This window comes from Erwinia piriflorinigrans CFBP 5888 (assembly GCF_001050515.1).
Taxonomy (GTDB): domain Bacteria; phylum Pseudomonadota; class Gammaproteobacteria; order Enterobacterales; family Enterobacteriaceae; genus Erwinia; species Erwinia piriflorinigrans.
Window position 1 is genome coordinate 173,015 of sequence record NZ_CAHS01000017.1, and the last position, 57,671, is coordinate 230,685.

The 57,671-nt window shown below is 55.1% G+C and carries 47 protein-coding genes, 1 pseudogene and 1 other annotated feature (1 of these 49 cut by a window edge); of the genes and pseudogenes, 23 read left to right on the plus strand and 25 right to left on the minus strand.

Translation table 11 applies throughout. The annotated features are described in order from the left end of the window. The first annotated feature begins 92 nt into the window (after nt 1-92). The 4 genes from leuA to leuD are packed head-to-tail and all read left to right on the plus strand — an operon-like array spanning nt 93 to nt 4,768. Nucleotides 93-1,661: a 2-isopropylmalate synthase gene (gene leuA, locus EPIR_RS13855; protein WP_048697654.1), complete on the plus strand. Its 1,569-nt coding sequence runs from the start codon at nt 93-95 to the stop codon at nt 1,659-1,661. Between the two features lies 1 nt (nt 1,662). Next, complete coding sequence (leuB, locus tag EPIR_RS13860) at nt 1,663-2,751, plus strand: 3-isopropylmalate dehydrogenase (protein WP_023656076.1); 1,089 nt, start codon at nt 1,663-1,665, stop codon at nt 2,749-2,751. A gap of 4 nt (nt 2,752-2,755) precedes the next feature. Beyond that, nucleotides 2,756-4,153 carry a 3-isopropylmalate dehydratase large subunit gene (leuC, locus tag EPIR_RS13865; RefSeq protein ID WP_023656077.1) on the plus strand — a complete coding sequence of 466 codons (1,398 nt, stop codon included), beginning with the start codon at nt 2,756-2,758 and terminating at the stop codon, nt 4,151-4,153. A gap of 9 nt (nt 4,154-4,162) precedes the next feature. Continuing rightward, nucleotides 4,163-4,768, plus strand: coding sequence for a 3-isopropylmalate dehydratase small subunit (gene leuD / locus EPIR_RS13870; protein ID WP_023656078.1), 606 nt, complete (start codon nt 4,163-4,165; stop codon nt 4,766-4,768). A 47-nt stretch (nt 4,769-4,815) separates the two neighbouring features. Here the strand turns inward: leuD and EPIR_RS13875 are convergent, their stop codons facing one another. Then, nucleotides 4,816-6,012, minus strand: a complete 1,197-nt coding sequence (locus EPIR_RS13875) for a sugar efflux transporter (RefSeq protein ID WP_023656079.1) — start codon at nt 6,010-6,012, stop codon at nt 4,816-4,818. A 26-nt stretch (nt 6,013-6,038) separates the two neighbouring features. Then, complete coding sequence (locus tag EPIR_RS18350; protein ID WP_072066042.1) at nt 6,039-6,251, minus strand: hypothetical protein; 213 nt, start codon at nt 6,249-6,251, stop codon at nt 6,039-6,041. Between the two features lie 16 nt (nt 6,252-6,267). On the opposite strand from EPIR_RS18350, the gene sgrR reads away from it, so the two are divergent. The 4 genes from sgrR to thiQ all read left to right on the plus strand — a co-directional run bounded on the left by sgrR (nt 6,268) and on the right by thiQ (nt 11,477). Continuing rightward, nucleotides 6,268-7,962 (plus strand): HTH-type transcriptional regulator SgrR, encoded by a 1,695-nt coding sequence (gene sgrR, locus EPIR_RS13885; protein ID WP_023656081.1) that lies wholly within the window; start codon nt 6,268-6,270, stop codon nt 7,960-7,962. A gap of 230 nt (nt 7,963-8,192) precedes the next feature. After that, nucleotides 8,193-9,179 (plus strand): thiamine ABC transporter substrate binding subunit, encoded by a 987-nt coding sequence (gene thiB, locus EPIR_RS13895; protein WP_048697660.1) that lies wholly within the window; start codon nt 8,193-8,195, stop codon nt 9,177-9,179. Then, complete coding sequence (gene thiP / locus EPIR_RS13900) at nt 9,155-10,765, plus strand: thiamine/thiamine pyrophosphate ABC transporter permease ThiP (RefSeq protein ID WP_023656084.1); 1,611 nt, start codon at nt 9,155-9,157, stop codon at nt 10,763-10,765. The genes thiB and thiP overlap by 25 nt, the downstream gene beginning before the upstream one ends. After that, nucleotides 10,749-11,477, plus strand: a complete 729-nt coding sequence (gene thiQ, locus EPIR_RS13905) for a thiamine ABC transporter ATP-binding protein ThiQ (protein ID WP_023656085.1) — start codon at nt 10,749-10,751, stop codon at nt 11,475-11,477. The genes thiP and thiQ overlap by 17 nt, the downstream gene beginning before the upstream one ends. On the opposite strand, the gene EPIR_RS13910 is transcribed toward thiQ, so the two are convergent. Further along, nucleotides 11,442-12,203 carry a DedA family protein gene (locus tag EPIR_RS13910; RefSeq protein WP_023656086.1) on the minus strand — a complete coding sequence of 254 codons (762 nt, stop codon included), beginning with the start codon at nt 12,201-12,203 and terminating at the stop codon, nt 11,442-11,444. The genes thiQ and EPIR_RS13910 overlap by 36 nt on opposite strands. A gap of 172 nt (nt 12,204-12,375) precedes the next feature. Here EPIR_RS13910 and polB point away from each other — a divergent pair, with 172 nt between their 5' ends. From polB to rluA, 3 genes are all read left to right on the plus strand, one after another. After that, the gene (polB, locus tag EPIR_RS13915) at nt 12,376-14,739 is read left to right on the plus strand and encodes a DNA polymerase II (RefSeq protein WP_023656087.1); all 2,364 of its coding nucleotides are present in this window, start codon (nt 12,376-12,378) and stop codon (nt 14,737-14,739) included. Nucleotides 14,740-14,912: 173 nt separating this feature from the next. Continuing rightward, entirely contained in the window at nt 14,913-17,819 is a 2,907-nt protein-coding gene (gene rapA / locus EPIR_RS13920; RefSeq protein WP_023656088.1) for an RNA polymerase-associated protein RapA, read from the plus strand. A 41-nt stretch (nt 17,820-17,860) separates the two neighbouring features. After that, a complete protein-coding gene (rluA, locus tag EPIR_RS13925; RefSeq protein WP_023656089.1) occupies nt 17,861-18,514 on the plus strand; it encodes a bifunctional tRNA pseudouridine(32) synthase/23S rRNA pseudouridine(746) synthase RluA in 654 nt (217 codons plus the stop codon). A 79-nt stretch (nt 18,515-18,593) separates the two neighbouring features. Here the strand turns inward: rluA and djlA are convergent, their stop codons facing one another. Continuing rightward, nucleotides 18,594-19,415 carry a co-chaperone DjlA gene (gene djlA / locus EPIR_RS13930; RefSeq protein ID WP_023656090.1) on the minus strand — a complete coding sequence of 274 codons (822 nt, stop codon included), beginning with the start codon at nt 19,413-19,415 and terminating at the stop codon, nt 18,594-18,596. A gap of 212 nt (nt 19,416-19,627) precedes the next feature. Between djlA and lptD the strand changes: the two genes are divergently transcribed. The 6 genes from lptD to apaH are packed head-to-tail and all read left to right on the plus strand — an operon-like array spanning nt 19,628 to nt 26,368. Beyond that, complete coding sequence (gene lptD, locus EPIR_RS13935; RefSeq protein ID WP_023656091.1) at nt 19,628-22,003, plus strand: LPS assembly protein LptD; 2,376 nt, start codon at nt 19,628-19,630, stop codon at nt 22,001-22,003. A 53-nt stretch (nt 22,004-22,056) separates the two neighbouring features. Beyond that, the gene (gene surA / locus EPIR_RS13940) at nt 22,057-23,352 is read left to right on the plus strand and encodes a peptidylprolyl isomerase SurA (RefSeq protein WP_023656092.1); all 1,296 of its coding nucleotides are present in this window, start codon (nt 22,057-22,059) and stop codon (nt 23,350-23,352) included. Beyond that, nucleotides 23,342-24,334 (plus strand): 4-hydroxythreonine-4-phosphate dehydrogenase PdxA, encoded by a 993-nt coding sequence (gene pdxA, locus EPIR_RS13945; RefSeq protein ID WP_048697663.1) that lies wholly within the window; start codon nt 23,342-23,344, stop codon nt 24,332-24,334. Before surA ends, pdxA begins: the two co-directional genes overlap by 11 nt. Further along, on the plus strand, nt 24,327-25,148 hold the full coding sequence (gene rsmA, locus EPIR_RS13950; protein ID WP_023656094.1) for a 16S rRNA (adenine(1518)-N(6)/adenine(1519)-N(6))-dimethyltransferase RsmA: 822 nt from the start codon (nt 24,327-24,329) through the stop codon (nt 25,146-25,148). Before pdxA ends, rsmA begins: the two co-directional genes overlap by 8 nt. Before the next feature lie 2 nt (nt 25,149-25,150). Further along, nucleotides 25,151-25,528 (plus strand): Co2+/Mg2+ efflux protein ApaG, encoded by a 378-nt coding sequence (apaG, locus tag EPIR_RS13955; protein WP_023656095.1) that lies wholly within the window; start codon nt 25,151-25,153, stop codon nt 25,526-25,528. A gap of 15 nt (nt 25,529-25,543) precedes the next feature. Then, nucleotides 25,544-26,368 (plus strand): bis(5'-nucleosyl)-tetraphosphatase (symmetrical) ApaH, encoded by an 825-nt coding sequence (gene apaH / locus EPIR_RS13960; protein ID WP_023656096.1) that lies wholly within the window; start codon nt 25,544-25,546, stop codon nt 26,366-26,368. 34 nt (nt 26,369-26,402) lie between these two features. Here apaH and folA read toward each other — a convergent pair whose 3' ends face one another. Continuing rightward, complete coding sequence (folA, locus tag EPIR_RS13965; RefSeq protein WP_048697709.1) at nt 26,403-26,885, minus strand: type 3 dihydrofolate reductase; 483 nt, start codon at nt 26,883-26,885, stop codon at nt 26,403-26,405. A gap of 188 nt (nt 26,886-27,073) precedes the next feature. Between folA and EPIR_RS13970 the strand changes: the two are divergent. Beyond that, a pseudogene (locus tag EPIR_RS13970) lies at nt 27,074-27,685 on the plus strand (LysE family translocator); the annotation flags it as partial. A 119-nt stretch (nt 27,686-27,804) separates the two neighbouring features. Here the strand turns inward: EPIR_RS13970 and carB are convergent. The 8 genes from carB to ribF all read right to left on the minus strand — a co-directional run bounded on the left by carB (nt 27,805) and on the right by ribF (nt 39,428). Continuing rightward, nucleotides 27,805-31,029 carry a carbamoyl-phosphate synthase large subunit gene (carB, locus tag EPIR_RS13975; protein WP_023656099.1) on the minus strand — a complete coding sequence of 1,075 codons (3,225 nt, stop codon included), beginning with the start codon at nt 31,027-31,029 and terminating at the stop codon, nt 27,805-27,807. Between the two features lie 14 nt (nt 31,030-31,043). Next, nucleotides 31,044-32,192 carry a glutamine-hydrolyzing carbamoyl-phosphate synthase small subunit gene (gene carA, locus EPIR_RS13980; protein ID WP_420834764.1) on the minus strand — a complete coding sequence of 383 codons (1,149 nt, stop codon included), beginning with the start codon at nt 32,190-32,192 and terminating at the stop codon, nt 31,044-31,046. A gap of 470 nt (nt 32,193-32,662) precedes the next feature. Further along, a complete protein-coding gene (gene dapB / locus EPIR_RS13985; RefSeq protein ID WP_023656102.1) occupies nt 32,663-33,484 on the minus strand; it encodes a 4-hydroxy-tetrahydrodipicolinate reductase in 822 nt (273 codons plus the stop codon). A 246-nt stretch (nt 33,485-33,730) separates the two neighbouring features. Further along, complete coding sequence (gene ispH / locus EPIR_RS13990; protein WP_023656103.1) at nt 33,731-34,684, minus strand: 4-hydroxy-3-methylbut-2-enyl diphosphate reductase; 954 nt, start codon at nt 34,682-34,684, stop codon at nt 33,731-33,733. Next, nucleotides 34,665-35,135: an FKBP-type peptidyl-prolyl cis-trans isomerase gene (gene fkpB, locus EPIR_RS13995; protein WP_023656104.1), complete on the minus strand. Its 471-nt coding sequence runs from the start codon at nt 35,133-35,135 to the stop codon at nt 34,665-34,667. Before fkpB ends, ispH begins: the two co-directional genes overlap by 20 nt. 4 nt (nt 35,136-35,139) lie before the next feature. Then, entirely contained in the window at nt 35,140-35,640 is a 501-nt protein-coding gene (gene lspA / locus EPIR_RS14000; protein WP_023656105.1) for a signal peptidase II, read from the minus strand. Beyond that, nucleotides 35,637-38,453 carry an isoleucine--tRNA ligase gene (ileS, locus tag EPIR_RS14005; protein WP_023656106.1) on the minus strand — a complete coding sequence of 939 codons (2,817 nt, stop codon included), beginning with the start codon at nt 38,451-38,453 and terminating at the stop codon, nt 35,637-35,639. Before ileS ends, lspA begins: the two co-directional genes overlap by 4 nt. Before the next feature lie 36 nt (nt 38,454-38,489). Then, entirely contained in the window at nt 38,490-39,428 is a 939-nt protein-coding gene (gene ribF, locus EPIR_RS14010; RefSeq protein ID WP_023656107.1) for a bifunctional riboflavin kinase/FAD synthetase, read from the minus strand. Nucleotides 39,429-39,743: 315 nt separating this feature from the next. Between ribF and rpsT the strand changes: the two genes are divergently transcribed. Further along, complete coding sequence (rpsT, locus tag EPIR_RS14015) at nt 39,744-40,007, plus strand: 30S ribosomal protein S20 (RefSeq protein WP_023656108.1); 264 nt, start codon at nt 39,744-39,746, stop codon at nt 40,005-40,007. Between the two features lie 370 nt (nt 40,008-40,377). Here the strand turns inward: rpsT and nhaA are convergent, their stop codons facing one another. From nhaA to dnaK, 4 genes are all read right to left on the minus strand, one after another. Then, on the minus strand, nt 40,378-41,538 hold the full coding sequence (nhaA, locus tag EPIR_RS14020; RefSeq protein ID WP_023656109.1) for a Na+/H+ antiporter NhaA: 1,161 nt from the start codon (nt 41,536-41,538) through the stop codon (nt 40,378-40,380). Nucleotides 41,539-41,749: 211 nt separating this feature from the next. Next, on the minus strand, nt 41,750-42,040 hold the full coding sequence (locus EPIR_RS14025; protein ID WP_048697714.1) for a Bor family protein: 291 nt from the start codon (nt 42,038-42,040) through the stop codon (nt 41,750-41,752). Nucleotides 42,041-42,244: 204 nt separating this feature from the next. Next, entirely contained in the window at nt 42,245-43,387 is a 1,143-nt protein-coding gene (gene dnaJ, locus EPIR_RS14030) for a molecular chaperone DnaJ (RefSeq protein WP_023656111.1), read from the minus strand. A 110-nt stretch (nt 43,388-43,497) separates the two neighbouring features. Then, the gene (gene dnaK / locus EPIR_RS14035; RefSeq protein WP_023656112.1) at nt 43,498-45,411 is read right to left on the minus strand and encodes a molecular chaperone DnaK; all 1,914 of its coding nucleotides are present in this window, start codon (nt 45,409-45,411) and stop codon (nt 43,498-43,500) included. A 432-nt stretch (nt 45,412-45,843) separates the two neighbouring features. On the opposite strand from dnaK, the gene EPIR_RS14040 reads away from it, so the two are divergent. Further along, a complete protein-coding gene (locus EPIR_RS14040) occupies nt 45,844-46,995 on the plus strand; it encodes an acyltransferase family protein (protein WP_023656114.1) in 1,152 nt (383 codons plus the stop codon). Between the two features lie 129 nt (nt 46,996-47,124). Here the strand turns inward: EPIR_RS14040 and mog are convergent, their stop codons facing one another. Both mog and tal read right to left on the minus strand, forming a co-directional pair. After that, nucleotides 47,125-47,712 (minus strand): molybdopterin adenylyltransferase, encoded by a 588-nt coding sequence (mog, locus tag EPIR_RS14045; RefSeq protein ID WP_023656115.1) that lies wholly within the window; start codon nt 47,710-47,712, stop codon nt 47,125-47,127. Between the two features lie 163 nt (nt 47,713-47,875). Beyond that, nucleotides 47,876-48,829, minus strand: a complete 954-nt coding sequence (gene tal / locus EPIR_RS14050) for a transaldolase (protein ID WP_048697686.1) — start codon at nt 48,827-48,829, stop codon at nt 47,876-47,878. Nucleotides 48,830-49,093: 264 nt separating this feature from the next. On the opposite strand from tal, the gene yaaA reads away from it, so the two are divergent. Continuing rightward, nucleotides 49,094-49,870: a peroxide stress protein YaaA gene (yaaA, locus tag EPIR_RS14055; RefSeq protein ID WP_023656117.1), complete on the plus strand. Its 777-nt coding sequence runs from the start codon at nt 49,094-49,096 to the stop codon at nt 49,868-49,870. Nucleotides 49,871-49,917: 47 nt separating this feature from the next. Here the strand turns inward: yaaA and thrC are convergent, their stop codons facing one another. The 5 genes from thrC to EPIR_RS18770 form a co-directional block, all read right to left on the minus strand. Further along, nucleotides 49,918-51,204 carry a threonine synthase gene (gene thrC / locus EPIR_RS14060; RefSeq protein ID WP_023656118.1) on the minus strand — a complete coding sequence of 429 codons (1,287 nt, stop codon included), beginning with the start codon at nt 51,202-51,204 and terminating at the stop codon, nt 49,918-49,920. Between the two features lie 3 nt (nt 51,205-51,207). Beyond that, nucleotides 51,208-52,137, minus strand: coding sequence for a homoserine kinase (gene thrB / locus EPIR_RS14065; protein ID WP_023656119.1), 930 nt, complete (start codon nt 52,135-52,137; stop codon nt 51,208-51,210). 2 nt (nt 52,138-52,139) lie between these two features. Further along, complete coding sequence (gene thrA / locus EPIR_RS14070; protein ID WP_048697689.1) at nt 52,140-54,602, minus strand: bifunctional aspartate kinase/homoserine dehydrogenase I; 2,463 nt, start codon at nt 54,600-54,602, stop codon at nt 52,140-52,142. Nucleotides 54,603-54,627: 25 nt separating this feature from the next. After that, nucleotides 54,628-54,747: a sequence feature (Thr leader region), on the minus strand. Then, on the minus strand, nt 54,683-54,769 hold the full coding sequence (thrL, locus tag EPIR_RS19305; protein ID WP_072066043.1) for a thr operon leader peptide: 87 nt from the start codon (nt 54,767-54,769) through the stop codon (nt 54,683-54,685). (Overlaps the previous feature by 65 nt.) Before the next feature lie 673 nt (nt 54,770-55,442). Continuing rightward, on the minus strand, nt 55,443-55,670 hold the full coding sequence (locus EPIR_RS18770) for a hypothetical protein (protein ID WP_157037533.1): 228 nt from the start codon (nt 55,668-55,670) through the stop codon (nt 55,443-55,445). On the opposite strand from EPIR_RS18770, the gene arcA reads away from it, so the two are divergent. Beyond that, nucleotides 55,669-56,385: a two-component system response regulator ArcA gene (gene arcA, locus EPIR_RS14075; protein WP_023656123.1), complete on the plus strand. Its 717-nt coding sequence runs from the start codon at nt 55,669-55,671 to the stop codon at nt 56,383-56,385. The genes EPIR_RS18770 and arcA overlap by 2 nt on opposite strands. Before the next feature lie 70 nt (nt 56,386-56,455). Here arcA and creA read toward each other — a convergent pair whose 3' ends face one another. After that, nucleotides 56,456-56,929 (minus strand): protein CreA, encoded by a 474-nt coding sequence (gene creA / locus EPIR_RS14080; protein ID WP_023656124.1) that lies wholly within the window; start codon nt 56,927-56,929, stop codon nt 56,456-56,458. A gap of 205 nt (nt 56,930-57,134) precedes the next feature. On the opposite strand from creA, the gene robA reads away from it, so the two are divergent. Next, nucleotides 57,135-57,671: the 5' portion of an MDR efflux pump AcrAB transcriptional activator RobA gene (gene robA, locus EPIR_RS14085; RefSeq protein ID WP_023656125.1), read on the plus strand. It continues 342 nt past the right edge of the window; the window shows 537 of its 879 coding nt (coding positions 1-537); it begins with the start codon at nt 57,135-57,137; the stop codon falls past the right edge of the window.

Below are 57,671 nucleotides of genomic sequence, written 5' to 3' on the forward strand. Positions count from 1 at the left end.
TCAGACTTGCAAAACTAAGAAACCCGCGCCGATGCGCGGGTTTTTTTATGCTCGCGGAAACTGGCGAGATACAGACGACAAGGAACCACCCAATGAGCCAACAAGTCATTATTTTCGATACCACTCTGCGCGATGGTGAGCAGGCATTGCAGGCCAGCCTGAGTGTGAAAGAAAAGTTGCAGATTGCCCTGGCGCTGGAGCGTATGGGGGTCGATGTCATGGAGGTCGGCTTCCCTGTCTCTTCCCCCGGCGATTTTGAATCAGTACAAACCATTGCCCGTCAGATTAAGAACAGCCGGGTTTGCGGGCTGGCGCGCTGTGTGGAAAAAGATATCGACGCCGCTTATGAAGCGCTGCGCGTGGCGGATGCTTATCGCATTCACACCTTCCTGGCGACCTCGCCAATGCATATCGCCACCAAACTGCGCAGCACCCTGCCGGAAGTGATTGAACGCGCCGTGAAGATGATCAGGCGCGCACGTAATTATACCGATGACGTGGAGTTCTCCTGCGAAGATGGCGGTCGTACCCCGATTGACGACCTGTGCCGCGTGGTGGAAGCCGCGATTGATGCCGGTGCCACCACCATCAATATCCCGGATACCGTGGGTTATACCTTACCTTACGAATACGCCAATATTTTCAGCGCTCTGCGCGCACGCGTGCCCAATATCGATAAAGCGATTCTGTCGGTGCATACCCATGATGACCTGGGCATGGCCGTCGGTAACGCCTTGGCCGCAGTGAATGCCGGTGCGCGTCAGATAGAAGGCGCGATGAACGGACTGGGTGAACGAGCCGGAAACTGCGCGCTGGAAGAGACCATTATGGCGATTAAAACCCGTGGTCAGCTGATGAACGTGCACACCCGCATCAATCACCAGGAAATTTACCGCACCTGTCAGACCGTCAGCAAAGTTTGCAGTATGCCGATCCCGGCGCATAAAGCGATTATCGGCTCTAACGCCTTTGCTCACTCCTCCGGTATTCATCAGGATGGTGTGCTGAAAAACCGTGAAAACTACGAAATTCTGACGCCGGAATCGATCGGCCTGAAACAGGTGCAGTTGAATCTGACTTCGCGCTCCGGTCGTGCCGCCGTGAAACACCGTATGGAAGAGATGGGCTACGGCGAAACCGAATACAACATGGACAGGCTGTACGATGCGTTCAAGGCGCTGGCCGATAAAAAAGGTCAGGTGTTTGATTATGACCTGGAGGCGCTGGCCTTTATTAATCAGCAGTCGGAAGAGCCGGAATACTTCAGGCTGGATACCTTCAACGTGCAGTCAGGCTCCAGCGTGATTGCCACCGCCACCGTGCAGCTGCGCTGCGGCGATGAACAGAAAACCGAAGCCGCTACCGGAAACGGCCCGGTTGATGCGGTTTATCAGGCGATTAACCGTATGACTGAATTCGATGCCGAACTGATCAGTTATCAACTGACCGCCAAAGGTCACGGCAAAGACGCGCTGGGCCAGGTCGATATTGTGGTGCAGTACAACGGACGCAAATTCCACGGCGTCGGTCTGACGACCGATATCGTCGAATCCTCCGCAAAAGCGATGGTCAACGCGCTGAACACCATCTGGCGCGCACGTCAGGTTGAGCAGGAATTGCAGCGCAAGTCCCAGGTAAAAGATCAGAAGGAAAACGCATAACATGTCCAGTACTTACCACATTGCAGTGTTACCCGGTGACGGCATCGGCCCGGAAGTGATGGCCCAGGCCAGCAAGGTGCTGGACGCCGTGCGCCAGCGTTTCGATCTGCGGATCACCACCAGCGAATACGACGTCGGCGGTATTGCTATCGATCGCCACGGCGTACCGCTGCCGGACAGCACGGTGAAAGGCTGTGAGCAGGCTGATGCCATCCTGTTTGGCTCGGTCGGTGGGCCAAAATGGGAACACCTGCCCCCGGCAGAACAGCCGGAGCGCGGCGCGCTGCTGCCGCTGCGTAAACATTTTAAGCTGTTCAGCAACCTGCGCCCCGCCAGCCTGTACCAGGGGCTGGAAGACTTTTGCCCGCTGCGCCGTGATATCGCCGACCGTGGCTTTGATATTCTGGTGGTGCGCGAGCTGACCGGCGGCATCTACTTCGGCCAGCCGAAAGGCCGTGAAGGCAGCGGCATGCATGAACGCGCCTTTGATACCGAGGTTTATCACCGTTTTGAAATCGAGCGCATTGCGCGTATCGCCTTTGAATCGGCGCGCAAACGCCGTCATAAAGTGACCTCGATTGACAAAGCCAACGTGCTGCAATCCTCCATTCTGTGGCGCGAAATCGTCGGTGAAGTGGCGCGGGACTACCCGGACGTTGAGCTGAACCATATGTATATCGACAACGCCACCATGCAGCTGATCAAAGCGCCGTCACAGTTCGATGTCATGCTGTGTTCTAACCTGTTCGGCGATATCCTGTCGGACGAATGCGCCATGATCACCGGCTCAATGGGGATGCTGCCTTCAGCCAGCCTCAACGAGCAGGGCTTTGGCCTGTTCGAACCGGCAGGCGGCTCCGCGCCGGATATCGCCGGTAAAAACATCGCCAACCCGGTGGCGCAAATTCTGTCACTGGCGCTGCTGCTGCGCTACAGCCTGAACGCGGCCGATGCCGCCGACGCCATTGAGCAGGCCATTAACCGGGCGCTGGAAGAGGGCTATCGTACCGGTGACCTGGCCGGTAACGGCAAGGCCATCGGCACCGATGAAATGGGCAGCGTGATTGCCCGATTTATTCGCGAAGCATAATACGATGAAAACATTGTACGAGAAGCTGTTTGATGCGCATGTCGTGCACGAAGCCAACGGCGAAACGCCGCTGATCTATATCGACCGTCACCTGGTGCATGAGGTGACGTCAGCCCAGGCCTTTGACGGCCTGCGCGCCCACGGTCGTCCGGTGCGCCAACCGTCGAAAACCTTTGCCACCATGGATCACAACGTCTCTACCCAGTCGCGTGATATTAACGCCAGCGGCGAAATGGCGCGTATCCAGATGTCGACGCTGATGAAAAACTGTGAGGCCTTCGGCGTACAGCTGTTTGACCTCAGTCATCAGTTCCAGGGAATTGTGCATGTGATGGGCCCGGAGCAGGGGCTGTCGCTGCCCGGCATGACCATCGTCTGCGGTGATTCGCACACCTCAACTCATGGCGCGCTCGGCGCGCTGGCGTTTGGTATCGGCACCTCAGAAGTGGAACACGTTCTGGCTACCCAGACGCTGAAGCAGTCGCGCGCCAAAACCATGAAAATTGAGGTGCGGGGCCAGACGGCGGCGGGGATCACCGCGAAAGATATCGCGCTGGCGATTATCGGCAAAACCGGCAGCGGTGGCGGTAACGGTCACGTGGTCGAGTTCTGTGGGGCGGCGGTGGCAGCGCTAAGTATGGAAGGCCGCATGACGCTGTGTAATATGGCGATCGAGCTGGGCGCTAAGGCGGGGTTAATCGCGCCGGACGACACCACGTTCAGCTACGTGAAAGGCCGCCGCTATGCCCCGAAAGAGGCCGAATGGCAGCAGGCGGTCGAATACTGGCGCACCCTGCGCACCGATGCTGGCGCACATTTTGACAAGGTGGTGACTATCGATGCGGCCGACATTGCGCCGCAGGTGACTTGGGGCACCAACCCCGGCCAGGTGATCGCCGTCAACGATCCGATCCCTGACCCGGCCTCCTTCAGCGACCCGGCAGAGCGCGCCTCGGCGGAAAAAGCGCTGGCCTATATGGATCTCAAACCCGGCATTCGCCTGACCGATGTCACCATTGATAAGGTGTTTATCGGCTCCTGCACCAACTCGCGCATTGAAGATCTGCGTGCGGCGGCGGCCATCGTTAAAGGGCATAAAATTGCCCAGGGCGTACAGGGTTACGTGGTGCCAGGCTCCGGCCCGGTGAAAACACAGGCGGAAGCGGAAGGGCTGGATCGCATCTTTATTGATGCCGGGTTTGAATGGCGTCTGCCGGGCTGTTCGATGTGTCTGGCAATGAATAATGACCGCCTGCAACCGGGCGAGCGCTGTGCATCGACCAGTAACCGTAACTTTGAAGGCCGTCAGGGACGCGGTGGGCGCACCCATCTGGTCAGTCCGGCGATGGCGGCAGCGGCGGCGATAGCCGGTCACTTTGCCGATATCCGCGAGCTGGCGTAAGGAGTCATTATGGCAAAAAAATTCACTCAACATAGCGGCATCGTGCTGCCGCTGGATGCCGTCAACGTCGATACCGACGCGATTATTCCGAAGCAGTTTTTGCAGATGGTGACGCGCACCGGTTTTGGCCGCAACCTGTTCTACGACTGGCGTTACCTGGATGCCGAAGGGCAGATTGCCAACCCGGATTTCGTGCTGAATAAACCCGAGTTCAGCGGTGCCAGTATCATGCTGACGCGCGAAAACTTTGGCTGTGGTTCATCGCGGGAACATGCCCCCTGGGCGCTGACCGATTACGGCATTCAGGCCATTGTCGGATCGGGTTTTGCGGATATCTTTGCCAATAACTCGTTCAATAATCAGCTGTTGCTGGTGACGTTGAACGAGCAGCAGGTCGATGAGCTGTTTCAGCAGGTTGCAGCCCAACCGGGGATGAGTTTCACCGTCGATCTGGAAAATCAGCAGGTGCGCGTGGGGGATAATATTTACCCGTTCGCCATCGATCCTTTCCGCCGTCACTGCCTGCTCAATGGCCTGGATGCGATTGGCCTGACCCTACAGCATGATGCCGACATCTGCGCCTGGGAGCGGCAGCAGCCGTCATTTTTGCGCTGATCCCCTGCCGGTGCGGGCAGATGACCGCACGCACCAGGTTTTCGCTATCACAGCGGCGGCGATGTCATCTTCCGCGTCTCTCTGACCTGCCAGGATAAGGCGAACGAAACCAGCGCCAGCAGCAATGCCAGCCAGTACACGGCGTGGTGGCCGAAGGTCTGTGCCATCACGCCCTGTAGCACCCCGGCCAGAATCACCCCGGTGGAAATACTGTTGGTAAACAGCGTGGTCGCTGAACCAGGGCGGCCCGGCATCAGATCCTGGAACCAGATCATACCAATTCCGGCAATAATGCCGATAAACACCGCATTAAGCAGTTGAAGCAACATCAATGCCGTGCGGCCATGAAAAAGCACCAATCCGAGATAAAACAGTGCGCCGCAGCCGACGGCCAGCAGCATCATCGGGCGTTTTCCAAAGCGTTTTACGTAACGACCTGCCAGCAGCATCACCGGGATTTCCAGCCCGGCGGCGGTTCCCATCAGCAGACCAGCCAGCTTATCGGGCAGCCCGAGGACACTGCTGATGTACAGCGGCATATCAATCACATACATAGTATTGCAGGTCCACATAAATACCGATGCGATAAACAGCATGCGCACATCGCGGTTCTTCCAGCCGCTAATATCAGTGAGAGGCACCGCAGCGCTGTTCTCCGCACGCGGCACCGAGGGCAGCGTGAACCAGATCAGCCCCACGCAGACGAAAAACAGCAGGGCAGCCACCAGGAACATGGCGGTAAAACCGTAGTTAAGCGCAATGGCAAACGACAGCGGCGGGCCGATAACCCATGCCAGCGACAGCTGCGCACGCATCACCGAACTGAACATCACCGCTTCACGCGCCGAGCTGTCGGCATATTCACGCGCCAGCGCGAAAATCTGCGGCATCGCCACGCTGGCAATCGACGATAACAGCACGCCGGCAATGACCAGCGTCAGATAATGGCGGTTAAAGGCAAACAGCACGGCATTGGCAATCGCCATTATGCAGCAGAACAGGATCAGCATGCGCCGGTCGCCCTGGTTATCCGAGCGCTTGGCCAGCAGCAGGCTGACGATAATCCCCGCGACCGCATTCAGCGTGTAAAACAGCCCAATCCAGAAAGGCTGTACGCCAACCTCGCGGCTAAGAAACAGGCTCAGGGTGGGTGACTGCAATGCGCCAGCGATACCGACCATAAAAGAAACCGCCATAAACGCCAGATAGACAGGATGGATACGACGACTGAAAAGCGCTTTCATGACGGTTGCCTCAACGGACTTAGGTGTTAAACCCAAAGCTTATAAGAAAAATAACGAAAAAAGCCAGCGACCTGTATGCCCGCTGGCTGGTGAAAAGCACCATACTCAGAAATACCCGGTAAAGCGAAAGCTTTTGGGTATGATGTCAGAACGCCATTCAGATGATGAATGCCTCCCGCTCTTCCATCTGTTGCCATTATCGCCGTAATATAGGGTAAGAAAAACAGACAGCTTTTCATACGGAGTTCCCCTTTTATGCCGTCGAAGCGTTTGCAGCAGCAGTTTATCCGGCTCTGGCAGTGCTGCGAGGGTCAGTCGCAGGAAACCACGCTCAGCGATTTGGCGGTGCAGCTCAGCTGTTCACGTCGCCATATGCGTAATCTGCTCAATGCCATGCAGCAGCAGGGCTGGCTGGAGTGGCAGGCAGAGGCCGGGCGCGGTAAACGTTCCGCTCTGACCTTTCACTGCACCGGGCTGGCCCTGCAACAACAGCGCGCGCAGGAGCTGCTGGATCAAGACCGCATTGACCAGCTGGTGCAGCTGGTCGGGGACAAAGGGCGCGTGCGCCAGATGCTGCTCTCGCAGCTTGGCCGCAGCTTTCGTCAGGGCAAGCATATTCTGCGCGTACTCTATTATCGCCCGCTGCTCAATTTGCTGCCCGGCACGCCGCTTCGGCGCTCGGAAACCCATCTGGCGCGGCAGATTTTCAGCGGCCTTGCGCGGATAAATGAGGAAAACGGGGAAATCGAGCCGGATATTGCCCATCACTGGCAGCAGATCGGCCCGCTGCACTGGCGCTTCTTTATTCGTCCGGCCATCCACTTTCACCACGGGCGCGGGCTGGAGATGGATGATGTCACCAGCACGCTGCAACGGCTAACGACCCAGCCGCTGTTCAGCCACTTCTCACGCATCGAATGCTCTGGGCCGTGGACGCTGGATATTCATCTGACTCACCCTGACGGCTGGCTGCCGTGGCTGCTGGCCAGCGTCAGCGCGATGGTCCTGCCAAAGGAGTGGCCTTCACTACGCAACTTCTCCCGTCAGCCGCTAGGTACCGGAGCCTACGCGGTGGAGCGTAACCAGCACAGTCAGCTGCGTATTACCGCCTTTGATGATTATTTCGGTTATCGGGCGCTGATCGACGAGGTCAATATCTGGGTACTGCCGGAGATCAGCGATGAACTGGTCTATTCCGGCGTCAAGCTGCAAAGCGAAAGTCGCGATGAAAAATCAGAAGAGAGTCGTCTTGAAGAGGGCTGCTATTTTCTGCTGTTCGATCAGCGTTCAGAGCATGGGCGCAACGAACAGCTACGGCGCTGGATCAGCACTATTTTTAACCCTATCGCCCTGCTGAATCACAGCGGTATTGCCTATCAACGTTACTGGTTCCCGGCTTACGGACTGCTGCCGCGCTGGCATCACGGCCGCCATATGGCGACGGCGGAAAAACCCAGCGGTTTAACCTCACTGACCATCACCTGGTACAGCGACCATATTGAACACCAGGGCATCGCTAACGCGCTTGGCCCGATCCTCGCCGCACACGGTGTCGAGCTGATAACCCAGGAAATCGACTATGAAAGCTGGCATCGTGGCGATGCGCAGAGCGATCTCTGGCTGGGTAGCGCCAATTTCACGCTGCCGCTGGAGTTTTCCCTGTTCTCCCTGCTGTATGAAATGCCGCTGATCCACCACTGTGTGCCCATTGACTGGCAGGAGACGGCCCAACGATGGCGTGAGCAGACGCTGCCGCTGGCAGACTGGAGCAAACAGCTGATCGACAATCATTATCTGCACCCGCTGTTCCACCACTGGTTACTGCTACACGGCCAGCGCAGTATGCGCGGCGTGCGCATGAATACCCTAGGCTGGTTCGATTTTAAATCGGCCTGGCTTGCCCCACCTGACGAAGAGGCTTTCGTCACAACAGCGAAACCTCTAGAATAAGCCGTTCTCAACGGGGTGCGGAAAACCCTGATGTTGATGCCGGATCGCCTGGCCTGCAAGCAGCACGTTAAAACGCCGTGAGCAGCCATTCAGGCGGTAAAGGACAGTAAACAGCACGTTTTCCGCTGAGAAAAACCCGTCGAACCTGATCCGGATAATACCGGCGTAGGGATTTGAGAGTGTCAACTCACTCAGATCCTTTGCGCATTTCCCATTTTAAGGAACGCAAAGTGTTAAAAAAATGGTTACCTCTGCTGGCGCTGTTCTCCCTGCCTGGCCTCGCGGCCCAAGATACGTTAACTGTCTATACCTATGACTCCTTCGCCGCTGACTGGGGCCCCGGCCCGGCGGTCAAAAAAGCGTTTGAAGCCCACTGCAACTGCGAACTGAAATTCGTGGCGCTGGAAGACGGCGTTTCGCTGCTTAACCGCCTGCGCATGGAGGGCAAAAACAGCAAGGCCGATGTGGTTCTCGGGCTGGACAATAACCTGCTCGACGCCGCTGAAAAAACCGGGCTGTTTGCCGCGTCGAACGTCGATACGGCCGCCAGCACCGTACCCGGCGGCTGGCACAACAGCACCTTTGTTCCCTATGACTACGGCTGGTTCGCCTTTGTCTATGACAAAACCAAACTGCCCAACCCGCCGAAAAGCCTGAAGGAACTGGTGGAAAGCGATCGTCCGCTCAAAGTCATCTACGAAGATCCGCGTACCAGCACGCCGGGATTGGGACTGCTGCTGTGGATGCAGAAGGTGTTCGGCGCTAACAGCCCGCAGGCCTGGCAGCAGCTGAGCAAAAAAACCGTCACCGTCACCAAAGGGTGGAGCGAAGCCTACGGCCTGTTCCTGAAAGGTGAAAGCGATATGGTACTGAGCTACAGCAGCTCTCCGGCTTATCATCTGATTGAAGAGAAGAAAGATCGCTATGCGGCGGCTGATTTTAGCGAAGGGCATTACTTACAGGTTGAGGTCGCCGGACGGCTGAAGGCCAGCAAACGGCCGCAGCTGGCGCAGCAGTTTATGCAGTTCATCCTGACCCAACCGTTCCAGCAGCATATGGCGACCGGCAACTGGATGTACCCGGCGATCAAAACCCCTCTGCCTGACGGTTTTGCCACCCTGACCGTGCCGCAGACCACATTGCAATACAGTCCTGCGGAAGTTGCCAGCCAACGCAGCCAGTGGATCGGTGAATGGCAACGCGCCGTCAGTCGCTGATCCCCGGCGGGCTGCTGCCCGGCGTCCTCGCCGCCCTGCTGCTGACCAGCGTTGCCGTGCTGGCGTTTTTTGCCCTGTGGCAAAACGCGCCGGCCACCGACTGGCGCGGCATCTGGCAGGACAGCTACCTGTGGCACGTACTGCGCTTCTCCTTGTGGCAGGCGCTGCTGTCAGCCTCACTGTCGGTGCTGCCGGCCATCCCGCTGGCACGCGCCCTGTATCGTCGGCGCTTCCCGGGGCGCAGCCTTCTGCTGCGCCTGTGTGCCATGACCCTGGTGCTGCCGGTGCTGGTGGCGGTGTTTGGTATTCTGAGCGTCTATGGACGCACCGGCTGGCTGGCCCAGCTCTGCGCCCTGCTCGGTATCAACTACGCCTTTACCCCCTATGGCCTACAGGGCATTCTGCTGGCTCACGTCTTTTTCAACCTGCCGCTGGCCGCCCGCCTGCTGTTACAGGCGCTACAGCAGATCCCCGCAGAACAGCGCCAGCTTGCCGCGCAGCTAGGATTACGCGGCTGGTCGCATTTTTATATTGTGGAATGGCCGTGGCTGCGGCGGCAGATCCTGCCCGCTGCCGCCCTGATTTTTATGCTGTGCTTTGCCAGCTTTGCCACCGTGCTGTCACTCGGCGGCGGGCCGCAGGCCACCACCATCGAGCTGGCGATTTTCCAGGCGCTGAGCTTTGACTACGATCCGGGGCGCGCTGCCCTGCTGGCGCTGTTACAGATGCTGTGCTGCCTGGCGCTGGTGATGCTGAGCCAGCGCCTGAGCAAAGCCATCCCGGCGGGCAGCAACAGCCTCGGCGACTGGCGCAACCCCCAGGACAGCGGGATGGCACGCGGGCTGGATGCGATGATCATCGCCGCCGCGCTGCTGCTGATCCTGCCGCCGCTGCTGGCGGTGGTTGCCGATGGTCTTAACCAGAGCCTGAGCGGCGTATTACAGCAGCCCGCGCTATGGCTGGCGATGCTGACATCGTTGCGCATTGCCCTTGCGGCGGGCGTCCTGTGCGTACTGCTGACGATGATGTTGCTGTGGAGCAGCCGCGAGCTGCGGCTGAATCAGCGTCCGCGCTGGGGGCAGACGCTGGAGCTGAGCGGCATGCTGATCCTTGCCATGCCGGGCATCGTGCTGGCGACCGGCTTTTTCCTGCTGCTGAATCAGACGGTCGGACTGCCCGAATCAGCGGATGGCATCGTCGCCTTTACCAATGCGCTGATGGCCATCCCCTATGCAATGAAGGTGCTGGAGAACCCGCTGCGCGATATCGCCGAACGTTACAACCGCCTCTGTCAGTCGCTGGATATTCGCGGCTGGAACCGCCTGCGGCTGATTGAGCTGCGCGCGTTGCAGCGTCCGCTGGCCCAGGCGCTGGCCTTTGCCTGCGTGCTGTCGATGGGGGATTTTGGTGCCGTGGCACTGTTTGGTAACCAGGACTTCCGCACGCTGCCGTTCTACCTCTATCAGCAGATTGGCTCTTATCGCAGCAGCGACGGTGCGGTCACCGCTCTGCTGCTGTTACTGCTCTGCCTGCTGCTCTTTACCCTGATTGAAAAACTGCCGGGACGCCATGTTAAGCCTGACTAATCTCACCTATTTATATCATCACCTGCCGATGCGCTTTACCTTCAGCGCCCAGGCCGGTGAACGGCTGGCGATCCTCGGCCCGAGCGGCGCGGGAAAAAGCACGCTGCTCAGCCTGATTGCCGGATTTCTTGCGGCGAAGAGCGGCGATCTGCGGCTTAATGGCGGCGATCATCGCACCACTCCCCCGGCGCAGCGCCCGGTTTCTATGCTGTTCCAGGAAAACAACCTGTTCCCCCATCTGACGGTGGCGCAAAATATCGGCCTCGGACTGCATCCGGGACTGAAGCTTAACCATCAGCAGAAGAATCAGTTACAGGACATCGCGCAGCGCGTCGGGCTGACGGATCACCTCTCGCGCCTGCCGCACCAGCTTTCCGGCGGCCAGCGCCAGCGTGCCGCCCTCGCCCGCTGCCTGGTGCGTCAACAGCCGATCCTGCTGCTGGATGAACCCTTTTCCGCCCTCGACCCGGCGCTACGCCAGGAGATGCTGAAGCTGGTGGACGAGGTCTGTGCCGAACGTGATATGACCCTGCTGATGGTGTCGCACAGCATTGAGGATGCGGCGCGTATCGCCCCGCGCAGCCTGCTGATTGTCGACGGTCGGGTTTACTGGGATGGCAGCACCGCACGGTTGCAGTGCGGTGCGGTGCCGGAAGCGGCGGTGCTGGGGATCGCGTTAAAAGAACACTTGCCACAGCAGGTGGCGGAATAGCGGCATCATCGGATGGAACTGGATGGCAGTAAAACTTGCCACGGCCAACAGCAGCATCAGCGGTGCCAGCCAGCGCAGCCGCGCTGCGGGCAGGTAAGGCGTCGCCCAGTCATCCTGCTTACCGGCACGCAGCCAGCGCCAGCCCAGCCAGCAGCCGAGCCACACCAGCACCGCCACCGCGAGTAACAGCCATTTAAACATGCCGCTGCTGGCATCCTTCGGCACGTCAATCGCCACCCCGGCGAGAATGCCGGGCAACAGGTAGAGCGGCGGCCACAGCAGACAGCCGATAATATTGGGCGGAATAAACTTGCGTACCGGCAGTTCCAGCATCCCCGCCACCAGCGGGATCAGCGGCCGCGTCGGGCCAACAAAACGCCCCACGATAATGGTGAACATGCTGTGCTGATGCAGGGCATGCTCGGTCTTATCCATCAGCTTGTGATGCTTTTGGATAAACGACCAGCGGTGTAGCGGCCCTTTAAACTGCCAGCCAATCAGATAAGAGATCCAGTCCCCCAGCAAACAGCCGATGGTTCCCACCACCCAGGCAGGATACAGACCAATCTGCCCACTGCCGATCAGCGCACCAAACGATGCCATCAGCACCGTCCCCGGCAGCAGCAGCCCGACCAGCGCCAGTGACTCCAGGAAAGTCACCAGTCCGATAGCAAACAGCGACCATGCAAGCGATTGGGTAATTAAATGTTGCAGCCAGGCTTCCATATTGTTCCAAACTGATTAGCAGAACCCCGGATTGTCCAGAGGACGTCGGAAAGCGTCAAGCGCTGATTTTGTCCGACAGGATGGCGGCGGCGGCGTCAGCAAGATAACTGGCCCATAAGCACTGTATAAATAAACATGCTATTATAAGAGATTAACCGTCCGAGGAGGCCGAGTGAGCGACGCGCGCGCAGGATTCTTGTTAACCCGCCACTGGCGAGATACACCCGCAGGCAGTGAAGTAGTGCTGTGGCTGGCAACCGACAGTGGCCCGCAGCAGGTGGTATTACCGCCGCAGGAGTCCGTGGCGTTTATCCCGGCCTGTCAGCAGGAAAAGGCCAGCAGGCTGCTGGCGAGTGAACGCCACTGGCGATTTGCCCCACTGGCGCTAAAAGATTTCCATCAGCGCCCGGTGGTTGGCCTGTACTGCAAACAGCAGCGTCAGCTCCAGCATCTGGAAAAACGGCTGCGCGAAAACGGCATCACGCTGTACGAGGCCGACGTGCGCCCGCCGGAGCGTTTCCTGATGGAGCGCTTTATCACCGCCGCCGTGTGGTTTAGCGGCCAGCCAGACGGGGATCGTCTGATCAATGCCCGCCTCAAGCCGCATCCCGACTATCGTCCCCCGCTGAAATGGGTCTCGCTGGACATTGAAACCACCCGCCACGGCGAGCTGTACTGCATCGGCCTTGAGGGCTGTGGGCAGCGTGACGTCTATATGCTCGGCCCGGAGAATGGCGATGCCAGCCAGCTCGACTTTAATCTGGAATACGTCGCCAGCCGCCCGCAGCTGCTGGAAAAGCTGAACGCCTGGTTTGCCCGTCATGATCCCGACGTGCTGATTGGCTGGAACCTGGTGCAGTTTGACCTGCGCGTACTGCAAAAACATGCTGAACGCTACGGTATCCCGCTACGGCTGGGGCGCGGCCATCACGCCACGCTGGAGTGGCGTGAACATGGCTTTAAGCCCGGCGTGTTCTTCGCCCAGGCCAGCGGCCGCCTGATTATCGACGGCATTGAGGCGCTTAAATCCGCCTTCTGGAATTTTGACTCTTTCAGTCTTGAAGCGGTATCCCGCCAGCTGCTGGGTGAAGGCAAAGCGATCGGTAATCCGTGGCAGCGTATGGAGGAGATCGACCAACGTTTTGCCGAAGATAAACCGGCGTTGGCCCATTACAACCTGAAAGACTGTGAGCTGGTGACGCGCATTTTCCAGCATACCGAGCTGATGCCGTTCCTGCTGGAGCGCGCCTCGGTTAACGGGCTGGCGGTGGATCGTCACGGCGGTTCGGTGGCGGCCTTTGGTCATCTCTATCTGCCGCGTATGCACCGCGCCGGGTTTGTTGCGCCCAACCTTGGCGACGTCGCCCCCCAGGCCAGCCCCGGTGGTTACGTGATGGATTCACGCCCCGGCCTGTATGACTCGGTGCTGGTGCTGGATTATAAAAGCCTGTATCCGTCGATTATCCGCACCTTTCTTATCGATCCGGTTGGTCTGGTGGAGGGAATGGCGCACCCGCAAGAGGCCGATTCCGTCAGCGGCTATCTCGGCGCACGCTTCTCACGAACCACCCACTGTCTGCCAGAGATCGTCAGTCAAATCTGGCAGGGCCGTGAAGCCGCCAAAAAACAGGGCAATAAACCGCTGTCGCAGGCATTGAAAATCATTATGAATGCCTTTTACGGCGTGCTGGGAACCAGCGCCTGCCGTTTTTTCGATCCGCGTCTGGCTTCGTCCATCACGCTTCGCGGCCATGACATCATGCGACAAACGCGTGAACTGATTGAGGCAGAAGGCTACGACGTGATCTATGGCGATACCGACTCGACCTTTGTCTGGCTGAAATCGGCCCATGATGAAGCGGCAGCAGAACAGATTGGTCGCCAGCTGGTGGTGAAAGTCAATCAGTGGTGGCAGCAGCATGTGCAAAGCGAGTATGGCTTGCAGAGTGCGCTGGAGCTGGAGTACGAAACGCACTTTAGCCGCTTCCTGATGCCGACCATTCGCGGGGCCGAACAGGGCAGTAAGAAACGCTATGCCGGATTAATTCGTCGCGGCGACGAAAATCACATGGTGTTTAAAGGGCTGGAAACGGTGCGTACCGACTGGACGCCGCTGGCGCAAAAATTCCAGCAGGAGCTGTACCTGAAAATTTTCACCGGGCAGCCTTACCGGGATTATATCCGTGAAACCGTCCGTCAGCTGCTGGACGGCGAGCTGGATCAGCAGTTGATCTACCGTAAGCGCCTGCGTCGCCCATTGGATGACTATCAGCGCAATGTGCCCCCCCATGTGCGCGCCGCGCGTATTGCCGATGAGCAGAACCAGAAGCTGGGCCGGCCGCTGCAATATCAAAAAGGCGGCCATATACGCTACGTTATTGCCACCTCTGGCCCGGAACCGTTGGAGGCGCGTATCACCCCGCTGGACTACGATCATTACCTGACGCGCCAGCTACAGCCGGTGGCTGACGGCATTTTGCCGTTTATGCAGGATGACTTCGCTACCCTGGTGACCGGGCAGTTAGGCTTGTTTTGACAGGTGACGAACGGGCAGCCTTCCAGTACCATACGAGGCTGCCCGTGAATTTACACCCTCATATCTGAAGCTGCTGCCGTGTTGATATCTTTTTTTATCATTCATCGCCAGGCCAGTTGCCCGGCAGCAGTGCTATTGCCTGAAACACTAGACGAGAATCGAGCCGAATATTTATGCCTTTTACACTTGGTCAACGCTGGATAAGCGATACGGAAAGCGAACTGGGACTGGGAACTGTGGTTGCCGTCGATACGCGCATGGTCACCCTGCTGTTCCCTGCTACGGGCGAAAACCGTCTCTATGCCAGAAATGATTCTCCCATCACCCGCGTGGTGTTCAATCCCGGCGACACCATTACCAGCCATGAAGGCTGGCAGCTGGAAATTGACGAGATAACCACCACCAACGGCGTGGTCAGTTATATCGGTACCCGGCTGGACAACAGCGAAACGGGCGTGGTGCTGCGTGAAGTGATGCTGGACAGTAAGCTTGTATTCGGCAAACCGCAGGATCGCCTGTTCGCCGGGCAGTTGGACCGCATGGACCGCTTCGCCCTGCGTTTTCGCGCGCGCAAATACCAGAGCGAGCAGTATCGCCTGGCCACCAGCGGCCTGCGCGGCATGCGCACCAGCCTGATCCCGCACCAGCTGCATATCGCCCACGATGTCGGACGCCGACATGCGCCACGCGTGCTGCTGGCGGATGAAGTGGGCTTAGGTAAAACCATTGAAGCGGGGATGATCATTCATCAGCAGCTGTTGGCCGGTCGCGCCGAGCGCGTGCTGATCGTGGTGCCGGAAACGCTCCAGCATCAGTGGCTGGTAGAAATGCTGCGCCGCTTCAATCTGCGTTTTGCGCTGTTTGATGACGACCGTTACGCCCAGGCACAGCTCGACAGCGACAACCCGTTTGATACCGAGCAGATGATTATCTGTTCGCTGGACTTTGTGCGCCGCAACAAGCAGCGCCTGGAAAAACTGGCCGATGCCGAGTGGGATTTGATGGTGGTGGATGAAGCGCATCACCTCGTCTGGTCTGAAGACGCACCGAGCCGCGAATACCTGGTTATTGAACAGCTGGCAGAGCAGATCCCCGGCATCCTGCTGCTGACCGCCACCCCGGAACAGCTGGGGATGGAGAGCCATTTCGCTCGTCTGCGTCTGCTCGACCCCAACCGTTTCCACGACTTTGCCCAGTTTGTTGAAGAACAAAAACACTTCAGCCCGATTGCCGATGCGGTGACGATGCTGCTGGCCGACCAGAAAATCGGCAACGATGAGCTGAACCTGCTGAACGATCTGATGGGCGAACAGGACATAGAGCCGCTGCTGCAAACCGCTAACAGCGACCGCGAAGGCAAGCTGGAAGCGCGTCAGGAGCTGATCAGCATGCTGATGGACCGTCACGGTACCAGCCGCGTGCTGTTCCGTAACACCCGTAACGGCGTGAAAGGCTTCCCGAAACGCGAACTGCATCAGATCCGCCTGCCGCTGCCCACGCAGTACCAGACGGCGATTAAAGTGTCCGGCATTATGAGCGCGCGTAAAACCGCCGACGAGCGCGCACAGGATATGCTCTATCCTGAACAGATCTATCAGGAGTTTGAAGGCGACAGCGGCACCTGGTGGAACTTTGACCCGCGTGTCGAATGGCTGATGGGCTATCTGACCGGCAACCGTGACAAAAAGGTGCTGGTGATCTGCGCCAAAGCCGCTACCGCCCTACAGCTGGAGCAGGTCCTGCGCGAGCGTGAAGGCATTCGTGCCGCCGTGTTCCATGAAGGATTGTCGATTATTGAGCGCGATCGTGCTGCGGCATGGTTTGCCTCGGAGGAGGACGGCGCTCAGGTTCTGCTGTGCTCGGAGATCGGTTCTGAAGGGCGTAACTTCCAGTTCGCCAGCCAGATGGTGATGTTTGACCTGCCGTTTAACCCCGACCTGCTGGAGCAGCGTATTGGCCGTCTCGACCGTATCGGTCAGGCGCACGATATTCAGATCCACGTCCCCTACCTGGAAAAAACCGCGCAGGCGGTGCTGGTACAGTGGTATCACGAGGGGCTGGATGCTTTCGAACATACCTGCCCGACCGGGCGTGCCGTTTACGACAGCGTTTACACCCAGCTTATCGAATACCTCGCCGCGCCGGAAAACAGCGAAGGTCTGGAGACGTTTATCCAACAGTGCCGCAAGCAGCACGAGGCGATGAAGGTTCAGCTGGAACAGGGGCGTGACCGCCTGCTGGAACTGAACTCCAACGGCGGCGAGAAGGCCCAGGCGCTGGCGGATAAGATTGCCGAACAGGATAACGATGTTGAACTGGTCAACTTCGCCCTTAACCTGTTCGATATCGTCGGCATCAATCAGGAAGATCGTAGTGATAACCTGATCGTTCTGACGCCCGGCGACCATATGCTGGTGCCGGACTTCCCAGGGCTGCCGGAAGATGGCTGTACAATTACCTTCGACCGCAACCAGGCGCTGTCGCGCGAAGATGCTCAGTACGTGAGCTGGGAGCACCCGATCATCCGCAACGGTCTGGATCTGATCCTTTCCGGCGATACCGGCAGCTGTGCGATTTCCCTGCTGAAAAACAAAGCGCTGCCGGTCGGTACGCTGCTGGTTGAACTGATTTATGTGGTGGAAGCCCAGGCACCGAAGCATCTGCAACTGACCCGCTTCCTGCCGCCAACGCCGATCCGTATGATGGTTGACCGTAAGGGCAACAATTTGGCGGCTAAAGTCGAGTTTGAAAGTTTCAACCGCCAGCTTAATGCGGTAAATCGCCACACCGGCAGCAAGCTGGTGAACGCGGTGCAGTCGGACGTGCATGAGATCATCACCCTGTCGGAAGATCAGGCCGCCGCCGAGGCGCGTAAAGTGATCGATGCTGCCCGTCAGGAAGCTGACGAGAAGCTGAGTGCCGAGCTATCGCGCCTCCAGGCATTGAGCGCGGTCAATCCCAACATCCGTCAGGATGAAATCGACGCGCTGGAAAGCAATCGCCAACAGGTGCTGAGCAATCTCGATGAAGCAGGCTGGCGTCTCGACGCCCTGCGCCTGATCGTCGTTACGCACCAATAAACCCAACGGGGCCAGCGCCCGCTGGCCCTGATAAGGATCTTATGGAACCCTATAATCCCCCGCATGAACCCTGGCTGCACGTCCTCTATCAGGACGAGCACATCATCGTGGTGAATAAACCCAGTGGGCTGCTGTCGGTGCCGGGTCGGCTTGCCGAGTACAAGGACAGCGTGATGACGCGCGTGCAGCGAGATTATCCGGCGGCAGAATCTGTCCATCGCCTGGATATGGCCACCAGCGGCGTAATGGTGGTGGCGTTAACCAAAGCCGCCGAGCGCGAGCTGAAGCGCCAGTTCCGCGAACGCGAACCGCAGAAAACCTATGTGGCACGTGTCTGGGGGCATCCGCAACCGGCAACGGGTTTGGTGGATCTGCCGCTGATTTGCGACTGGCCGAACAGACCTAAGCAGAAAGTGTGTTTTGACAGCGGAAAGTCCGCGCAAACGGAATATCAGGTGCTGGACTATGCCAGTGATAACAGCGCGCGCGTACAGCTAAAACCGATTACCGGACGCTCACACCAGCTGCGCGTGCATATGCTGGCGCTTGGCCACCCGATACTGGGCGATAACTTCTATGCCCATGATGAGGCCAGAGCGATGGCACCACGGCTGCAACTCCATGCCGAAAGCCTGAGCATCACCCATCCGCACTACGGCACGCCGATGACCTTCCGCCAGCCGACGGAGTTTTGATCGGGCTGGTCTCCGGTAAGCCAGCCCGATCGGAGCCCACAAAGCTAAAGGGGCCCAGGCGGCAAGTCAGCCAGCCCGATCACTTAAAGCCCTTTTCGCGTTTGATCAGGTCATAAGCCGCCTGAATCTCCTGCGCTTTCTGCTTCGCCATCTCCATCATCTCTGACGGCAGACCTTTCGCCACCAGCTTGTCCGGGTGATGTTCGCTCATCAGCTTGCGGTAGGCTCGTTTAATGGTGGTGGCATCATCGCTGCTCTTCACCCCAAGCATATTACAGGCGTCTTCCAGCGTAGGGCCGCGCTGCCTCTGGCTGTAGCCGCCCTGGGACGATCCCCCGCCCTGATAGCCGCCGCCAAACTGCTGCCCGCTTTCCATCATGCGCAGAAACTGATCGAACTGCGCGCGCGATATGCCCAGCTCTTCAGCAATCACATACAGCACCTGGCGTTCATTAGGATGCAGTGAACCATCGGCAAATGCCGCCTGGATCTGAATTTCCAGAAACATGCGGATCAGATCAAAACGGCCAAAACAGGCGCTGCGCAGCTCACGCAGCTTATCGCGCAGAGGATAATCTCCCTCTTTACCTTCGCGGAAAGCGCGCTGTGCCGCCGTACGCCCTTCACCGTGCAGCTGCATGCGTTCCATCAGCAGAGATGCCATCTGAATATCAGCATCCGTGACCCGTCCTTTGGATTTGGTCAAATGCCCCATGACCTGAAACGTGGTACGGAAAAAAAGCGCCTGACGCGTTTGCTGATCGGCAAAATAGCCCTGCCTGGCAGGAGATCGCGCTTTATCAATCATGTGCCCGATCAGCAGGCCAATCACCACGCCCCAAAAGCCCGCACCGGACAATAAACCCAGTACCAGCCCTAATACTTTTCCCCAATAGCGCATAAACTCCTCATTAGGCCATGCTGAAGGCTAAATTTTGCATTATCATACCTGTCATTTATCTCATAGCCTATTGGTACGCGGCCAAACAAACCAGAAGTTTACCCGATTCTGTTGCTCATTAAGGCAAAAACTCACGCCTTGGTGCTCGGAAAGATCCAGGGTATTACTAGCGCAACGCAACTGAGTGCGATAGTCTCTGACCGTTTGTCGGCATGATGCCAGTGATTACGGAATTTTCGATACCGCGTATGAAAAAAAGACTACCTACATTGCTGGCCACGCTTATTGGCTCAGCACTCTATAGCCAGCAAGGGCTGGCCGATGACCTCGCATCACAATGTATGCTAGGGGTGCCCAGTTACGACCGTCCACTGGTAGAGGGGAAAAAAACTAACGAGCTGCCGGTGACGATCGGTGCAGAAAACGCCAAAGGCCATTATCCGGACAACACCGTTTTTAGCGGCAATGTTGATATCCAGCACGGCAACAGCCGCCTGCAATCCAACGAAGTTCAGCTGCACCAGAAAATGCTGAGCGGTCAGGCCACGCCAACGCGCACCGTCGATGCATTAGGTAACGTGCACTATGACGATAATCAGGTGATCCTCAAAGGCCCGAAAGCCTGGTCTAATCTGAATACTAAAGACACTAATGTCTGGCAGGGTGACTATCAGATGGTCGGCCGTCAGGGACGTGGTGCCGCTGACCAGATGAAGCTGCGCGATGACAACCGCTACACCATTCTGGAAAACGGAACTTTCACCTCCTGCCTGCCGGGTCAGAACAGCTGGAGCGTGGAAGGTTCTGAGATTATTCACGACCGCGACGAACAGCTGGCGGAAATCTGGAACGCCCGTTTCAAACTGGGATCGGTGCCGATTTTTTACAGCCCCTACCTGCAAATGCCGGTAGGCAATAAGCGTCGTTCAGGCTTCCTGATCCCCAATGCGAATTACAGTAACAACAGCGGCTTCGATTTTATGCTGCCGTATTACTGGAACATCGCGCCACAGGTTGATGCCACCCTGACGCCACACTATATCAGCCGTCGCGGCATGCAATGGCAGAATGAGTTCCGCTATCTGAGCGATGCCGGTACTGGCCTGGTAGAATTTGATTATCTGGGCTCCGACCGCACTTATGAAGATAAACACGCGGAAGATGAATCTTCAAGCCGCTGGCTGTTCCACTGGCAACATTCCGGCGTATACGAACAGAACTGGCGCTTCAATGCCGACTATACCAAAGTCAGCGATCCTTATTATTTTACCGATCTTGATTCGCCATATGGATCGACCACTGACGGCTACGTCACGCAGAAATTCAGCATCGGCTACGCGGAAAGAAACTGGGATGCCACGCTGTCGACCAAACAGTTCCAGATCTTCTCCACCAACGCCAATAACGATGTTTATCGCGCTGAACCTCAGTTCGACTTCAACTATTACCAAAATGACGTCGGACCTTTCGATACGCATCTTTATGGCCAGGCGGTGAAATTCACCAATGTCGATGGGCGTATGCCGGATGCCACGCGTTTGCACCTTGAGCCAACCATCAACCTGCCATTGGCTAACCGCTGGGGCAGTCTGAATACCGAAGCCAAGCTGCTGGCGACCCATTATGAGCAGAACGATGTTGATTATTACAATGCTCAAAACGGTAATAATCAGCTGAAAAACTCGGTCAACCGCGTTATGCCGCAGTTTAAAGTCGATGGCAAGATGGTCTTCGACCGGGATATGGACTGGTCGCCGGGCTACACCCAGACGCTGGAGCCGCGTGTACAGTACCTTTACGTGCCTTATCGCGACCAGAGTCATGTGCGCTCTTATGACTCCACGCTGCTGCAAAGTGACTATACCGGCCTGTTCCGCGATCGCACGTACAGCGGCCTGGATCGTATCGCCTCCGCTAACCAGGTGACGACTGGCGTGACAACACGCATTTTTGATAACGATCTGGTTGAACGTTTTAATGCTTCCGTAGGTCAAATCTACTCGTTCACTCCGGCACGCACCGGGTTGAACGTCACCGATGACGACGACCGGGGTAGCCTGGTGTGGGCGGGTGACAGCTACTGGAAGATCAGCGACCGTTGGGCAGCACGCGGTGGTTTGCAGTATGACACCCGTCTGGATAACGTATCGCAGGGTAATGCCGTGCTGGAGTGGCGTCGTGATGCTGACCGCATGGTGCAGCTGAACTACCGCTACACCAGTGAGGAGTATATCCGGCAGACGTTACCGGACTATAGCAACAATGCGCTGTATCAAAAGGGGATCTCGCAGGTCGGTGCCACCGCCAGCTGGCCAATTGTTGACGCCTGGTCAGTGGTCGGCGCCTGGTATTACGACACCAAGGCTAATCAGCCAGCCGATCAGCTGTTGGGTGTTCAGTACAGCTCCTGCTGCTATGCATTACGCCTGGGCTATGAACGTAAAATTACCGGTTGGGAAAACGACAACAGTAAATACGACAACAAAATCTCGTTCAACATTGAACTGCGTGGCCTCAGCCCAAGCTACGGCTTAGGTACTGGGCAGATGCTGCGTAAGGGCATACTGCCTTATCAACGCGCTTTCTGATGTTGTTTCTTTGGAATGCCAACCCGCAGTGCGGATAGAAGAATGGAAAAAGTATGAAGAACTGGAGAATGCTAATCCTCGGTGCAGCTCTGACAGCCAACACCGCGTTCGCAGCCCCGCAAGTTGTAGATAAAGTTGCCGCCGTCGTTAACAACGGCGTGGTGCTAGAAAGTGATGTTGACAGCATGATGCAGTCCGTGAAAGGTCAGTCAAAGCAGGCTGGTCAGCAGCTGCCGGATGACAAAACCCTGCGTCACCAGATTCTGGAGCGCCTGGTCATGGACAATATCCTGCTACAGAAGGCGAAGCAGGCTGGCCTACAGGTTAGCGATGCCCAGCTCGATCAGGCGATAGGCAACATTGCTCAGCAAAATAAAATGAGCATCGACCAGCTACGCAGCCGCCTGGCGTATGACGGCATGAACTATGCCACCTATCGTGAGCAGATCCGTCAAGAGATGGCGACCTCGGAAGTGCGTAACAACGAAGTTCGCCGTCGTGTCACCATCCTGCCGCAGGAAGTGGATTCTCTTGCAGAACAGCTGGCCTCGCAGAACAGTGCGGGTACGGAGCTGAATATCAGCCACATTCTGTTGCCGCTGCCGGAGAACCCGACGCAGCAGCAGGTTGATGATCAGGAAAACCTGGCGAATCAACTGGTTAGCGAAGCCAAAAGCGGCGCTGATTTTGCGAAGCTGGCGATAGCTAACTCTGCCGATCCCCAGGCGCTAAAAGGCGGCAATATGGGCTGGGGACGTCTCCAGGAGCTGCCTTCTCTGTTTGCTCAGGTGCTGGTGACGGCGAAAAAAGGCGATATCATCGGCCCTGTCCGCTCCGGCGTTGGCTTCCATATCCTGAAAGTTAACGATATGCGCGGTGATAATCAGAGTATTTCGGTGACCGAAGTCCACGCCCGCCACATCCTGCTGAAGCCTTCACCGATCATGACCGACGATCAGGCTCGACAGAAATTGCAGCAGGTCGCCGCCGAGATCAAGAGCGGCAAACTGACCTTTAGCGATGCCGCTAAACAGCTGTCACAAGATCCGGGTTCAGCTAACCAGGGCGGCGATCTCGGCTGGAGCTCGGCTGAAGTATTCGATCCGGCTTTCCGTGATGCCCTGCTGCATCTGAACAAAGGCCAGATCAGCGCCCCAGTTCACTCTTCCTTCGGCTGGCATCTGATTGAGCTGATGGATACCCGCAAGGTGGATAAAACCGACGCGGCAAAAAAAGAGCGAGCTTATCGTCTGTTGTTCAACCGTAAATTCGCGGAAGAAGCTCAGACCTGGATGCAGGAAGAGCGTGCGGCTGCCTACGTGAAGATCCTGGATGCGAATGCTCAGTAAGCAACGCATTGTCATCACCAGCGGAGAACCCGCCGGGATTGGCCCCGATCTCGTGGTTCAACTGGCCCAGCAAGACTGGCCGGTTGAACTGGTGGTGTGTGCTGACCCCGAGCTGCTGCGCAACCGCGCGGCAGCTTTGCGTTTACCCCTTACGCTGCGCGAGTACCAGCCGAACGCCTGCGCCCAGCCGCAGCAGGCCGGTTCACTCACGCTGCTACCGGTGCACCTTGCACAGCCGGTTAACGCCGGTGAGCTGTGCGTGGATAACAGCCACTACGTGCTTGAGACCCTCGCCCGCGCCTGTGACGGTTGCCTGAGCGGTGAGTTCGCCGCACTGATCACCGGCCCGGTGCACAAAGGAGCGATCAATGATGCCGGTATTTCGTTCAGCGGGCATACCGAATTTTTTGCCGAGCGTGCGGGCTGTGAGCGTGTGGTGATGATGCTGGCAACGGAAGAGCTGCGCGTTGCGCTGGCCACCACGCACCTGCCGCTGAAAGACGTGGCGGCCAGTATTACTCGCTCCACGCTCCATGAAGTGATCACTATTCTGCACCGCGACCTGCAAAGCAAGTTTGGCCGGGCCGAGCCACATATTTTTGTTTGTGGTCTTAACCCTCACGCTGGCGAAGGCGGTCATATGGGCCGTGAAGAGATTGATGTGATCATCCCTGCGTTGGACGAACTTCGCCAGCAGGGGATGAAACTGACCGGGCCGCTCCCTGCGGATACGCTGTTTCAGCCCAAATATCTGCAACATGCCGATGCCGTGCTGGCGATGTACCACGATCAGGGGCTTCCGGTGCTAAAATATCAGGGCTTTGGTCGGGCGGTGAATATCACCCTCGGTCTGCCATTTATCCGCACGTCTGTTGACCACGGTACGGCTCTTGAGCTGGCCGGTAGCGGTCAGGCCGATGCGGGCAGCTTTAAGACGGCGCTTAACCTCGCCATTACCATGATTAAGAGCAGTAATGAATAGTCGCGTTCACCAGGGCCACTTCGCCCGCAAACGTTTTGGACAGAACTTCCTTAACGATCAGTATATTATTGACTGTATTGTCAACGCCATCCACCCTCAACGCGGTGAGGCGGTGGTCGAAATCGGCCCGGGTCTCGGCGCACTGACCGAGCCGGTAGGAGAGCGCCTGGATAGCATGACGGTGGTCGAAATCGACCGCGACCTTGCCGCGCGTCTGCAAACCCATCCGTTTCTCGGCCCCAAGCTGACCATATTCCAGCAGGATGCCATGACCTTTGATTTTGCTGCCCTGGCGCAGGAAAAAGGTCAGCCGTTACGCGTTTTTGGTAATTTGCCGTATAACATTTCCACGCCGTTGATGTTCCATCTGTTTAGCTATGTCGGTGCCATTAAAGATATGCACTTCATGCTGCAAAAAGAGGTGGTTAATCGTTTGGTTGCCGGGCCAGGCAGCAAAGCCTATGGTCGTCTGACGGTGATGGCGCAATATTACTGCCAGGTGATCCCGGTACTGGAGGTTCCACCTGAATCGTTCACCCCCGCGCCTAAAGTAGACTCTGCGGTGGTTCGTCTGATGCCTTATGCCCAACTACCGCACCCGGTTGATGATATTCGCGTTTTGAGCCGCATCACCACGGAAGCCTTTGGCAAACGTCGCAAAACGCTCCGCAACAGTCTGGGTCATCTGTTCTCTGTCGACGCACTGACAGAAATGAACATCGATCCAACGCTGCGCGCAGAAAACATCAGCGTTGCGCAATACTGCCAGCTGGCTAACTGGTTAACTGCGCACCCTCAGCCGCAGGAGAAGTAATCATGAACGATACGCCCCGAATCTGTGTTCAGGTACAAAGCACCTATATTGCGTCGCAGTCTGCGCCTGATGAAGAACGCTATGTCTTTGCTTACGCGGTGACCATTCGTAACGTGGGGCGTATTGCTGTGCAACTGATTGGCCGCTACTGGCTAATCACCAACGGTAATGGCCGTGAAACCGAAGTTCAGGGAGAAGGTGTGGTGGGAGAACAGCCGCATATCGAACCCGGCGGCGAGTACCAGTACACCAGCGGTGCCGTTCTGGAAACCCCGATCGGCACCATGCAGGGACACTATCAGATGATCGATGCTGATAGCGAAAACTTCCGTGTTGAAATTCCTGTCTTCCGTCTGGCGATTGCCACCCATATCCACTAATCCGGCTTTGTTTGCATGAGCACTTACTTAATTGGCGATATCCACGGTTGCTACCATGAGTTGCAATCGCTTCTTGATCAGGTGCAATTTAATCCTGAAACCGACCAGCTGTGGTTGACTGGCGATTTGGTGGCTCGTGGGCCAGACTCGTTGGAGGTGCTGCGCTTTGTGCGCGCACTGGGCGACTGCGTTAAGCTGGTTCTGGGAAATCACGATCTGCATCTGCTGGCAGTTTATGCCGGCATTGGTCGCAATAAACCGAAAGATCGCCTTAGCGCTCTGCTGGAAGCAGACGACGTTGATGAGCTGATCAACTGGCTACGTCGCCAGCCGCTGATCCAGGTCGATGAAGAAAAAAAGCTGGTGATGGCACACGCTGGGATCACGCCCCAGTGGGATATCGAGACCGCGCAGATCTGCGCACGCGAGGTTGAAGCGGTACTGAGCAGCGATACCTATCCCCTGTTTCTGAATGCCATGTATGGCGATATGCCAAACAACTGGTCGCCGGAATTGAGCGGACTCGCACGTTTACGCTTCAGCACCAATGCCCTGACGCGTATGCGTTATTGTTTCCCTAACGGTCAGCTGGATATGATTGCCAAAGAGTCACCGGACAGCGCACCACCGCCGCTAAAACCGTGGTTCAATATTCCCGGCCCGGTATCACGCGACTATACCATCGTCTTTGGGCACTGGGCATCGCTGGAGGGTAAAGGGACACCAGAAGGGATTTTTGCTCTTGATACCGGCTGCTGTTGGGGTGGCAGCCTGAGTATGCTGCGTTGGGAAGATAAACAGATGTTTATTGAGGCGTCACAACGAGAAAAAACGCTATAGTCGGGTGGGCCTGAAAACAGGCCCACCCGAATGATTAGCGGCGATCGAGGATCTCAAAGCAGAAACTATGCGAGTTCTTCTCCGAGGCATCGTGAAACTCGCTAAAGGTCGACTGCCACTCGTCCGGCTCGTAGTCCGGGAAATGGGTATCGCCTTCCACTTCCGCATCAATATGCGTCAGATAAAGGCGATCGGCACGCGGCAGCAGCTGCTCATAAATGCGTCCGCCGCCGATCACCATCAGCTCTTCCACCTCTCCGGCCGCCTTCAGCGCATCTTCGATGTTGCTCACCCAGACCACACCTTCAGCCTCACCCTTCTGGCGGCTGATCACAATATTCAGACGGCCCGGCAGTGGGCGACCAATGGATTCCCAGGTACGGCGTCCCATGATCACCGGTTTATTCAGCGTCTGTTTTTTGAACCAGGCCAGGTCGGCTGGCAGGTGCCACGGCATGGCATTTTCCATACCAATGACGCGATCGGCCGCAAGGGCAGCAATCAGGCTAATCATCATATCAAACTCAGCAGGGGATAAAATTGGCGCCATCATACGTAAAGGTGAAACTTTCGTCGATAGCTAAGCAAGAGTAATTAGGTAAAGGTTTAGCATGGTATCGGTTCCCTCACCTTGTGCATGTTTTTCACCGCCTGAATCGCGCGGCATGCTAAACTTTTGCAATCAATTTGCTACAGGCTATCATCATGTTAGAAACCAGCTTATTTGTTGCCACCATTGTGGCGCTCGGGATGCTTTCGCCCGGCCCTGATTTTTTCCTGATCGTAAAAAATGCCGCTCGCTACCGTCGCAGTGCTGCGATGATGAGTGCGCTGGGCGTAAACTGCGCGGTTGCCACCCATATGGCCTACTGTGTCGCCGGTCTGGCGGTGGTGATCACCACCACGCCGTGGCTGTTTATGCTGCTGAAATATGCCGGTGCGGCCTACCTGATTTATATCGGTATCCAGGCGCTGATGTCACGCGGCAACGGTAAAATGAATTTCAACAATGCCACACAGGAAGAGACTTCGCTGAAAAAAGCCTTTTTGCAAGGCTACCTGTGCAATCTGCTTAATCCAAAAGCGACGCTGTTCTTCCTGTCGATCTTCACCCAGGTGCTGAACGTCAATTCAGGCATCAGCGAAAAACTGCTTTATGCGGGGATTATTCTTGGTCTGTCGGCGATCTGGTGGCCATCATTGGTGGTGCTGATGCAAAGCGGGCCGGTACGTCGTGGGCTGACAAAAGCCCAGCGCATTGTGGATAAACTGCTCGGCGGCGTGCTGATTGCGTTGGGGATAAAAGTGGCGCTGTCCTGGCGGTCGTTATTCTTCACCAAAAAGCCCCTCCTGATCCACAGAGAGGGGCTTTTTATTGCCGATGGCCTGTCACTGATTCAACACCAGAACGGGGAGTCCCTTCCCCGCTGCTGGAATTAGCCAGCGATCTGCGCGTGCATCTCCTGCACCGAGATCACCCGATCGGTGGCGCTGGCGTGCAAGGAGTTTGCCGTGGCAAAACCGCCGTTCAGCGTGGTGTCGTAGTGAACCTTGTACTGCAAGGCGCTACGGCGAATCAGCTTCGAGTCTTCAATCGCCTGACGACCCGCGGTGGTATTGACGATGTAAGCGTATTCGCCGTTCTTCAGACGGTCCTGAATATGCGGACGTCCTTCGTGCACCTTATTGACCTGGCGAACCTCAATACCGGCCGCCTTCAGCACCGATGCGGTTCCTGCGGTGGCATCCAGCTCGAAGCCAAACTCCTGTAGGCGACGCGCCAGCTCTACAATACGTTTTTTATCCCCTTCGCGCACCGACAGCAGCGCACGACCGCTTTTCTTCATATTGCTTTGTGCGCCAAGCATCGCCTTGCAGAAGGCTTCGGCGAAGTTACGGCCCACGCCCATCACTTCCCCGGTAGAACGCATTTCCGGGCCGAGGATTGGATCTACGCCCTGGAATTTGTTAAACGGCAGCACCACCTCTTTGACCGAGTAATACGGTGGGATAATCTCTTTGGTCACGCCCTGTGCCGCAAGGGTTTTACCTGCCATCACGCGCGCGGCCACTTTCGCCAACGGCATGCCGGTAGCTTTGGAGACAAACGGTACGGTACGTGCGGCGCGGGGGTTAACCTCAATCAGGTAAACTTCATTATCCTTGACCGCAAACTGCACGTTCATCAGACCGCGCACGCCCAGTTCAAACGCCAGCTTTTTCACCTGCTGACGCATCACGTCTTGGATTTCCGCACTCAGGGTGTAGGCAGGCAGTGAACAAGCCGAGTCGCCGGAGTGTACGCCAGCCTGCTCAATGTGCTCCATGATGCCGCCAATCAGCACCTGTTCGCCATCGCAGATGGCATCGACATCGACTTCCACCGCATCGTCGAGGAAACGATCCAGCAGCACCGGCGCATCATTTGATACCGATACCGCATTGTTGAAGTAGCGCTTCAGGTCGATTTCGTCATAGACGATTTCCATTGCACGGCCGCCCAGCACGTAAGACGGGCGCACCACCAGCGGGTAGCCGATGATCGCGGCTTTCTCTACGGCCATATCAATGGCGGTCACCGTGGCGTTAGCCGGCTGCTTCAGGCCGAGGCGCTCAACCGCCTGCTGGAAACGTTCGCGGTCTTCAGCGCGGTCAATAGCATCCGGGCTGGTGCCGATAACCGGTACGCCAGCGGCTTCCAGCGCACGCGCCAGTTTCAGCGGCGTCTGACCACCGTACTGCACGATCACGCCTTTCGGCTGCTCGATACGCACGATTTCCAGCACGTCTTCCAGCGTGACCGGCTCAAAGTACAGGCGGTCGGACGTGTCATAGTCGGTCGATACGGTTTCCGGGTTGCAGTTGACCATAATGGTTTCAAAACCGTCTTCGCGCAGGGCCAGTGAAGCGTGCACGCAGCAGTAGTCAAACTCAATGCCCTGCCCGATGCGGTTAGGCCCGCCGCCCAGCACCATAATTTTGTCGCGGTCCTGGTGCGGGTTAGCCTCACACTCCTCTTCATACGTCGAGTACATGTAAGCCGTATCGGTGGAAAACTCCGCCGCACAGGTATCCACACGCTTATAAACCGGGTGCAGATTATACTGTTCGCGCAGCTGGCGAATATCAGACTCGGCGACGCCGGCCAGCGTCGACAGACGCGCATCGGCAAAGCCTTTGCGTTTCAGGGTGCGCAGGAAATCGTCGCTCAGGCCACTGATGCCCTGCTGTGCCACCTGCTGCTCCAGCTGCACCAGCTCTTCAATCTGTACCAGGAACCAGCGGTCAACATTGGTCAGTGCAAAGACATCTTCCACCGTCAGTCCGGCACGGAACGCATCGGCGATATACCAGATACGGTCAGAACCTGCGTCCTTCAGCTCACGACGGATGGTGGTCAGCGCTTCGGGATCGTTCAGGTCGACTTTCGGGTCAAAGCCGTTCGCGCCGACTTCCAGACCACGCAATGCTTTCTGCATGGACTCCTGCAACGTTCGGCCAATCGCCATCACTTCACCCACGGATTTCATCTGCGTGGTCAGACGGTCATTGGTACCGGCAAATTTCTCGAAGTTAAAACGTGGGATCTTGGTGACAACATAGTCGATGGACGGCTCAAACGAGGCCGGGGTCAGACCGCCGGTGATATCGTTCATCAGCTCGTCCAGCGTATAGCCCACGGCCAGCTTGGCGGCAATCTTGGCAATCGGGAAGCCGGTGGCTTTCGAGGCCAGCGCCGAAGAGCGCGAGACGCGCGGGTTCATTTCGATGATGATCAAACGGCCATTTTCCGGATTGACCGAGAACTGGACGTTAGAGCCGCCGGTTTCCACGCCGATTTCACGCAGTACCGCCATCGAGGCGTTACGCATGATCTGATACTCTTTGTCAGTCAGCGTCTGTGCTGGCGCAACGGTAATGGAATCGCCGGTGTGTATCCCCATCGCATCGAAGTTTTCGATTGAGCAAACGATGATGCAGTTATCGTTTTTATCACGCACCACCTCCATCTCGTACTCTTTCCAGCCAATCAGCGATTCATCAATCAACAGCTCATTGGTCGGCGACAGGTCAAGACCGCGTTCGCAGATCTCTTCAAACTCTTCGCGATTATAGGCAATGCCGCCGCCGGTGCCACCCATCGTAAAGGAAGGGCGGATAATGCATGGAAAACCGACATCAGCGGCCACCGCCAGCGCTTCTTCCATAGTATGGGCGATACCGGAACGCGCGGTGTCGAGACCGATACTTTTCATCGCCACGTCAAAACGGCGGCGATCTTCTGCTTTATCGATCGCATCAGCGGTAGCGCCGATCATGGTCACGCCGAATTCCGCCAGTACGCCTTGACGTTCCAGTTCCAGCGCACAGTTCAGCGCGGTCTGACCACCCATCGTCGGCAATACCGCATCCGGACGCTCTTTTTCAATAATTTTGCGCACCACTTCCCAGTTAATCGGCTCGATGTAAGTCGCATCGGCCATTTCCGGGTCGGTCATAATGGTCGCGGGGTTGGAGTTTACCAAGATAACGCGGTAACCCTCTTCGCGCAGCGCTTTACACGCCTGCGCACCAGAGTAGTCAAATTCACAGGCCTGGCCGATGACAATCGGGCCAGCACCAAGGATCAGGATACTTTTTATGTCTGTACGTTTTGGCATTTTTTCGCTCCTGATTATTTGGCAGTCGAACGGTGGGCTTCAATCAGTTCGATAAAGTGATCGAACAACGGGGCAGCATCATGCGGGCCGGGGCTGGCTTCCGGGTGCCCCTGGAAGCTGAAGGCCGCTTTATCGGTGCGGTGAATGCCCTGTACCGTGTGGTCAAACAGTGAGGTATGGGTAACGCGCAGATTAGCCGGAAGGTTGCTGTCATCGACGGCAAAACCGTGGTTCTGGGCGGTGATCATCACCGTGTTGTTATCGTGGTCTTTCACCGGATGGTTACCACCGTGGTGGCCGAGTTTCATTTTTACCGTCTGCGCACCGCTGGCCAGCGCCAGTAGCTGATGGCCGAGGCAGATGCCAAAAAGCGGAATATTGGTTTCAAGCAGGCGGTTAATCGCGGTAATCGCGTAGTCGCACGGCTCCGGGTCGCCCGGGCCATTAGAGAGGAACACGCCATCCGGGTTGAGTTTCAGCACGTCTTCGGCGCTGGTTTGTGCGGGGACCACCGTCAGACGGCAGCCGCGATCGACCAGCATCCGCAGGATATTGCGCTTCACGCCGTAGTCGTAAGCCACCACGTGGTACGGCAGGGCACTTTCAGCTTTCGCCTCAGGCCGCTCTTCTTCCAGCGTCCAACTTCCCTGTAACCATGTATAGGCATCCGGTGTGGTCACCTCTTTCGCCAAGTCCATGCCTTTCAGACCGGGAAACGCGCGCGCTTTTTCCAGTGCCACGGCAGCGTCCAGCGCCTCTCCGGCAATAATGCAGCCGTTTTGTGCCCCTTTTTCACGCAGCAGACGGGTCAGTTTGCGTGTATCGATATCGGCAATAGCGACAATGTTGTGGCGAGTCAGATAGTCAGACAGCCCTTCTTCATTGCGATAGTTACTGGCAATCAGCGGTAAATCGCGGATAACCAGACCTGCTGCATGAACCTGAGTCGATTCTGCATCAGCGGAGTTGGTGCCGACATTGCCGATATGGGGATAAGTGAGAGTAACGATTTGGCGAGAATAGGAAGGATCGGTGAGGATTTCTTGATAACCGGTCATTGAAGTGTTGAAAACAACTTCTCCCACTGCCGATCCGGTTGCCCCTATAGCCCGACCGTGGAATTGGGTTCCGTCTTCCAGAACCAAAAGCGCTGACTTAATCAAAACATCCTCCAGGGAATAAACAGTCATATTATCTGCATATTAATTCAGGAACCTAGCCAAAATCAATGCAAAAACTGCCTGACTGCTCAGTTATTGGCAAATTGCGCGCATTCTAATGATAGCCCCTGCTAATGTCTACCCTACAAGGCAGTTTTTCCTCCTTTTTTAACTCACTGAAGCAAAAAGTGGCGAGTTAACGGTAAAAATACCACATATCCCGGTCATAAAACCGATTGCCTGACCATAATGGCGGATTTGAGACGGTTAACGACTCAAAAAGCAGACCAAATGGTCAAAAACAGCAGTTCCTGCAGGATAAACCCTGCGAAAAGTGGTATTTATCATGATTACATCAAAAATAATGCAAGGAGATGTCATTTTATTGACAATAAAAAAGGGCAATAAAATCATTACCCTTTAAATCATCAACTTACAACAAAATAAACCATGTCAATAATTGTACTTACTACTTACAAATCATCCAGGTTTAGCACACTTCTCATATCATAAAGGCCTGATTTATACTCTTTAAGCCACATTGCCGCACGTACTGCGCCTTTAGCAAAGGTCATGCGGCTGGAAGCCTTGTGGCTTATCTCCACGCGCTCGCCAATATCTGCAAACATCGCCGTGTGCTCCCCGACAATATCGCCAGCGCGGACGGTGGCAAAACCAATGGTCTGCGCTTCACGCTCACCGGTGAAACCTTCACGAGCATAAACGGCATGCTGTTTAAGATCCCAGCTCATCGCATCGGCGATGGCTTCTCCCATCGCCAATGCCGTACCGGATGGCGCATCCACTTTATGGCGGTGATGCGCTTCGATAATTTCGATATCCGCATATTCCCCCATCACCTTGGCCGCTTTTTCCACCAGCTTGAGCACCAGATTCACCCCGACGCTGAAGTTGGCGGCAAACACAATGGCGATATCCTGTGCCGCCGCCTCAATGGCGGCTTTACCCGCATCGTCAAAACCGGTAGTACCGATCACCATCGCTTTGTGATGCTGGCGGCAAAACGCCAGATAGTGCAATGTGCCTTCGGGACGCGTGAAGTCGATTAGCACGTCGAAATCGTTAACCACCGCCTCCAGGTCATCAGTGACGGTAACCCCTAATGCGCCACAGCCAGCCAGTTCTCCAGCATCGGTTCCAACCAGCGATGAACCACTGCGCACCAGTGCCGCCCCCAGGCGAGCCCCTTCAGCCAGTTCAGTTGCCTGTATCAGCTGACGCCCCATACGCCCTGCGGCTCCCACAATGGCGACCCGGATTTCTGCATTACTCATAATTATTCATTCCTGACTGGTATCTATTATCTTCATAACATTCACAGGTTAATCATGCGTTAATCCCTGCACCACTATTAACACTCTGCTATAAGAATTTTACGCCAGAGAGAGACGATTATCAGTAAAACAGATTTTGACGAAATGAGGAAAAGGGAATGGTGGAATAAGGCTCATACGCATCCCGTGATGAACCCAATGGGATATGCACAAAAAAAGGGGCGCATAACCTGCGCCCCTGACAAATCAGTCCAGCTGCTTAACCTCTACACGCAGCTCCTTCGGCACTTCGAAAATGATATTTTCTTCACGCCCGATCAGCTCAACGGCATCTACGCCACCCAGCTCGTTCAGTCGCTGGATCACCTGCTGCACCAAAATATCCGGCGCGGACGCACCGGCAGTGACGCCAACGCAGCTCACGCCTTTCACCCACGCTTCCTGAATATCGTCCGCTGAATCAATCAGCCGCGCCAGCTTACCGGCACGCTGAGCCAGTTCCGCCAAACGATTAGAGTTCGATGAATTCCTCGAGCCGACCACCAGCACCACATCGGCATCACGCGCCAGCGTTCTGACCGCCTCCTGGCGATTCGTGGTGGCGTAGCAAATATCGTCTTTGCGCGGGCCGACAATTTTAGGGAAGCGCGCGCGCAGGGCATCAATCACCTCACTGGTATCATCAACCGACAGCGTGGTCTGCGTCATAAAGCACAGGTTATCTTCATTCTTAACCTGTAGCTTCTGCACATCGCCCGGCTGTTCTACCAGATACATGCCCCCTTGCGGGTTATTGTACTGCCCCATCGTGCCTTCGACTTCCGGGTGGCCTGCGTGGCCAATGAGAATCGCCTCGGTGCCTTTACGGCTGGCACGCGCCACTTCCATATGGACTTTGGTGACCAGTGGGCAGGTGGCGTCAAACAGCATCGTCAACTCACGGGCTTTGGCTTCTGCACGCACCGCCTGGGAAACGCCGTGCGCGGAGAAGATCAGAATTGACCCATCCGGCACCTCACCAATCTCTTCAATAAAGATTGCGCCGCGTTCACGCAGGCTGTTGACCACATAGCGATTATGCACCACCTCATGGCGCACGTAGATCGGTGCGCCATACATTTCCAGCGCACGCTCCACAATGCTGATAGCGCGATCAACGCCCGCGCAGAAACCACGCGGATTAGCCAGCAGGATCTGCATTGCTTATCTCCAGTAGCGGATCGATTTCAAGCACGTCGATGTCGAAGTGAATGGTCTGTCCGGCAAGCGGGTGGTTGAAATCGACGGTGATGGAATCGCCGGAGATCTCACGAATCACCCCCGGCATTTCATTGCCATCCATGCCGCTGAACAGCATGATGGCACCGATTTCTGGCTCTCCCGCTTCGACGAAGTCACGGCGTGAAAAATACTGAATCAAATCCGGACTGATGTCGCCAAATGCGTCTTGCGCCTCGAGGGCAAACGCCGCATTGCCCCCCACCGCCAGACCAATCAGGTGGCTTTCCAGCTGCGCTGACAGGCTGCCGTCTCCCAGACGAAACAGTGCCGGCTTGCCGTTATTACGTGTGGACTCCGCCGTGGAACCGTCCGCCAGCTTTAGCGTGAAATGCACCAGCACCGCGCTGTTACTTTGTACAGAATCAGTCATGCAGCTACCCTTTCTGCTTACTGGCCGGGCTGATAAACCCTTCCAGTACGATCAGCGCAGCACCGATACAGATGCCGCAGTCGGCAATGTTAAACGTGGCAAAGTGCCAGTCACCGATATAAAAATCGATGAAGTCTACGACAAAGCCATGATATGCCCGATCGAACAGGTTACCCAACGCGCCGCCTACAATCAGCGCATAGGCGATATTGTTCAATTTGTCACTGGCTTTGCTGCGATACATCATCACCAGTAGCACCACGACAATAGCGACAGCAATACCGGCGAAGAACCAGCGCTGCCAGCCGCCTTTATCGGCGAGGAAACTGAACGCCGCGCCGTAGTTGTGGGCGTAAAAGAGATTAAAGAACGGTATCACCGACATCGACTCGTGCAGCATCAGATTATTCATAATCCACTGCTTGCTGGCGAAATCAATGGCGATCACCACCAGCACCAGCCATAGCCAGCGCAATCCGGTTGAGAGAACGGGTTGACTCATCATGCAAACTTACGCTCTTCACCACTACCGGCGACGTTCGTCACGCAGCGACCGCACATTTCAGCGTGTTCGGCATTCTGACCAATATCGCTGGTGTAGTGCCAGCAGCGCGGACACTTCTCACCTTCTGCTTTACGCAGGGCAATTTTCAGGCCTTTCACCGTTTCACTCTGTTGAGCATCGTCGGGAGCCTGGGCATAATCCGCCACTTCAGCACCCGAGGTCAGCAGCACAAAGCGCAACTCTTCGCCGAGGCTGGTCAGTTTTTCCGCCAGTTGCGCATCGGCATACAGCGTCACGCTGGCTTCCAGCGAACCGCCCACGCGCTTGTCAGCACGCGCCTGCTCGATAACCTTGTTGACTTCACCACGCACTTTCAGCAGTTCAGCCCAGTAGGCATCGTTCATCGGCTGGTTATCCTCCAGGCTGAATAAGCCGTCAAACCACTCTTCGGTAAACACATACTGCGCACGCTTGCCTGGCAGGTAGCCCCAGATTTCATCAGCGGTGAAGGACATGATCGGTGCCATCCAGCGCACCAGCGCTTCAGCAATGTACCACAGCGCGGTCTGGCAGCTGCGACGTGCCAGGCCATCGGCTTTCGCGGTGTACTGGCGGTCTTTGATGATATCCAGATAGAAGGAGCCCATCTCAACCGAGCAGAATTGCATCAGGCGCTGTACCACTTCATGGAAGTCGTAGGCTTCATATGAAGCGACGATATCATTTTGAGCTGCCAGCGCACGTCCAACCGCCCAGCGGTCAACCACCACCATCTCTTCCGGTTTAACCTTGTCGGTTTCAGGATTGAAGCCAGCGAGGTTGGCCAGCAGGAAACGCGCGGTGTTGCGGATGCGGCGATAGCTGTCGGCGGAGCGTTTAAGGATTTCGTCAGAAACGGCGATTTCACCCGAATAATCGGTCGACGCCACCCACAGGCGCAGAATATCGGCACCCAGTTTGTTCATCACATCCTGCGGGCTGATGGTATTGCCCAGCGATTTTGACATCTTGCGGCCCTGACCATCGACGGTGAAGCCGTGAGTCAGTACCTGGCGGTATGGCGCTTTACCTTTCATCGCCGTCGAAATCATCAACGACGACATAAACCAGCCGCGATGCTGGTCAGAACCTTCCAGATACAAATCCGGCGCGTTGCCGCCAAATTCAGGACGCGCATCAACCACTGAATAGCTGGTTGAACCCGAGTCGAACCACACGTCCAGCGTATCCGGCACCTTGATGTAGTTATCGGCATCCGCGCCCATCAGATCGCGGGCATCGAGATCCCACCACGCCTGAATGCCGTCCTGCTCTACGCGCTGGGCCACTTTTTCCATCAGTTCCAGTGAATCCGGGTGCAGCTGCTCGGTATCTTTATGCACGAACAACGCCATCGGCACACCCCAGGTGCGCTGGCGCGAGATGCACCAGTCAGGGCGGTTGGCCACCATCGATTCAATACGCGCCTGGCCCCAGTCCGGGATCCACTGCACGCCTTTAATCTCCTTCAGCGACTGCGCACGCAGCCCCTTCTGGTCCATGCTGATAAACCACTGTGGCGTCGCACGGAAGATAATCGGAGTTTTATGACGCCAGCAGTGCGGGTAGCTGTGAAGCAGTTTTTCAACATGCAGCAGCGCGCCCTTTTCACGCAGCAGTTCAACGATCGGCTCGTTGGCTTTAAACACGTTTACGCCGTCCAGCGTTGGGTAAGTCCCCGGCAGATAGCAGCCGTCTGGCCCCACCGGATTGGCAATTTCAATGCCGTATTTCTGCCCGATCACATAGTCGTCCGGGCCGTGGCCAGGGGCGGTATGAACCGCACCTGTACCGGCCTCCAGCGTCACATGCTCACCAAGAACCACCGGAGAGACGTGAGCTAAGAACGGATGCTGGAAGCCCATCAGTTCCAGTGCCGCGCCCTGTACGTTGCCCAGCACGGTCCATTGCGTCACGCCAACGCGCTTCATCACGCTGTCGACCATATCTTTAGCGAGGATCAGCGCACGGCCATCGATCTGCACCAGCTGATAGTCAAATTCAGGATGCAGTGAGATCGCCCGGTTGGCCGGCATGGTCCACGGCGTGGTGGTCCAGATCACCAGTGAAATCGGGCCATCGACGTGGGCCGCGCCAAATTTAGCCTGTACCGCGTCTTTATCTACGGCATCAAACATCACATCAATAGAAGGAGAGGTTTTGTCGTAATATTCAACCTCCGCTTCCGCCAACGCAGAGCGGCAGTCCAGGCACCAGTGAACCGGCTTGGCGCCTTTATGCAGATGCCCATTGCCGATGATTTTGCCCAGTGCACGGATGATGTTCGCTTCGGTTTTGAAGTCCATCGTCAGGTAAGGGCGATCCCAGTCACCCAGCACGCCCAGACGGATAAAGTCCGCTTTCTGCCCTTCCACCTGTTCGGCGGCGTATTGACGACAGGCCGCACGGAATTCCGCCGCGCTGACTTTATCGCCCGGCTTACCGATAGTCTGTTCTACTTTGTGCTCAATAGGCAGACCGTGGCAGTCCCAGCCCGGGACATAAGGCGAGTCATAGCCCGCCATGCCTTTCGACTTAACAATAATATCTTTCAGAATCTTGTTAACAGAGTGACCAATATGAATGCTGCCGTTAGCGTAAGGAGGGCCATCGTGCAGAATAAAGGTTTTTTTCCCTTTTTTGGCGTCGCGGATGATGCTGTACAGCTTGTCATCATACCAACGTTGCAGCATACCCGGTTCGCGTTTGGCCAGATCGCCACGCATGGGGAACCCCGTTTCCGGCAAATTCAGGGTAGATTTATAGTCACTCATCAGATTCTCGGTTCCGTATGTCGGTTCTGTTTAAACTTAAACCGATGTTTGCTGCCCGAAATAGCCTCGGGCAGTCACAACATCGTTAGCAATTTGTTCTTTCAGTGCGTCGAGCGAGGCAAAACGCTGCTCATTGCGTATCTTATCCAGCAATACCACTTCAATATGACGCCCGTAAAGGTCAATGGTGACGTCCAGCAGATGCACTTCCAGCTGTTGACGTAGCCCGGCAACGGTAGGTCGCGTGCCAATATTGGCCACGCCGGGCAGCGCCCGCTCACCCAGCCCCAGCACGTTCACGGCATAAACCCCTTTTACCGGGGAGACGGTACGCCGAAGCGGTAGGTTAGCCGTCGGGAAACCGATGGTGCGGCCGAGCGCATCACCATGCACCACCCGACCAGAAATACTGAATGGACGCCCCAGCAGCGTTTGCGCCAGCGACAGATTGTCTTCTGCCAGCGCCCGGCGTACCGACGTGCTGCTGATGCGTTTTCCGCTGTCGCAAAACGTCTCGGTGCTGCTGACATCAAAGCCATATTCAACGCCAGCTTTCTGTAATAACAGGAAATCGCCCTGACGACCAGCGCCAAAACGAAAATCATCCCCCACCGCCAGCAGCTGCACGCCGAGCTTATTCACCAGCAGATCGCTGATAAAACTTTGCGCACTGTAAGCGGCAAAATGGCGGTCGAAGCTCACACAGAGTACCGCATCCACACCGGCTTGTTGCAGATAGCGCAGTTTTTCGCGCAGCCTCGTCAACCGGGCGGGCGCGTTTTCGGCGGCGAACAGTTCCAGCGGCTGAGGCTCAAACAGCATGACCATCACCGGCAAATGGCGTTGACGCCCCTCTGCGCACAGCTGTGCCAGTAGTGCCTGGTGCCCACGATGTACGCCATCGAAGTTGCCAATGGTGAGTACGCAGCCACGATGCTGCTCTCTAAGGTTATGTATGCCGCGTATCAACTTCATAACTGGCTCAAATTTGTGGAAATCGGCGGATTATACCTTGTACAGCCCGGAAGGTTAACCCACGAATACCGGCTTTGGTGCTTTCTTCCTGGCATTTCGTTCTGTATGGTGCTCTTCCAGCGCGGGATGATATTTTTCTTGTGATTAAGCTGTATTAGCCGGGACGAAGCTGATAGAATCTTGCGCCATCGAAACGTAACCAAGTGCCTTTGCTTCACCGGCGCTTATTTGCACAAATCCATTGACAACCGAAGGCGAAAAGGGCATATTCCTCGGCCTTTGAATGTCCTCATAGAACTATTTGGGAGTTGGACCTTGGCTAATATCAAATCAGCTAAGAAACGCGCCGTAACGTCTGAGAAGCGTCGTAAGCATAACGCTAGCCGTCGTTCAATGATGCGTACTTTTATCAAGAAAGTATACACAGCTATCGCTACTGGCGATAAAGCGGCTGCGCAGAACGCATTTAACGAAATGCAACCACTTGTGGACCGTCAGGCTGCTAAAGGCCTGATCCACAAAAACAAAGCTGCACGTCATAAAGCAAACTTGACTGCACAGATTAGCAAAATGGCTTAATGCCTGCTTGTTAGTCGAGCTTTGATAAAGAAACCGCCTATCCGGCGGTTTTTTTATTTTTGGGGTATATAAACGTTTGCTGCGCGGCGGTGATGCGGCGTTAAAAAGCGCCTCAAAATGCTCACTTACTTCAGTAAGCTGCGCTTTTTCGTTACTTTTTGCCTTGCCTCACCTTTGCTCGCTACACTCTGTTCGGTGGAAAAAGAGCACTTCAAATACTCACCTACTGCGGCAAGCTGCGCTTTTTCGTTACCTTTTGCCTTGCCTCACCTTTGCTCGCTGCCGTCCATACAATATGGAAAAATCGGTTATACCAGCCAAAACTCGCAGAGCGGGCTACCTCGTCCAACCGTGCAGCCCACCCCGTGCCCTATCTCAGCTTGACTCGCAGCAACGCATAGCCGACCAGCGCGGAGATAATCGAGCCGCTCAGAATGCCGAGCTTAGCCAGCGTCACCAGCTCTTCATGCGCGCCGTCAAACGCCAGAGACGCGATAAATATTGACATGGTAAATCCAATACCGCAGAGCACGCCTACCGCTGCAATATCAATGATGCGGGTATTTTCGGGCAACGCCGCAATTTTCAACTTCACCGCCAGCCAGCAAATCAGGGTGATCCCCAGCGGTTTACCGATAAATAGCCCCAGCATAATCCCCAGCGGTACGGCAGAGAACAGGCCGTTCAAAGAGACTCCGCTCAGGGAAATCCCGGCATTAGCGAATGCAAACAGCGGCAGGATCAGCCAGCTGACCCAGGCATGCAGGCCGTGCGCCAACTCTATTGCTGGCGAGTGACCTTCGTGTTTTTTCAGTGGAATAAACAGGCCAACAATCACCCCGGCCAGCGTGGCATGTACGCCAGATTTGAGTACCGCGACCCACAGCACCATTCCTACAGCCAGATAAACTGAGGTTTTACGCACGCCACACGCATTCAGCACGGCCAAAACCGCAATGGAGGCTGCGGCCACCGCCAGCGAAACCAGTGAAAGATCGCTGGTATAGAAGAAGGCAATAATGACGATCGCACCGAGGTCATCTATCACCGCCAGCGCCATCAGGAACATTTTCAGCGCGGCGGGTACACGGCTTCCCAGCAGGGCAAGGATCCCCAGGGCAAACGCAATATCGGTGGCAGTCGGAATGGCCCAACCGTGGATCGCCTGCGCGTCCTGGTGATTGAATGCGGCATAAATTAACCCCGGTGCCAGCATGCCGCCCAGGGCGGCAATCAGCGGGAACATCGCCCGCTCCCTTCCCTTCAGTGAACCCATCATCAGTTCACGCTTCACTTCCAGGCCGATCATCAGGAAGAAGAGCGCCATCAGCGCATCATTAATCCATAAAAGCAGATCTTTATTGATATCCAGTGCGCCAAAACGGAACTGCACCGGCAGGGTGAGCATCGACTGATAGGCATGCCGGGTGCTGTCGTTATTGGCAAGAAACATGGCAAACGCTGCGGCGACGATCAGTACCACGCCGCCGGTGGCATCATTTTTTAACAGTTTTTTTAGAAACAGGTTCATTACAGACTCCGCTGATTACCCTGGTGATATTGTCCAGATTGCGAACAGCATACGTGTTTAGTCTGTTGGAAAAAAACAGTTTATTTCCAGTGGTGCAGAGATATTCAGAATGGGTTTAAATCAGGGAAGGAGAGACAGAGTCAGGTAACACGAAGCAGGATACAGGTCGGGTTAAAAAGCCGCCTGAGGCGGCTTAGAGACTGTCGCAGAGTTACAGGGAGCAGTACACGCGCGCTTCACGCGGGGTATAGATACCGAAAGTGACTACGCTTAGGAAGCCATTGAAGAAAGTCTGCTGAACTTCAACGCGTTCCACTTTGGCAGCACCACCGCAAATTGCCGCTGCGTCTAACGTTTTCTTCTGGCCGATGCCATACACGAAGAAGTGGTGAGTGGTCACCTGCTTAGGCGCTGCCACCTGATTGTGCTTCATTTGAAAAGTCTGCTGTGCACAGCCGGATAAAAGAACGGCTAAAGTCGTTGCTACCAAAATTTTTTTCATCAAACCCAAGTCCATTAGATAAATTGAAGCGAAATATAATAACAAAATGATTCCAGACGCAACCATTAGTAACAGCATTATTAATTTACTGATACAAAAAGGGGAATTTTGGGTAAGACAGAATAAAAACCGAAAAAAATTGAGGATGACAGAGGTTAGAACCGGTGCGACTCCCTGCCGTGGCAGGGAGTCGCACCGGTATCATTAGCGGGTCAAATCGTCAAAGAACTTCTTCACGCCATCAAAGAACGTTTTAGAACGCGGGCTGTTTTTTTCCCCGGACGGGCCACCAAAGCTCTCATCCAGCTCACGCAGCAGCGTCTTTTGTTTCTCACTCAGGCTGACAGGCGTTTCGACCACTACGCGGCACAGCAGATCGCCCTGCGCACCACCACGTACCGACTTCACACCTTTGCCACGCATGCGGAATAGCTTGCCGGTCTGCGTCTCTGCTGGCACCTTCAGATTGACGCGGCCATCCAGCGTTGGAACTTCAATCTCGCCACCCAGCGCGGCCATCACAAAGTTGATTGGCACTTCGCAGTAGAGATTGTTCTCCTCACGCTCAAAGATGTGGTGCTTACGTACCTGAACCTGCACATACAGATCGCCAGCCGGAGCGCCCTGCTCACCGGCTTCACCTTCACCGTTAAGCCGGATACGATCGCCGGTGTCAACGCCAGCCGGGATTTTCACCGACAGGGTTTTCGACTTCTCTACCCGGCCATGCCCATGACAGGCATTGCACGGATCTTTAATCACTGAGCCGCGTCCGTGACAGGTAGGACACGCCTGCTGCACGGTAAAGAAGCCCTGACGCATCTGCACCTGGCCTGCACCATGACAGGTTGAACAGGTTTGCGGTTTAGTCCCCGCTTTTGCGCCGCTGCCGTGGCAAACACCACACTCTTCCAGCGTAGGGATACGGATCTCTTTGGACACGCCGCGTACCGCTTCTTCCAGCGACAGCTCCATGTTGTAGCGCAAATCAGCACCGCGAGCGGCGCGCTGTTGACGGCGGCCTCCACCAAAAATATCGCCGAATACGTCGCCAAAGATATCGCTGAAGTCAGCACCGCCGCCACCAAATCCGCCGTGACCGCCGCCGCCCATTCCACCCTGTTCAAAGGCCGCATGACCGTACTGATCGTAGGCCGCTCTTTTCTGGCCATCGGTCAGGATCTCATAGGCTTCTTTAATCTCTTTGAATTTGCCTTCAGATTCTTTATCGCCCTGATTGCGGTCAGGATGGAACTTCATTGCCAGACGCTTGTAGGCCTTTTTGATTTCTCGCTCATCCGCCGACTTGGCAACGCCTAAAATCTCGTAATAGTCTCTCTTCGCCATTGTGATTGGTCCTGCCCTTAACATGCGTGCACGGGCGTGGATAAAATCCTACGCCCGTGCTGGTTAATTCCGGTAGCCTGTGCTGGGCTACCGTGCCCGCTCAAGGGCGCTTATTTTTTGCTGTCTTTCACTTCTTCGAATTCAGCGTCGACAACATCATCATCTTTTTTCGCGCTTTCGGAAGCATCAGCGGCACCGCCAGCGGCCTGCTGCTGCTGAGCAAATTCCATCAGCTTAGCGGAGACTTCCATCAGAGCCTGAATCTTGGCTTCGATTTCCGCTTTGTCTTCACCTTTCAGAGCGGTGTTCAGCTCGGCAAGGGCCGCTTCAATTGGCGCTTTGTCTTCTGCTGGCAGTTTATCGCCCGCTTCATCCAGCTGCTTACGCGTGCTGTGCGCAGCCTGGTCGCCCTGGTTACGCGTCTGCACCAGCTCTTCAAACTTGCGGTCAGACTCGGCGTTGGCTTCGGCATCGCGCACCATTTTTTCGATCTCTTCGTCATTCAGACCGGAAGAGGCCTTGATGGTGATCTTCTGCTCTTTACCGCTGTTTTTGTCTTTAGCGGAAACGTGCAGGATACCATCCGCATCGATATCGAAGGTCACTTCAATCTGTGGCATACCGCGTGGCGCGCCCTGGATACCATCAAGGTTGAACTGCCCCAAAGATTTGTTATCCGCAGCACGTTTACGCTCACCCTGCACCACATGGATGGTCACCGCAGACTGGTTATCTTCCGCAGTAGAGAACACCTGGCTGTGCTTGGTTGGGATCGTGGTGTTTTTGGAAATCAGCGATGTCATCACGCCGCCCATGGTTTCGATGCCCAGCGACAGCGGGGTCACGTCCAGCAGCAGAACGTCTTTCACTTCACCTGCCAGTACGCCGCCCTGAACCGCAGCGCCAACGGCAACCGCTTCGTCCGGGTTAACGTCTTTACGTGGCTCTTTACCGAAGAACTCAGCCACTTTCGCCTGCACCATTGGCATACGCGTCTGACCACCGACAAGGATAACGTCGTTGATATCAGATACGGACAGACCCGCATCCTGCAAAGCCACTTTCAGCGGATCGATAGAACGCGTAACCAAATCTTCAACCAGCGATTCCAGTTTGGCACGGGTCACTTTGATGTTCAGGTGCTTAGGACCGGTGGCATCCGCCGTGATGTACGGCAGGTTAACATCGGTCTGCTGCGCTGAAGACAGCTCAATTTTGGCTTTCTCTGCGGCTTCTTTCAGGCGCTGCATGGCCAGCGGATCGTTGTGCAGATCGATACCCTGGTCTTTCTTAAACTCGGCCACAAGGTAGTTAATCATGCGGCTGTCGAAGTCTTCACCACCCAGGTGGGTATCACCATTGGTTGCCAGAACTTCAAAGGTTTTTTCGCCGTCAACTTCATCGATTTCGATGATGGAGATATCGAACGTACCACCGCCCAGGTCATATACCGCGATGGTGCGGTTGCCCTGGCCTTTGTCCAGACCGTAAGCCAGTGCGGCTGCCGTTGGTTCGTTGATGATACGTTTTACATCCAGACCCGCGATACGGCCGGCGTCTTTGGTTGCCTGACGCTGCGCATCGTTAAAGTAGGCGGGTACGGTGATAACCGCTTCGGTCACCGCTTCACCAAGATAATCTTCGGCAGTTTTCTTCATCTTTTTCAGCACTTCGGCTGAAATCTGTGGCGGAGCCACACGCTGGCCTTTCACATCTAACCAGGCATCGCCATTGTCAGCGCCAACGATTTTGAATGGCATGATTTTGATATCACGCTGAACTTCTTCGTCCTGGAAGCGACGGCCGATCAGGCGCTTGATCGCAAACAGGGTATTCTGCGGGTTGGTAACGGCCTGACGTTTAGCAGGCTGACCGACAAGGGTTTCACCATCTTGGGTGTAAGCAATGATCGAAGGCGTGGTACGATCGCCTTCTGCGTTTTCCAGCACGCGCGCCTTGCCGCCATCCATGATGGCAACACATGAGTTGGTTGTACCCAGGTCAATACCAATAATCTTACCCATCTAAACATCTCCCACTTAAAATTTGTATCAATCAGGTTATGAACCATTAAATGTGGGCATCTTTTACAGTTTCAACTGCTCGCCCTACGTTTTTTTTCCAGGTTCTTACTCTTGGATGCCAGATAAGATGGGGCCGGGTAGCTCGGCATCAAGGGGCGGGGTAAAAAAATTTTCACTTCCCGGCAAAATCATCGGCTTCCCAATCCTGTCAGACTGATGCCACGCCGGGCTGCCATCGTTATGCACGGGCTATTGCCCGGCAATCCACTGAGTCCAGATTAGACGGGATCGACTCCTCATCCTTTTTATCAAACCCGTATTTTAAGGATTATCTTATAAAGAACCTCCACAAGCATAAATGATGTCAAGCCAATATCAGTTCATTTATTGTGTACACATGATGAAACATTGATGGCATATATGAGGTACGAAATGACGGCATCACGAGGCTGGTCAAAAGAGCTGGAAGGACTGAGAGGAATAGCCTCTTTGTGGGTTTTACTGGGGCATATTAGTTTGCTGGTCAACTTCCATATAAAGCTCATCTCTTCGCCTGGGATTGGTGTTGACCTGTTTATTCTTCTTTCTGGCTATCTGATGGCGAAAAATTATATCGAGCGCAAAGATAGAGAGCCGTGGAATGAGGCGGAAACAATAAGAAAGTTCTGGATTCGTCGCTTTTTCCGCATCGCCCCGCTTTATTATACGTTATTAGCGGTAGCTATCTGCTTTGGCCCGTGGCTTGGTGAAATGCGAGACGTTATCTCACTCTATTCCCCAGGTTCAGCGACTGAAGCATCGCGATATTCAGATCAGTCTTTATCTAATATTTTTACTCACGTCACCTTTATCTTCGGACTGTTACCTGAATACGGTTTTAACACCGCTCTTCCCGACTGGAGCATTGGTCTGGAGATGCAGTTCTATATGCTATTCCCCTTTATCATGCTGATAGCAGGCCGTTTCGGCTATGCCCGTAGCCTGCTGGCTATCATGTTGCTGTGCATCATTGGGAAGTTTGTTTTCCGCGACTATTATGAAGCGTTTAAAATGCCCTCGTTGATATTAATCAAACTTAATATCTTCCTTTCCGGCATGCTGCTCGCTGAAGCCGTGCGTAGAAAATCCATGCTGTACATTTTACTTGCCCTTGCAGGCCCGGTTGCCAGCGTATTTATCGCCGCTGAAGTGATGAAGCTACAAATAGTGATGGAAGTCCTGATGATATTATTTATGGCGCTCATTCTTTGGCAGCATTCTAAAGGCAGTAAAATGGAATCACTCATTTTCTGGCCACGGAAAGTGCTGAATAATCGTTTTAGTGCCTGGTTGGGCGATGTGTCTTATTCGGTGTATTTGCTTCATCTGCTAATTGTTATTCCGGCAATCGCCCTGCTGCTTACTCATTGGAACTTGAATGAACACAGCCCTGTGATACGTTTCTCCATCGTTGCTGCTGTTGTTATTCCGCCCATTTATCTGTTATCTACCGTGCTTTATCATTTCATTGAGAAAAGTGGAATTCGCCTCGGAAAATCTATTCTGTCCACACGAAATTCCCAGGTCGAAACATCTAAAACCTGACGCTAATAAACGCCTGACAACAAACAGGCAATATAAAATACTGCTCTGCTGAACAGCCCCAAATACGTTAAGGGGCTGTTCAGCCCAATCGGTTTTTTACCGCATGAGAAGGTGATTCAGGCTGAACCTTCAGCTGTTTGTCTCGCGACGAGCGCTTTTCGGGCGAAATGCGACCACTGTCTGCGGGTTGGTCTCGATATAAGGCCCTTCCAGCAGCTGAATGCAGTAAGGCACGCTGGCAAATATTCCCGACACCTGGCTGTTACCCTCCCCATCCTTCAGACCTTCCAGCGTCTCTCTGATCGACTTTGGCTGTCCCGGTAGATTAATCACCAGCGACTGCTTACGTATCACCGCCACCTGGCGTGACAGGATCGCGGTAGGGACAAAGTTAAGGCTGATTTGGCGCATCTGTTCGCCGAAACCGGGCATTTCACGGTCGGCAACGGCCAGCGTGGCATCCGGGGTCACATCGCGCCGCGCCGGGCCGGTTCCGCCGGTAGTCAGAACCAGATGGCAGAAGCGCTCATCCACCAGTTCGCAGATCGCCTGCTCAATCATCGGCTGCTCGTCGGGAACCAGTCGTTTTTCTGTTTCAAATGGCGATAGCAGCGCCTGCCCGAGCCACTCTTCCAGCAGCGGCAAGCCCTGATCCTGATAAATACCATTAGCGGCACGATCGGACACGGAAATCAGTCCTATACGTAATGTGTTCATATGCTCTTCGCTGTGTACAAAAAAGGAATGGAGGAAGGATAAACCATAGTCAAACAGGATGTATAGCGGGGGCGTGTTGTCGCGCCTTCTCCGGTCACTTTCAAAAAGTGACCGGAGTCAGCACGCGCGGGCGGTGCCGCTTATGCTTCAGGAATGCAGGAGATCACAGTAAATCAGCAATCATCTTATCCAGCTTGCCCTGATCAACCGCAAAGTTACGGATGCCTTCAGCCAGTTTCTGTACCGCCATCGGGTCCTGATTATGCTGCCACAGGAATTCAGACTCGGTCATTTTTGCCGGACGCGCTTTCACTTCGCCGCTGTAAGAGAGCTTACGCGCAATGCTGCCTTCGGTTTCAGCCAGCTCTTTCAGCAGAGCCGGGGAAATAGTCAGGCGGTCACAGCCAGCCAGTTCGATAATCTCATCGACATTACGGAAACTGGCTCCCATCACCACGGTCTCATAGCCGTGCTGCTTGTAGTACTGGTAGATTTCACTGACGGAAATGACGCCAGGATCTTCATTGCCCGCGTACTCTTTCTTATCGGTATTGGCTTTGTACCAGTCAAGAATGCGGCCGACAAACGGAGAGATCAGGAAAACGCCCGCTTCGGCACAGGCGCGAGCCTGAGCAAAGGAGAACAGCAGCGTCAGGTTACAGTTGATGCCTTCTTTTTCCAGCTGTTCAGCGGCGCGAATGCCCTGCCAGGTGGAAGCCAGCTTGATCAGGATACGGTCGTTGCTGATGCCAGCATCGTTATACAATTTGATCAGGCTGCGTGCTTTGGCAATGCTGCCCTCGGTATCGTAAGACAGACGGGCATCAACTTCTGTTGAGATACGGCCAGGAACCAGTTTCAGAATCTCCAGACCGATGTTGACGGCCAGACGGTCAGCGGCATAAGAAACCTGCTCGTCTTTGTTACTGCTCTGATCGCGCGCCCACGCCACGGAGGCGTCGATCAGCTTACGGTATTCAGGGATCTGTGCTGCGCTCAGGATCAGAGAAGGATTGGTGGTGGCGTCCTGGGGCTTATAGAGTTTCATCGCCGCAATGTCGCCGGTATCAGCAACAACGGTAGTGACTTGACGCAGGGAAGATAATTTGTCCGTCATGGTTGTCATTCTCATCAAGGTTGGTAGTCGGGGTGTTGAAAATGTCTGTTCCGGATGATAGCACGCGCACCCTGCCATGCAAGCGGCGCCGTTTCCGGTAACACGGCAGGCTAAATTTGCCGCACGAATGCGCTCTTACAGGGCACCTCAGCCTTTATTGCCCGCCGATGGCAGTGATTAGTCACTCTCTGGCGCTTTTTTGTTACAGTAAGCGCTGGAGAATTCTCTGCATAATAAGCGCTTAAACGATAAAAGGACGCGAGCATGTTAATGGTAATTTCCCCGGCCAAAACGCTGGATTTTGCAAGCCCGTTGGCAACCGAACGCTTCACTCAACCGGGACTACTGGCAGAGTCACAAAAGCTGATTAACGTGGCGCGTACCCTCTCTCCCGCTGACATCGCTTCCCTGATGCATATCAGCGATAAGTTGGCCGTGCTCAATGCCGAACGTTTTAACGACTGGCAGCCGGACTTCACACCGGACAATGCGCGTCAGGCGATCCTCGCCTTTAAAGGCGATGTGTATACCGGCTTGCAGGCCGAAACCTTCAGCGAGGATGATTTCACTTTCGCCCAGCAGCATCTGCGCATGCTGTCCGGTTTGTACGGGCTGCTGCGCCCGCTAGATTTGATGCAGGCCTATCGTCTGGAAATGGGGATTAAGCTGGCAAACCCGGCGGGTAAAGATCTCTACAGCTTCTGGGGCGATAAGCTGACCACGGCCCTGAATGAGGCGCTGGCGCAACAGGGCGATAACCTGCTGATTAACCTCGCCTCTGACGAATACTTCAGGTCGATTAAGCCGAAGCAGCTCAAGGGGGATATCATCAAACCGGTGTTCCTTGATGAGAAAAACGGCAAATTTAAGGTTATCAGCTTCTATGCTAAAAAAGCGCGTGGCCTGATGTGCCGCTATATTATTCAGCATCGGCTGACCAAAGTGGAACAGTTGAAAAAGTTTGACGTTGACGGCTATGTCTTTGACGCAGAGGCCGGAGCGGATAATGAGCTGGTATTTAAGCGGCGTGAAATGGCGTAATAACCCAGCAGGGCTGGCCTTTTACGGCAGCCAGCCCTGAAAAAACATTACTTCTTCAGCAGGAACGCACGCAGGTCGGCAAATTCCGCTTTCATGCTGTGTGACAGCAACGGCAGCTCAGCACGCTCGGCCAGTGCATCCGGCAGCGGCAACGTGCGTTGCAGGATCTCTTCCACGCTCTCTTTAAATTTCGCCGGGTGCGCGGTGCCAAGAAACAGACCAAACTCCCCTTCCTGTAAGCCATCGCGCAGCAGACGCCATGCGATAGCCGCATGTGGCTCGGAAAGGTAACCCAGATCGGCCAGCTCACGCATGGTAGCTTTGGTGGTCTCATCGTCCACTGCACCATAGCCGAGGTCCGTTAAGCGCCAGGTTTTACGGCGGAACAGCTCCTCAACGCGCGGCCAGTTATTCGGCTGACTGACGTCCATCGCGTTTGACAGGGTGGCCACGGTGGCGTTTGGCGTCCACTCGCCGTTGGCCAGGAAGCGCGGTACGGTGTCATTGGCGTTGGTGGCTGCGATAAAACGCTTCACCGGCAGGCCGAGAGACTTCGCCAGCAGGCCAGCCGTCAGATCGCCAAAGTTACCGCTGGGCACTGAAATCACCAGCTGATTGCGTTTTTCCTGTGGCAGCTGTGCCACGGCCTCAAAGTAATAGCAAATCTGCGCCAGCAGGCGGCTGATATTGATCGAGTTTGCCGAATTAAGGCCAATGGTTTTTTTCAGCTCTTCATCGTCAAACGCCCGTTTAACCAGTGCCTGGCAGGCATCGAAATCGCCGTCGATAGCGATGGTCTCAATATTGCCGCCGAGGGTACAGAACAGTTTTTCCTGTAGCGGGCTGATCTTGCCCTGTGGATAAAGGATCACCACGCGCACATTTTCCATGCCGTAGAAGGCATGGGCAACGGCGGCGCCGGTATCGCCGGAAGTGGCGGTCAGAATAGTGATCTTCTCGTCCGCGCCGCTGACATAAGAGAGCATCTGCGCCATAAAGCGGCCGCCAAAATCTTTAAACGCCAGCGTCGGGCCGTGGAACAGCTCCAGCGCGGCGATATCGTCAGAGACGTGCACCACCGGTGCCGGGAAGGTAAACGCCGTTTTCAGGCGTTCATTAAGCTGATGCGGGGGAATTTCATCACCGATAAACGCCGAAAGAATTTTGCTGCTACGGGTAACGAAATCCATTTCCAGCATGTCATCGATTTCGGTCAGTTCGAACTCGGGTAACTCCAGCGGGAAGAACAGGCCCTGCTGTTTGCCCAGCCCCTGCTTCACCGCCTGGGCGAAGCTCACCTGCTCGTTGTGATCCTTTAGATTATACAGTTTCATACGTTATCCCAGTTTACGTGCGCCTGCCGTGTCTAAACGGCAAATATGGACGAAGCCTTCATCATTTTGCAGATAGTGCTGGCTCAGCCAGTCTGCCATACGTTTTGCGGTATCCGGCTGATTACAAACGGCAAACAGCGTCGGCCCGGAGCCGGAAATACCGCAGGCCAGCGCGCCAATATCAGCCGCAGCCTGACGAGCCTGTGCAAAGCCCGGTAACAGTTTAGTGCGATAGGGTTCAGCAATCACATCCTGCATCAGTTTCGCGGCAAGCAGAGGCTGTTGCGTGTGGCAGGCGTGAATAAAGCCGCCGAGATAGCGACCGTGGCGAATAATCTCTTCTTTACGATACTGCGCAGGCAGGATGGCGCGCGCTTGTGCCGTCGATACCTTAATGCCCGGATAGGCCATCACCCACAGCCAGTCAGCAAAACCCGGCACCGGCTGGCTGATAATGTCGTTCTCTTCCAGCATCAGCTGCATGCCGCCGAGAAAACAGGGGGCCACATTGTCAAAGTGTACACTGCCGGAGACGCGCCCTTCCAGTTCACCCATCAATTTCAATAGCTCGTTATCATTCAACGGTTTATTGCAATATTCGTTCATCGCCATCAGCCCGGCAACCACCGAGCAGGCGCTGGAGCCGAGGCCAGAGCCAATCGGCATATTTTTTTCCAGCGTGATGGCCACCGGTATACGCTGACCTATCGCGGTGCAGAAACGATCCCAACACTGATAAACGATGTTGTCTTTCGGATCGGCAGGCAGCTTGCTGACGAAACGACCTTCGTTGCGCAGACTGAATTCAGCCGCCGCTTCCACGCTGACACAATCGCCCAACAGAGTGCCATCAACCGGCGACACCGCAGCCCCAAGCACGTCGAAACCCACGCTGACATTGCCAATTGAGGCAGGGGCATAAATTTTAACCATGATTAAACTCCCAACTTCCACGTCAGAGTACGTAACAGATCGGCAAACACGCCCGCCGCAGTGACATCATTACCGGCACCGTAACCACGCAGCACCAGCGGGATCGGCTGGTAATAACGGCTGTAGAACGCCAGCGCATTTTCACCATTTTTCACCTTGTACAGCGGATCGTTGCCGTCAACGGCAATGATTTTAACCTGACAAGCTCCGCCTTCCTCAATCGCGCCGACAAAGCGTAACACCTTACCGGCGTCACGGGCGCGGGCTGTCCTTGCGGCAAAACTGGCGTCCAGCTCCGGCAGACGTGCCATAAACTCTTCGACATCGGCAATGGCGGTGAACTCTTCCGGTAGCACCGCCTCAATCTCAATATCGCTCAGTTCCAGTTGATAACCCGCTTCGCGGGCGAGTATCAATAGCTTACGCGCCACGTCAGTACCGGAAAGGTCATCACGCGGGTCCGGCTCGGTAAAGCCCATTTCACGCGCCATGCGGGTGGCTTCTGACAGCGAAACGCCTTCATCCAGCTTACCGAAGATAAAGGATAATGAACCGGAAAGAATACCGGAGAAACTGATCAGTTCATCCCCGGCATTCAGCAGATTTTGCAGATTTTCAATCACCGGCAGCCCGGCACCCACGTTGGTATCGTACAGGAATTTGCGGCGCGATTTTGCCGCCGCTGCGCGCATCTGCTGATAGTAATTGTACGTGGAGGTGTTTGCCTTTTTATTCGGCGTGACCACATGGAAACCGTCGGCGAGGAAATCGGCGTACTGATCCGCCACCTGCTGGCTGGAAGTACAATCGACAATCACCGGATTAAGCAGGTGATACTCTTGCACCAGGTGATTCAGGCGGCCAAGGTCAAACGGTTCCTCGGCGGTTTTAAGCTGTTCCTGCCAGTTTTCCAGCGGGATGCCGTGAACGTTTGTCAGCAGCACCCGCGAGTTGGCAATACCACAGACACGCAGATCGATATGCTTATTTTTCAACCATTTTTGCTGGCGATGCAGCTGCTCAATCAGTGCTGCGCCCACGCCGCCCACGCCGATAACAAAGACTTCGATCACCTGATCGGTGGCGAACAGCATCTGATGCACCACGCGCACGCCGGTAATCGCCTGAGCGTTATCGACCACCACTGAGATGGAACGCTCGGATGATCCCTGGGCAATGGCGACGATATTGATATTGGCACGGGCCAGCGCCGAGAAAAACTTGGCCGAGATGCCGCGCAGGGTGCGCATACCGTCCCCGACGACCGAAATCACCGCCAGCTGCTCCATCACATCCAGAGGTTCCAGCAGGCCATCTTTTAATTCCAGATAGAACTCTTCTTCCAGCACCCGACGCGCACGCGCCAGATCGCTTTGCGATACGCAGAAGCTGATGCTGTATTCAGAGGAGGATTGAGTGATAAGCACCACTGAAACCCCGCTACGCGACATGGCAGCAAAGACACGTGCCGCCATGCCCACCATCCCCTTCATCCCCGGGCCGGATACGTTGAACATCGCCATATTGTTGAGATTGGTGATGCCTTTAACCGGGTTATCATCATCGCTGCCGTTACCGCCAATCAGCGTGCCCGGTGCCTGCGGATTGCCGGTATTTTTAATCAGACAAGGGATTTGGAACTGGGCGATGGGGGCGATCGTGCGCGGGTGAAGCACTTTAGCGCCGAAATAGGAGAGTTCCATCGCCTCCTGATAGGACATCGATTTGAGCAGCCGTGCATCCGGTACCTGACGCGGGTCACAGGTGTATACGCCGTCAACATCCGTCCAGATTTCGCAACAGTCGGCGCGCAGACAGGCGGCCAGCACCGCCGCAGAGTAATCAGAGCCGTTACGCCCCAGCACCACTAATTCTCCGCGTTCATTACCGGCGGTGAAGCCCGCCATCAGCACCATATCACCGGCCGGGATCTGCCGTGCAGCAATGCGGCGGGTGGACTCGGCAATATCAACGGTCGATTCCAGATAATGGCCAACGGCCAGCAGCTGTTCAACCGGGTTAATCACGCTAACGCCGTGGCCGCGCGCCTGTAACAGCCCTTCCATAATCGCGATGGAGAGCTTTTCACCCCGGCAGATCATCGCTGCATTGACGCTGTCCGGGCACTGCCCCAGCAAGGCAATACCGTGCAGAACCTGTTTCAGCTGGACGAATTCGTGATCGACGATGCTTTTCAGGCGCTCATAAGCAAAGCCTGGCTGCGCGTCTGCCAGACCCCGCAATAACTCCGCGAAGATACGCTCGGCGTCGCTGATATTGGCCGAAGCATCCTGGCCGCTAATGGTTTTTTCAATCATGGCGACAAGATGGTTGGTAATCTTTGCTGGCGCGGACAAGACGGTGGCAACCTGTCCCTGTTGTGCATTGCTTTCCAAAATATCCGCCACGCGCAGAAAACGTTCCGCATTGGCTACCGAGGTTCCACCGAATTTCAGCACTCGCATGTTTAAGCTCTCCTGAATTTTTGCCGAAAAAAAAGCCCGCACTGGTCGGTGCGGGCTTTTTTTAATTTATCCTGTATGCGTCAGCCCGCACCGTTACCTGTGGTAATGGTGGTGGTAATAATGATTGTGGTCATCAGGCTGTATTTACGCATTTTTAAATTTATCATCTGTCTGTCTAAATTCGTCTGCTTCCAGAATTAAAGCAAAGCACGGGCTAAGTCAATTTTTTTATCGGCAGGCTGGCGTAGTGCACCGCTTCATATCTGCGCGGGTTTTCCAGCGACTTGCAGGCGTTCCCGGCAAGCTGGGTCATATTGATAGTCAATCACACTGGCTATGCTTTGTGGAGCAGAACATTCATCTGCCCGTTTTTTCTGCGGCAGGCGGTGAACTGCTTACGTGATATCCCACCGGGTGAACTTTACTTTCATCCGCACGCCCACGAGTCGGGGTAGATTGTGCAACAGACGCCGAACCAATGTAGAAACATCCCGCCATTTTAATTGACTAAAGATTGTCCCCTGAACGGCCCCGACAAAAAACATATTTCAGATGTCATATAAATGTCTTTATCAGAACTGTCTTATTAACCCCGGCGGGATAAGTGAAACATCAACACTTCATTATTAAATTCATATTTATCAATAAGATGCTTTTTATTAAAAGCAGGTAACATTCCTTGTTAGCGCCCTATATTAACCCGCAATGTGGCAAGCCATTTAGCGAGTAAAATCAGTACTTCGGGAAGCATTTTTCACAAAACTGTTAACGTGCTACAATTGGATTGATACAGGTCAGCTAAGCGTGGTTATATCACGTATATAGTTGTAGCCCATATTGTTATGCTGTTGTTAATGCAGTTAAGATAGATGCCCCATTTGCACCAACGGGCATACAAGTACCATCTTGTTGACCGTGCGCACCTTGTTGACGGGAGCAGGATGGTTTTTCAGGAATATCATGCTGTACCGCTGTTGTCATATCCCGGCTCTTCACACCAGGTTTTGCCAGGATAACAGCCGTATGTCCTGTTTCGATTTTGTTGGCAATTTTAGGTAGCGAACACATGCAGACCCCGCACATACTTATCGTTGAAGACGAATTAGTCACTCGTAATACGCTCAAAAGTATTTTTGAAGCCGAAGGCTACATGGTTTATGAAGCTACGGATGGTGCTGAGATGCACCAGATTTTGACCGAGAACGACGTCAATCTGGTGATCATGGACATCAACCTGCCGGGTAAAAATGGCCTGTTGCTGGCACGTGAACTGCGTGAGCAGGCAAACGTGGCTCTGATGTTCCTGACGGGCCGTGATAACGAAGTTGATAAGATCCTCGGCCTGGAAATCGGTGCTGACGACTATATCACCAAACCTTTTAACCCACGCGAGCTCACTATTCGGGCACGCAACCTGCTATCGCGCACCATGAATCTGGCGGCCGTCAGTGACGAGCGTAAACTGGTTGAGAGTTATCGCTTTAACGGTTGGGAACTGGATATTAACAGTCGTTCCCTGGTCAGTCCGCAGGGCGATCACTACAAACTGCCACGTAGTGAATTTCGCGCCATGCTGCATTTCTGTGAGAATCCGGGCAAGATCCAGACGCGTGCCGATCTGTTAAAGAAAATGACCGGTCGTGAACTAAAACCACATGACCGTACCGTTGATGTGACCATTCGCCGCATCCGCAAGCATTTTGAATCAACCCCCGACACGCCGGAAATTATCGCCACGATCCACGGCGAAGGTTACCGTTTCTGTGGTGACCTACAGGACTAGTCTTTGTGGGGCGGACAGCTTTTCTCCGTCCGTCCCATCGCTTTCGCTTTTCATGCCCTTTAAAGCCAGATTATTTACCCCACGGCATAATCGGCACGGCGCTGAGCGCATTTTTAGGTGAACCATCCACCACTTTATCTGAATAACTTAAGTAAATTAAAGCATGGCGATTCTGATCATAGAAACGCACAACCTGCAGCTTTTTGAACACCAGTGAAGTACGCTGGCGGAATACCACCTCCCCTTCAGCTTTACCCTGCGCAATCTTGTCGCTCAATTCAACCGGCCCCACCTGCTGACAGGAGATGGCAGCGTCCGCAGTATCTTCAGCCAGGCCCAGCCCCCCTTTGATACCGCCAGTCTTCGCCCGACTGATATAGCAGGTGACATTTTTCACATCGGGATCGTCGAAGGCTTCAACCACAATCTTATGATCGGGGCCAAACATCTTGAATACGGTATCAACTGAGCCGACCTGCTCAGCCTGCAACGCCGCTGAAAACAGCAGGGTTGAAGTGACTACTAACACTTTTTTCATTGTCATCACGTGACCCATTCAATAAAAATAGATCTCATTGTAAATTATCTCGAAAATAAAGTACGGATAAATATTTTTAATAGATTGCGGCTAATTGTTGTGAGCGACATTCTCCAACAAAAAAAACCTAATATTTTGCTTTGGCAATTGGTGCTACTATTTATCGTCTTTGCTTTCATCGCATTAAACCTGAGTCATATGAGGACGATTTATGGACCAAGCTGGTATCATTCGAGATTTGCTTGTCTGGCTGGAGAGCCACCTTGATCAACCGTTATCTCTCGATAACGTGGCAGCAAAATCAGGTTACTCAAAATGGCATTTACAAAGAATGTTCAAGGACGTCACCGGTCATGCGATTGGCGCATATATCCGTGCCCGCCGCCTGTCTAAAGCAGCAGTGGCTTTACGTCTGACCAGCCGCCCCATCCTGGACATTGCTCTGCAATACCGTTTTGATTCGCAGCAAACTTTTACCCGTGCGTTTAAAAAACAGTTTTCTCAAACGCCGGCCTGGTATCGCCGCTCATCTGACTGGCATGCATTTGGTCTGCGCCCCCCTATCCGCCTCGACAACTATGTGATGCCGGAGCCAACATGGGTTGATCTACCGGAAACCGTGTTAGTCGGTTCGACCCAAAGTTATAGTTGTACGCTGGAGCAAATTTCCAGTTTCCGCGATGAAATGCGCCTACAGTTCTGGCGGCAGTTTTTAACCGAGACGGATACCGTCCCCCCCATATTGTAC

What these genes read in the sequence shown, in the direction of transcription:
- leuA (WP_048697654.1), top strand. Translation starts at nt 93, where the DNA reads ATGAGCCAACAAGTCATTATTTTCGATACCACTCTGCGCGATGGTGAG.
- leuB (WP_023656076.1), top strand. Translation starts at nt 1,663, where the DNA reads ATGTCCAGTACTTACCACATTGCAGTGTTACCCGGTGACGGCATCGGC.
- leuC (WP_023656077.1), top strand. Translation starts at nt 2,756, where the DNA reads ATGAAAACATTGTACGAGAAGCTGTTTGATGCGCATGTCGTGCACGAA.
- leuD (WP_023656078.1), top strand. Translation starts at nt 4,163, where the DNA reads ATGGCAAAAAAATTCACTCAACATAGCGGCATCGTGCTGCCGCTGGAT.
- EPIR_RS13875 (WP_023656079.1), bottom strand. Translation starts at nt 6,012, where the DNA reads ATGAAAGCGCTTTTCAGTCGTCGTATCCATCCTGTCTATCTGGCGTTT.
- EPIR_RS18350 (WP_072066042.1), bottom strand. Translation starts at nt 6,251, where the DNA reads ATGAAAAGCTGTCTGTTTTTCTTACCCTATATTACGGCGATAATGGCA.
- sgrR (WP_023656081.1), top strand. Translation starts at nt 6,268, where the DNA reads ATGCCGTCGAAGCGTTTGCAGCAGCAGTTTATCCGGCTCTGGCAGTGC.
- thiP (WP_023656084.1), top strand. Translation starts at nt 9,155, where the DNA reads ATGGCAACGCGCCGTCAGTCGCTGATCCCCGGCGGGCTGCTGCCCGGC.
- thiQ (WP_023656085.1), top strand. Translation starts at nt 10,749, where the DNA reads ATGTTAAGCCTGACTAATCTCACCTATTTATATCATCACCTGCCGATG.
- EPIR_RS13910 (WP_023656086.1), bottom strand. Translation starts at nt 12,203, where the DNA reads ATGGAAGCCTGGCTGCAACATTTAATTACCCAATCGCTTGCATGGTCG.
- rapA (WP_023656088.1), top strand. Translation starts at nt 14,913, where the DNA reads ATGCCTTTTACACTTGGTCAACGCTGGATAAGCGATACGGAAAGCGAA.
- rluA (WP_023656089.1), top strand. Translation starts at nt 17,861, where the DNA reads ATGGAACCCTATAATCCCCCGCATGAACCCTGGCTGCACGTCCTCTAT.
- djlA (WP_023656090.1), bottom strand. Translation starts at nt 19,415, where the DNA reads ATGCGCTATTGGGGAAAAGTATTAGGGCTGGTACTGGGTTTATTGTCC.
- lptD (WP_023656091.1), top strand. Translation starts at nt 19,628, where the DNA reads ATGATGCCAGTGATTACGGAATTTTCGATACCGCGTATGAAAAAAAGA.
- surA (WP_023656092.1), top strand. Translation starts at nt 22,057, where the DNA reads ATGAAGAACTGGAGAATGCTAATCCTCGGTGCAGCTCTGACAGCCAAC.
- pdxA (WP_048697663.1), top strand. Translation starts at nt 23,342, where the DNA reads ATGCTCAGTAAGCAACGCATTGTCATCACCAGCGGAGAACCCGCCGGG.
- rsmA (WP_023656094.1), top strand. Translation starts at nt 24,327, where the DNA reads ATGAATAGTCGCGTTCACCAGGGCCACTTCGCCCGCAAACGTTTTGGA.
- apaG (WP_023656095.1), top strand. Translation starts at nt 25,151, where the DNA reads ATGAACGATACGCCCCGAATCTGTGTTCAGGTACAAAGCACCTATATT.
- apaH (WP_023656096.1), top strand. Translation starts at nt 25,544, where the DNA reads ATGAGCACTTACTTAATTGGCGATATCCACGGTTGCTACCATGAGTTG.
- folA (WP_048697709.1), bottom strand. Translation starts at nt 26,885, where the DNA reads ATGATGATTAGCCTGATTGCTGCCCTTGCGGCCGATCGCGTCATTGGT.
- carB (WP_023656099.1), bottom strand. Translation starts at nt 31,029, where the DNA reads ATGCCAAAACGTACAGACATAAAAAGTATCCTGATCCTTGGTGCTGGC.
- dapB (WP_023656102.1), bottom strand. Translation starts at nt 33,484, where the DNA reads ATGAGTAATGCAGAAATCCGGGTCGCCATTGTGGGAGCCGCAGGGCGT.
- ispH (WP_023656103.1), bottom strand. Translation starts at nt 34,684, where the DNA reads ATGCAGATCCTGCTGGCTAATCCGCGTGGTTTCTGCGCGGGCGTTGAT.
- fkpB (WP_023656104.1), bottom strand. Translation starts at nt 35,135, where the DNA reads ATGACTGATTCTGTACAAAGTAACAGCGCGGTGCTGGTGCATTTCACG.
- lspA (WP_023656105.1), bottom strand. Translation starts at nt 35,640, where the DNA reads ATGATGAGTCAACCCGTTCTCTCAACCGGATTGCGCTGGCTATGGCTG.
- ileS (WP_023656106.1), bottom strand. Translation starts at nt 38,453, where the DNA reads ATGAGTGACTATAAATCTACCCTGAATTTGCCGGAAACGGGGTTCCCC.
- ribF (WP_023656107.1), bottom strand. Translation starts at nt 39,428, where the DNA reads ATGAAGTTGATACGCGGCATACATAACCTTAGAGAGCAGCATCGTGGC.
- nhaA (WP_023656109.1), bottom strand. Translation starts at nt 41,538, where the DNA reads ATGAACCTGTTTCTAAAAAAACTGTTAAAAAATGATGCCACCGGCGGC.
- EPIR_RS14025 (WP_048697714.1), bottom strand. Translation starts at nt 42,040, where the DNA reads ATGAAAAAAATTTTGGTAGCAACGACTTTAGCCGTTCTTTTATCCGGC.
- dnaJ (WP_023656111.1), bottom strand. Translation starts at nt 43,387, where the DNA reads ATGGCGAAGAGAGACTATTACGAGATTTTAGGCGTTGCCAAGTCGGCG.
- dnaK (WP_023656112.1), bottom strand. Translation starts at nt 45,411, where the DNA reads ATGGGTAAGATTATTGGTATTGACCTGGGTACAACCAACTCATGTGTT.
- EPIR_RS14040 (WP_023656114.1), top strand. Translation starts at nt 45,844, where the DNA reads ATGACGGCATCACGAGGCTGGTCAAAAGAGCTGGAAGGACTGAGAGGA.
- mog (WP_023656115.1), bottom strand. Translation starts at nt 47,712, where the DNA reads ATGAACACATTACGTATAGGACTGATTTCCGTGTCCGATCGTGCCGCT.
- tal (WP_048697686.1), bottom strand. Translation starts at nt 48,829, where the DNA reads ATGACGGACAAATTATCTTCCCTGCGTCAAGTCACTACCGTTGTTGCT.
- yaaA (WP_023656117.1), top strand. Translation starts at nt 49,094, where the DNA reads ATGTTAATGGTAATTTCCCCGGCCAAAACGCTGGATTTTGCAAGCCCG.
- thrC (WP_023656118.1), bottom strand. Translation starts at nt 51,204, where the DNA reads ATGAAACTGTATAATCTAAAGGATCACAACGAGCAGGTGAGCTTCGCC.
- thrB (WP_023656119.1), bottom strand. Translation starts at nt 52,137, where the DNA reads ATGGTTAAAATTTATGCCCCTGCCTCAATTGGCAATGTCAGCGTGGGT.
- thrA (WP_048697689.1), bottom strand. Translation starts at nt 54,602, where the DNA reads ATGCGAGTGCTGAAATTCGGTGGAACCTCGGTAGCCAATGCGGAACGT.
- thrL (WP_072066043.1), bottom strand. Translation starts at nt 54,769, where the DNA reads ATGATAAATTTAAAAATGCGTAAATACAGCCTGATGACCACAATCATT.
- arcA (WP_023656123.1), top strand. Translation starts at nt 55,669, where the DNA reads ATGCAGACCCCGCACATACTTATCGTTGAAGACGAATTAGTCACTCGT.
- EPIR_RS18770 (WP_157037533.1), bottom strand. Translation starts at nt 55,670, where the DNA reads ATGTGTTCGCTACCTAAAATTGCCAACAAAATCGAAACAGGACATACG.
- creA (WP_023656124.1), bottom strand. Translation starts at nt 56,929, where the DNA reads ATGACAATGAAAAAAGTGTTAGTAGTCACTTCAACCCTGCTGTTTTCA.